The 55169-nt window shown below is 41.0% G+C and carries 69 protein-coding genes; 52 read left to right on the top strand and 17 right to left on the bottom strand.

Annotated features, from left to right (window positions below; translation table 11 throughout):
- Positions 1 to 195: 195 nt before the first annotated feature.
- The 3 genes from KHS79_RS23590 to KHS79_RS23580 form a co-directional block, all read right to left on the bottom strand.
- On the bottom strand, positions 196 to 3381 hold the full coding sequence (locus KHS79_RS23590) for a hypothetical protein (RefSeq protein WP_212722638.1): 3186 nt from the start codon (positions 3379 to 3381) through the stop codon (positions 196 to 198).
- 172 nt (positions 3382 to 3553) lie between these two features.
- On the bottom strand, positions 3554 to 4108 hold the full coding sequence (locus KHS79_RS23585; protein ID WP_212722636.1) for a hypothetical protein: 555 nt from the start codon (positions 4106 to 4108) through the stop codon (positions 3554 to 3556).
- A 156-nt stretch (positions 4109 to 4264) separates the two neighbouring features.
- On the bottom strand, positions 4265 to 4924 hold the full coding sequence (locus KHS79_RS23580; RefSeq protein WP_212722634.1) for a hypothetical protein: 660 nt from the start codon (positions 4922 to 4924) through the stop codon (positions 4265 to 4267).
- Between the two features lie 348 nt (positions 4925 to 5272).
- Here KHS79_RS23580 and KHS79_RS23575 point away from each other — a divergent pair, with 348 nt between their 5' ends.
- From KHS79_RS23575 to KHS79_RS23555, 5 genes are all read left to right on the top strand, one after another.
- Positions 5273 to 6166, top strand: a complete 894-nt coding sequence (locus tag KHS79_RS23575; protein ID WP_212722632.1) for an IS982 family transposase — start codon at positions 5273 to 5275, stop codon at positions 6164 to 6166.
- 510 nt (positions 6167 to 6676) lie between these two features.
- Complete coding sequence (locus KHS79_RS23570) at positions 6677 to 7183, top strand: Hcp family type VI secretion system effector (protein ID WP_212722630.1); 507 nt, start codon at positions 6677 to 6679, stop codon at positions 7181 to 7183.
- Positions 7184 to 7191: 8 nt separating this feature from the next.
- Positions 7192 to 7917 (top strand): hypothetical protein, encoded by a 726-nt coding sequence (locus KHS79_RS23565; RefSeq protein WP_212722628.1) that lies wholly within the window; start codon positions 7192 to 7194, stop codon positions 7915 to 7917.
- A complete protein-coding gene (locus tag KHS79_RS23560) occupies positions 7917 to 8291 on the top strand; it encodes a DUF7079 family protein (protein WP_212722626.1) in 375 nt (124 codons plus the stop codon). Before KHS79_RS23565 ends, KHS79_RS23560 begins: the two co-directional genes overlap by 1 nt.
- A 5-nt stretch (positions 8292 to 8296) precedes the next feature.
- Entirely contained in the window at positions 8297 to 8704 is a 408-nt protein-coding gene (locus KHS79_RS23555) for a hypothetical protein (protein ID WP_212722624.1), read from the top strand.
- A 114-nt stretch (positions 8705 to 8818) separates the two neighbouring features.
- Here KHS79_RS23555 and KHS79_RS23550 read toward each other — a convergent pair whose 3' ends face one another.
- From KHS79_RS23550 to KHS79_RS23540, 3 genes are read right to left on the bottom strand one after another with little or no spacing between them, the layout of a single operon-like run.
- On the bottom strand, positions 8819 to 9139 hold the full coding sequence (locus KHS79_RS23550) for a helix-turn-helix domain-containing protein (RefSeq protein WP_212722623.1): 321 nt from the start codon (positions 9137 to 9139) through the stop codon (positions 8819 to 8821).
- Between the two features lie 14 nt (positions 9140 to 9153).
- Positions 9154 to 9498, bottom strand: coding sequence for a type II toxin-antitoxin system RelE/ParE family toxin (locus KHS79_RS23545; protein WP_027710378.1), 345 nt, complete (start codon positions 9496 to 9498; stop codon positions 9154 to 9156).
- Positions 9499 to 9555: 57 nt separating this feature from the next.
- Positions 9556 to 9801: a type II toxin-antitoxin system ParD family antitoxin gene (locus KHS79_RS23540; protein ID WP_027710377.1), complete on the bottom strand. Its 246-nt coding sequence runs from the start codon at positions 9799 to 9801 to the stop codon at positions 9556 to 9558.
- 130 nt (positions 9802 to 9931) lie between these two features.
- Between KHS79_RS23540 and KHS79_RS23535 the strand changes: the two genes are divergently transcribed.
- The gene (locus tag KHS79_RS23535) at positions 9932 to 10162 is read left to right on the top strand and encodes a WGR domain-containing protein (RefSeq protein ID WP_212722622.1); all 231 of its coding nucleotides are present in this window, start codon (positions 9932 to 9934) and stop codon (positions 10160 to 10162) included.
- A 6-nt stretch (positions 10163 to 10168) separates the two neighbouring features.
- On the opposite strand, the gene KHS79_RS23530 is transcribed toward KHS79_RS23535, so the two are convergent.
- Positions 10169 to 10693: a ProQ/FinO family protein gene (locus tag KHS79_RS23530; RefSeq protein ID WP_212722621.1), complete on the bottom strand. Its 525-nt coding sequence runs from the start codon at positions 10691 to 10693 to the stop codon at positions 10169 to 10171.
- Entirely contained in the window at positions 10686 to 11861 is a 1176-nt protein-coding gene (locus KHS79_RS23525; RefSeq protein ID WP_212722620.1) for a hypothetical protein, read from the bottom strand. Before KHS79_RS23525 ends, KHS79_RS23530 begins: the two co-directional genes overlap by 8 nt.
- A gap of 166 nt (positions 11862 to 12027) precedes the next feature.
- On the opposite strand from KHS79_RS23525, the gene KHS79_RS23520 reads away from it, so the two are divergent.
- Complete coding sequence (locus KHS79_RS23520) at positions 12028 to 12678, top strand: AAA family ATPase (protein WP_094789783.1); 651 nt, start codon at positions 12028 to 12030, stop codon at positions 12676 to 12678.
- Between the two features lie 5 nt (positions 12679 to 12683).
- The gene (locus KHS79_RS23515) at positions 12684 to 13001 is read left to right on the top strand and encodes a hypothetical protein (protein ID WP_212722619.1); all 318 of its coding nucleotides are present in this window, start codon (positions 12684 to 12686) and stop codon (positions 12999 to 13001) included.
- A 156-nt stretch (positions 13002 to 13157) separates the two neighbouring features.
- Here the strand turns inward: KHS79_RS23515 and KHS79_RS23510 are convergent, their stop codons facing one another.
- Positions 13158 to 13808, bottom strand: coding sequence for a thermonuclease family protein (locus tag KHS79_RS23510; RefSeq protein ID WP_212722618.1), 651 nt, complete (start codon positions 13806 to 13808; stop codon positions 13158 to 13160).
- A gap of 91 nt (positions 13809 to 13899) precedes the next feature.
- On the opposite strand from KHS79_RS23510, the gene KHS79_RS23505 reads away from it, so the two are divergent.
- Together KHS79_RS23505 and KHS79_RS23500 are read left to right on the top strand one after the other, a co-directional pair.
- Positions 13900 to 15486, top strand: coding sequence for a pentapeptide repeat-containing protein (locus tag KHS79_RS23505; RefSeq protein ID WP_212722616.1), 1587 nt, complete (start codon positions 13900 to 13902; stop codon positions 15484 to 15486).
- Positions 15487 to 15622: 136 nt separating this feature from the next.
- The gene (locus KHS79_RS23500; RefSeq protein WP_212722614.1) at positions 15623 to 16096 is read left to right on the top strand and encodes a hypothetical protein; all 474 of its coding nucleotides are present in this window, start codon (positions 15623 to 15625) and stop codon (positions 16094 to 16096) included.
- A gap of 57 nt (positions 16097 to 16153) precedes the next feature.
- Here the strand turns inward: KHS79_RS23500 and KHS79_RS23495 are convergent, their stop codons facing one another.
- From KHS79_RS23495 to KHS79_RS23480, 4 genes are all read right to left on the bottom strand, one after another.
- Positions 16154 to 16573 carry a hypothetical protein gene (locus tag KHS79_RS23495; RefSeq protein WP_212722612.1) on the bottom strand — a complete coding sequence of 140 codons (420 nt, stop codon included), beginning with the start codon at positions 16571 to 16573 and terminating at the stop codon, positions 16154 to 16156.
- 178 nt (positions 16574 to 16751) lie between these two features.
- A complete protein-coding gene (locus tag KHS79_RS23490) occupies positions 16752 to 17096 on the bottom strand; it encodes a helix-turn-helix domain-containing protein (protein ID WP_212722610.1) in 345 nt (114 codons plus the stop codon).
- 2 nt (positions 17097 to 17098) lie between these two features.
- Positions 17099 to 17236, bottom strand: a complete 138-nt coding sequence (locus KHS79_RS23485) for a hypothetical protein (RefSeq protein WP_212722608.1) — start codon at positions 17234 to 17236, stop codon at positions 17099 to 17101.
- A gap of 13 nt (positions 17237 to 17249) precedes the next feature.
- Positions 17250 to 18278, bottom strand: coding sequence for a replication protein (locus KHS79_RS23480; RefSeq protein WP_212722606.1), 1029 nt, complete (start codon positions 18276 to 18278; stop codon positions 17250 to 17252).
- A 673-nt stretch (positions 18279 to 18951) separates the two neighbouring features.
- Here KHS79_RS23480 and KHS79_RS23475 point away from each other — a divergent pair.
- The gene (locus tag KHS79_RS23475; protein WP_212722604.1) at positions 18952 to 19482 is read left to right on the top strand and encodes a hypothetical protein; all 531 of its coding nucleotides are present in this window, start codon (positions 18952 to 18954) and stop codon (positions 19480 to 19482) included.
- A 165-nt stretch (positions 19483 to 19647) separates the two neighbouring features.
- Here KHS79_RS23475 and KHS79_RS23470 read toward each other — a convergent pair whose 3' ends face one another.
- Complete coding sequence (locus KHS79_RS23470) at positions 19648 to 20199, bottom strand: hypothetical protein (RefSeq protein ID WP_212722602.1); 552 nt, start codon at positions 20197 to 20199, stop codon at positions 19648 to 19650.
- A 26-nt stretch (positions 20200 to 20225) separates the two neighbouring features.
- Positions 20226 to 20861 (bottom strand): LexA family transcriptional regulator, encoded by a 636-nt coding sequence (locus KHS79_RS23465; RefSeq protein ID WP_212722600.1) that lies wholly within the window; start codon positions 20859 to 20861, stop codon positions 20226 to 20228.
- 191 nt (positions 20862 to 21052) lie between these two features.
- On the opposite strand from KHS79_RS23465, the gene KHS79_RS23460 reads away from it, so the two are divergent.
- From KHS79_RS23460 to KHS79_RS23275, 38 genes are all read left to right on the top strand, one after another.
- Positions 21053 to 21460 carry a DUF7173 family protein gene (locus tag KHS79_RS23460; RefSeq protein ID WP_212722598.1) on the top strand — a complete coding sequence of 136 codons (408 nt, stop codon included), beginning with the start codon at positions 21053 to 21055 and terminating at the stop codon, positions 21458 to 21460.
- Positions 21460 to 22233, top strand: a complete 774-nt coding sequence (locus tag KHS79_RS23455) for an ATP-binding protein (RefSeq protein ID WP_212722596.1) — start codon at positions 21460 to 21462, stop codon at positions 22231 to 22233. The genes KHS79_RS23460 and KHS79_RS23455 overlap by 1 nt, the downstream gene beginning before the upstream one ends.
- Entirely contained in the window at positions 22226 to 22714 is a 489-nt protein-coding gene (locus tag KHS79_RS23450; RefSeq protein WP_212722594.1) for a DUF669 domain-containing protein, read from the top strand. Before KHS79_RS23455 ends, KHS79_RS23450 begins: the two co-directional genes overlap by 8 nt.
- 42 nt (positions 22715 to 22756) lie before the next feature.
- Positions 22757 to 22954: a hypothetical protein gene (locus KHS79_RS23445; RefSeq protein ID WP_094789771.1), complete on the top strand. Its 198-nt coding sequence runs from the start codon at positions 22757 to 22759 to the stop codon at positions 22952 to 22954.
- Entirely contained in the window at positions 22944 to 23984 is a 1041-nt protein-coding gene (locus KHS79_RS23440; protein WP_212722593.1) for a hypothetical protein, read from the top strand. Before KHS79_RS23445 ends, KHS79_RS23440 begins: the two co-directional genes overlap by 11 nt.
- Positions 23985 to 24361: 377 nt before the next feature.
- The gene (locus KHS79_RS23435) at positions 24362 to 26572 is read left to right on the top strand and encodes a bifunctional DNA primase/polymerase (RefSeq protein WP_212722591.1); all 2211 of its coding nucleotides are present in this window, start codon (positions 24362 to 24364) and stop codon (positions 26570 to 26572) included.
- A gap of 357 nt (positions 26573 to 26929) precedes the next feature.
- The gene (locus KHS79_RS23430) at positions 26930 to 27475 is read left to right on the top strand and encodes a hypothetical protein (protein WP_212722588.1); all 546 of its coding nucleotides are present in this window, start codon (positions 26930 to 26932) and stop codon (positions 27473 to 27475) included.
- 203 nt (positions 27476 to 27678) lie between these two features.
- On the top strand, positions 27679 to 28068 hold the full coding sequence (locus KHS79_RS23425) for a RusA family crossover junction endodeoxyribonuclease (RefSeq protein WP_267910775.1): 390 nt from the start codon (positions 27679 to 27681) through the stop codon (positions 28066 to 28068).
- A gap of 11 nt (positions 28069 to 28079) precedes the next feature.
- Complete coding sequence (locus tag KHS79_RS23420) at positions 28080 to 28466, top strand: N-acetylmuramoyl-L-alanine amidase (protein ID WP_212722584.1); 387 nt, start codon at positions 28080 to 28082, stop codon at positions 28464 to 28466.
- Positions 28467 to 28534: 68 nt separating this feature from the next.
- On the top strand, positions 28535 to 29314 hold the full coding sequence (locus tag KHS79_RS23415; protein ID WP_212722582.1) for a DNA adenine methylase: 780 nt from the start codon (positions 28535 to 28537) through the stop codon (positions 29312 to 29314).
- Between the two features lie 119 nt (positions 29315 to 29433).
- Positions 29434 to 30033, top strand: a complete 600-nt coding sequence (locus KHS79_RS23410; RefSeq protein ID WP_212722580.1) for a YfbU family protein — start codon at positions 29434 to 29436, stop codon at positions 30031 to 30033.
- A gap of 8 nt (positions 30034 to 30041) precedes the next feature.
- Positions 30042 to 30437 carry a hypothetical protein gene (locus tag KHS79_RS23405; protein ID WP_212722578.1) on the top strand — a complete coding sequence of 132 codons (396 nt, stop codon included), beginning with the start codon at positions 30042 to 30044 and terminating at the stop codon, positions 30435 to 30437.
- Between the two features lie 4 nt (positions 30438 to 30441).
- The gene (locus tag KHS79_RS23400; RefSeq protein WP_212722576.1) at positions 30442 to 30717 is read left to right on the top strand and encodes a hypothetical protein; all 276 of its coding nucleotides are present in this window, start codon (positions 30442 to 30444) and stop codon (positions 30715 to 30717) included.
- A 128-nt stretch (positions 30718 to 30845) separates the two neighbouring features.
- A complete protein-coding gene (locus KHS79_RS23395; RefSeq protein ID WP_212722574.1) occupies positions 30846 to 31352 on the top strand; it encodes a DUF1441 family protein in 507 nt (168 codons plus the stop codon).
- Positions 31322 to 33301 carry a phage terminase large subunit family protein gene (locus KHS79_RS23390; protein WP_212722572.1) on the top strand — a complete coding sequence of 660 codons (1980 nt, stop codon included), beginning with the start codon at positions 31322 to 31324 and terminating at the stop codon, positions 33299 to 33301. The genes KHS79_RS23395 and KHS79_RS23390 overlap by 31 nt, the downstream gene beginning before the upstream one ends.
- Before the next feature lie 2 nt (positions 33302 to 33303).
- Positions 33304 to 33510, top strand: coding sequence for a phage head-tail joining protein (locus KHS79_RS23385; protein WP_094789753.1), 207 nt, complete (start codon positions 33304 to 33306; stop codon positions 33508 to 33510).
- The gene (locus tag KHS79_RS23380; RefSeq protein WP_212722570.1) at positions 33510 to 34976 is read left to right on the top strand and encodes a phage portal protein; all 1467 of its coding nucleotides are present in this window, start codon (positions 33510 to 33512) and stop codon (positions 34974 to 34976) included. The genes KHS79_RS23385 and KHS79_RS23380 overlap by 1 nt, the downstream gene beginning before the upstream one ends.
- Positions 34973 to 36259, top strand: a complete 1287-nt coding sequence (locus tag KHS79_RS23375) for a S49 family peptidase (RefSeq protein ID WP_212722568.1) — start codon at positions 34973 to 34975, stop codon at positions 36257 to 36259. Before KHS79_RS23380 ends, KHS79_RS23375 begins: the two co-directional genes overlap by 4 nt.
- Positions 36260 to 36263: 4 nt before the next feature.
- A complete protein-coding gene (locus tag KHS79_RS23370; RefSeq protein ID WP_212722566.1) occupies positions 36264 to 36617 on the top strand; it encodes a head decoration protein in 354 nt (117 codons plus the stop codon).
- A gap of 54 nt (positions 36618 to 36671) precedes the next feature.
- Positions 36672 to 37682, top strand: a complete 1011-nt coding sequence (locus KHS79_RS23365) for a major capsid protein (RefSeq protein WP_212722563.1) — start codon at positions 36672 to 36674, stop codon at positions 37680 to 37682.
- Positions 37682 to 38032 carry a head-tail joining protein gene (locus tag KHS79_RS23360; protein WP_212722561.1) on the top strand — a complete coding sequence of 117 codons (351 nt, stop codon included), beginning with the start codon at positions 37682 to 37684 and terminating at the stop codon, positions 38030 to 38032. Before KHS79_RS23365 ends, KHS79_RS23360 begins: the two co-directional genes overlap by 1 nt.
- Positions 38016 to 38606 (top strand): hypothetical protein, encoded by a 591-nt coding sequence (locus KHS79_RS23355; RefSeq protein ID WP_212722559.1) that lies wholly within the window; start codon positions 38016 to 38018, stop codon positions 38604 to 38606. The genes KHS79_RS23360 and KHS79_RS23355 overlap by 17 nt, the downstream gene beginning before the upstream one ends.
- Positions 38587 to 39102 carry a hypothetical protein gene (locus KHS79_RS23350; protein WP_212722556.1) on the top strand — a complete coding sequence of 172 codons (516 nt, stop codon included), beginning with the start codon at positions 38587 to 38589 and terminating at the stop codon, positions 39100 to 39102. The genes KHS79_RS23355 and KHS79_RS23350 overlap by 20 nt, the downstream gene beginning before the upstream one ends.
- Positions 39089 to 39664 carry a phage baseplate assembly protein V gene (locus KHS79_RS23345; RefSeq protein ID WP_212722554.1) on the top strand — a complete coding sequence of 192 codons (576 nt, stop codon included), beginning with the start codon at positions 39089 to 39091 and terminating at the stop codon, positions 39662 to 39664. Before KHS79_RS23350 ends, KHS79_RS23345 begins: the two co-directional genes overlap by 14 nt.
- Before the next feature lie 49 nt (positions 39665 to 39713).
- Positions 39714 to 40553 (top strand): ankyrin repeat domain-containing protein, encoded by an 840-nt coding sequence (locus KHS79_RS23340; RefSeq protein WP_212722553.1) that lies wholly within the window; start codon positions 39714 to 39716, stop codon positions 40551 to 40553.
- 71 nt (positions 40554 to 40624) lie between these two features.
- On the top strand, positions 40625 to 40978 hold the full coding sequence (locus KHS79_RS23335; RefSeq protein ID WP_212722551.1) for a hypothetical protein: 354 nt from the start codon (positions 40625 to 40627) through the stop codon (positions 40976 to 40978).
- A complete protein-coding gene (locus tag KHS79_RS23330) occupies positions 40968 to 41813 on the top strand; it encodes a baseplate assembly protein (protein ID WP_212722549.1) in 846 nt (281 codons plus the stop codon). Before KHS79_RS23335 ends, KHS79_RS23330 begins: the two co-directional genes overlap by 11 nt.
- Positions 41800 to 42351, top strand: coding sequence for a phage tail protein I (locus KHS79_RS23325; RefSeq protein WP_212722547.1), 552 nt, complete (start codon positions 41800 to 41802; stop codon positions 42349 to 42351). Before KHS79_RS23330 ends, KHS79_RS23325 begins: the two co-directional genes overlap by 14 nt.
- A 6-nt stretch (positions 42352 to 42357) precedes the next feature.
- Entirely contained in the window at positions 42358 to 43857 is a 1500-nt protein-coding gene (locus tag KHS79_RS23320) for a phage tail-collar fiber domain-containing protein (RefSeq protein ID WP_212722545.1), read from the top strand.
- A gap of 11 nt (positions 43858 to 43868) precedes the next feature.
- Positions 43869 to 44369: a hypothetical protein gene (locus KHS79_RS23315; RefSeq protein ID WP_212722543.1), complete on the top strand. Its 501-nt coding sequence runs from the start codon at positions 43869 to 43871 to the stop codon at positions 44367 to 44369.
- A 7-nt stretch (positions 44370 to 44376) separates the two neighbouring features.
- On the top strand, positions 44377 to 45534 hold the full coding sequence (locus KHS79_RS23310) for a phage tail sheath subtilisin-like domain-containing protein (RefSeq protein WP_212722540.1): 1158 nt from the start codon (positions 44377 to 44379) through the stop codon (positions 45532 to 45534).
- Between the two features lie 12 nt (positions 45535 to 45546).
- Positions 45547 to 46053: a phage major tail tube protein gene (locus KHS79_RS23305; RefSeq protein WP_212722538.1), complete on the top strand. Its 507-nt coding sequence runs from the start codon at positions 45547 to 45549 to the stop codon at positions 46051 to 46053.
- 22 nt (positions 46054 to 46075) lie between these two features.
- Positions 46076 to 46333: a phage tail assembly protein gene (locus KHS79_RS23300; RefSeq protein ID WP_212722536.1), complete on the top strand. Its 258-nt coding sequence runs from the start codon at positions 46076 to 46078 to the stop codon at positions 46331 to 46333.
- A gap of 20 nt (positions 46334 to 46353) precedes the next feature.
- On the top strand, positions 46354 to 46497 hold the full coding sequence (locus KHS79_RS23295) for a GpE family phage tail protein (RefSeq protein WP_212722534.1): 144 nt from the start codon (positions 46354 to 46356) through the stop codon (positions 46495 to 46497).
- An 11-nt stretch (positions 46498 to 46508) separates the two neighbouring features.
- Positions 46509 to 48860, top strand: a complete 2352-nt coding sequence (locus KHS79_RS23290; RefSeq protein ID WP_212722533.1) for a phage tail tape measure protein — start codon at positions 46509 to 46511, stop codon at positions 48858 to 48860.
- The gene (locus KHS79_RS23285) at positions 48853 to 49275 is read left to right on the top strand and encodes a phage tail protein (RefSeq protein ID WP_212722532.1); all 423 of its coding nucleotides are present in this window, start codon (positions 48853 to 48855) and stop codon (positions 49273 to 49275) included. The genes KHS79_RS23290 and KHS79_RS23285 overlap by 8 nt, the downstream gene beginning before the upstream one ends.
- Entirely contained in the window at positions 49272 to 49478 is a 207-nt protein-coding gene (locus KHS79_RS23280) for a tail protein X (protein ID WP_212722531.1), read from the top strand. Before KHS79_RS23285 ends, KHS79_RS23280 begins: the two co-directional genes overlap by 4 nt.
- Positions 49469 to 50434: a contractile injection system protein, VgrG/Pvc8 family gene (locus tag KHS79_RS23275; protein WP_212722530.1), complete on the top strand. Its 966-nt coding sequence runs from the start codon at positions 49469 to 49471 to the stop codon at positions 50432 to 50434. Before KHS79_RS23280 ends, KHS79_RS23275 begins: the two co-directional genes overlap by 10 nt.
- Before the next feature lie 18 nt (positions 50435 to 50452).
- Here KHS79_RS23275 and KHS79_RS23270 read toward each other — a convergent pair whose 3' ends face one another.
- Positions 50453 to 51520, bottom strand: coding sequence for a replication initiation protein (locus KHS79_RS23270; RefSeq protein WP_212722529.1), 1068 nt, complete (start codon positions 51518 to 51520; stop codon positions 50453 to 50455).
- A 1227-nt stretch (positions 51521 to 52747) separates the two neighbouring features.
- Here KHS79_RS23270 and KHS79_RS23265 point away from each other — a divergent pair.
- Positions 52748 to 52981, top strand: a complete 234-nt coding sequence (locus KHS79_RS23265) for a hypothetical protein (protein ID WP_212722528.1) — start codon at positions 52748 to 52750, stop codon at positions 52979 to 52981.
- Between the two features lie 701 nt (positions 52982 to 53682).
- Here KHS79_RS23265 and KHS79_RS23260 read toward each other — a convergent pair.
- Positions 53683 to 53904 (bottom strand): hypothetical protein, encoded by a 222-nt coding sequence (locus KHS79_RS23260; RefSeq protein ID WP_212722527.1) that lies wholly within the window; start codon positions 53902 to 53904, stop codon positions 53683 to 53685.
- A 330-nt stretch (positions 53905 to 54234) separates the two neighbouring features.
- Here KHS79_RS23260 and KHS79_RS23255 point away from each other — a divergent pair, with 330 nt between their 5' ends.
- On the top strand, positions 54235 to 54693 hold the full coding sequence (locus KHS79_RS23255; RefSeq protein WP_212722525.1) for a hypothetical protein: 459 nt from the start codon (positions 54235 to 54237) through the stop codon (positions 54691 to 54693).
- Between the two features lie 246 nt (positions 54694 to 54939).
- A partial coding sequence (locus KHS79_RS23250; protein ID WP_212722524.1) for a hypothetical protein occupies positions 54940 to 55169 on the top strand: 230 nt, incomplete at its 3' end.

Here is a 55169-nt window from a genome sequence, read left to right as displayed (position 1 = left end):
TTATCCGTTAGGATAATGAATTTTGATCCATCCGTCCCTGAGTGAAAATAGCCGATACGCAGGGTTATCGGCTATTTTTTGGTGAGCTATTTGAGACTTATATTGACTGAAAAGTAACCATAATACCAGAAAGAGCCATGAAAACTATCGCTAGAGTGAATCAAGTCAGTGTATTCGCTTCAACTCCATTTCTAGCTAAACACACTCTAACGGGCTGTCTTTTTGACTGCCTTCAAACTCTTTAAATGCACCTCCATCTATGGCTCCACACAGCCCAAACTTACAGGCAGTGCTAATAGCAAGACACCATCCCGTAGCATGGGGAGTGGGGGTTGATCCTGCAATAACTTGAGAAGTCACGTTTACTAATTCAGAGCAACCCAACCAAAAGCTAAATTTTTTAATGCTGCATTTACTCTCAATAAAGTAACTAACAGCTGTAATTAGATTACAAGCAACTGTGATTAAGAACAACTTTTGAAATAACAAACTTCTTTCTATTGGTAAAGCCTTGTTAACTAATAATATGCTAAGAGCAGTCCATCCCCCAAGCATATTAATTATATTTCCCCAGCCACCAAATATTTTATAGAATAGTAAAGCTCTGGCTGCATTAAGACATAGCTGTAAACTTAGTACAGCCAGGTTAGTACCTTTAACCAAGTAAGTAAGGCAAGTAATTGCTGGAGTTAAATATATATCTGCTGCTAGAGCAAACAATGCATTATCGCCTTTTTTGTTGACGGCATTGAACGAATTTTGACCATATCCGAAAATACCTTTTACTTCTTCTGGTGGAAGTTTGTTTAACACTATAAGCTGATACGAAAGGATAAAACTCACTAAGTCAATAAAAGTTAAACTATCCTTGATACCTGCCCACTCTAGTAAGTCGCTTAGTACAGGTATTTCAAGTCTAGCTTCAAAAAGAGATTTATATATCTGATCACCATCAATAGATAAGTTACTATTTCCCGAAATGAAGTCTATAACTATCTTTGATAAAGACTCCATATTACCTTGCGTAATTAGGTCATAAATTGATGTGTTTCCTCCTACAGAAATACTATCAAAGCTAATTTTATTAAAATTTATAATGGGTATATTATTGCTACTGTTCATTAAATGAAAACTTGCTTGGTTTTCAAGTATAATCTGTATAAACCAATTATTATCCATCAGGAAGTTACTATTAGCACTAGCTTTGGATTTATCAAAGTACTCGTTTAGAGTACCATTAGGATTTGTAAATGATTGTATAGAGTTTAAATTTGTTTTTATATAGTCGATAATTTCATTTGCATAGTCAGCCATTTTTACTGATACTTCTTTAAGCTCAGTTGATATGACAGAGGTTAAATACTTCGCAGTATCAATCACATCAGAGAAATGTCTAATAGAGCTAAAAAAAGGCCCTAATGGAATAAAATCATCTAAATCTTTAAGCCTATTGTAAATGAACTCTATTGTTTCTCCAAGACTAGCAAAAATTGATTCAACCACCCTGGAAAAAAGAGCTGAAACTTCAGAGAAAATAGTGATTTTGTATTTGATATTCAGCGTTTCTTCCAGGACAACATTGATCGATTTTTCAGTAATTTCAATGGGGTCAAGAGGAAAGTTTGTAATAGAGCCGACGCCAATACTAGTGATTCTACCAGATCTTTCCATTTCAGTACCAGCAGAACTTGAACGTAGTTCTGGTGGTATAAAGATATATGAAATACTATGTAAAAATAGCTCTGCAGGACTTTTCCTAGAAATATTTTTATTAATATTATCAATGTTATTTTTTGTTTCTGTCACAGGACAATCTAAATAGGAATTTGTAATTTTATTTAAAGACGCCTTCAGACTCCTAACTTCATCCTCCGAATAACATTTAGAAAATAATTTTTTATGCTGTCCAGACAGTGTTGATATTTCCTTTGATGAGTTATTTTGGAAGAATTTATTTATATTTTTGAGCGTACTTTCTGCAACCTTGATTTCAAAAGATCCATTTTCATGTTGAACAATGTAGTCTGCGCAGGATAGCCCTTCACCTGTAAGCTGTATGACAGCTGCAATTGAACCATAACTAGCAGGTACTCTCACTATCTGGTCCTTCTTAGTATAAACTATTTTCCCATTGATTAGTAACCTGCATTCAACAGTTGGAATTACGTTAACAAATGTATTCTGGCCTTCATCGATCGCAGAAATATCTATCATTGTTCTAAATGCATTTATACATATCGGGGTTTGGCCTCCTTTAAACGAAACTGCAACTTTGCACCATACTGAGTCACTTCTTTGAAAAAAATGGTACAATATACCAGTATTTGTAACTCCAAATACGTCAAGTGTTTTGTTATCAGTATTTAATGCCATAACCTGTCTGCTGATATTAAGGTTATCAAACTCAAACTGATAAACAGAATCAGTCTCAGACTGATTATTCAACAATACAGAAACTTTATTTTTTATAATAGTGGAAATAAAACCATCAGCTATGCCTGGCTCTCCTAGTATTTTTTTACAATTCACATACTGTGACAAAGCAGGGTTAATTTTATATTTAGGACGGTAATTTTCTATAGTGTTTTCGTCTATGCTAGAATATACTTTACCATTAGTATTATTGATAGCTACGATTGCAGAATTATCATTATCTCCCCTTGAACTACAGTTCAAAAATGTATATTCACCTTTATCAAGATTTGCTAAACTGATAGCAAAACAATTTCCTCCTTGAGCACTCCACCAATAAAGATTAGATTCTTTTTTAGATCCTGAAAGAGATGAAAAGAAACAGCCTACTTTCCCTTTAAATCTTGATATACACATATTTGTACTTGTGATTCCTATAGGAACCATTTTATAAAAAATCAGTTGATTATTATTTTTTTGTTTCAAGATTGAGTAGATTTGTCCCTCTGAGGAAAAAGCATATATAAACAGTGAATTTACACTTTCTTCTACCTCCTTTAAGCAAAATGCAAGTTGATCAAACGTTGGTAAATTATCTAGTGTATACCAGTTTAACTGCTCTTCTGGCAATATAAAGAAGTTTAAAGGATCAACCCCTTGAGAAACTGAAAAAAGTCCTGTTTCTAATGAAGTTGAGATATATAAAAGATTATCTGGTCCTATATAAACATCGTAAGATGCAATTTCAGACTCAAATGGAATGACACGCTTTGCCCAGCCTGTTTCATTTTGAGATTGAAATATTGCTGAAAGGTTAGATCCTTCATTGACAAAAAGTATAGGATAACCATTGAAGTAAACTACTTTTAGATCCTTACTTGTATTACTCAATGTACAAGGTTCTACTAATTGGATGTGAGAAGATAGTCTGCTTTCATACATAGTTGTGTTATTATTTGTAGCACTCATAATTAATTCCACTTAGTAGCTATTTTCATTATGACTGTAATTTAATTTGTTCTAATCAGCATATACTGGAACTACTAACTCAAGAGACATGGCCTTTCAAAGAGGTCATGTTTGGATTAGATAATGCTTTCTCTTTACTTGATAAATTAAATTATGATTAACCATGTGGTCATTATAATTTAGCTTTTGCAATTGGCTCTGATTTTAATATGTAAGAACTGTTATTAAAATTAGGTGACTCGTATTTTACTCCAGATATTTCGCATGCGACAAAAATTGAGGAACTGATATAATATGGTAGTGTTATATTGGTAAATTCGCTGGAAAATTCAATATCAATAGGATCAATACTTCCATCACTATTACCCTTAATAGTTGCAAAGAAACTTACAGATGCATTGCCTATCGCAGTATTTGCACCTTCCAAACCAATGTAAAGTGTGATGCTAGATGTGGAAAATTTACATGAACTGCTTTTTAAGCCAGAACCCAATGATGTAGAACCAGCCAGGTTAACAGCTATTGGAAACGAATCTAAAGTAGAAATGTTAATAAAATTTGATGAAGCATTAGTGATATTCAGCGTAAATACCCCCCCAGTTACTTTATTTTCGTAGTCTGACCATGAATTACAATTTACATTAATACTTATAGGTATTAAAAATTCATTTGGAAAGTCATTAGATGGATTAGGAATTATGTTTGATTCAATCTTTTGTAATGACATATTTAACCCCTCATTATGTGATAAATGAGAGTAATCATACTCTCTATAATTATAGTATATTCATCACGTATCATTTTTAGATCTTAATTAATACAATTTAATCAAAGACTAAATCTTCGGACCTAACGGATAAAGCGTCTCTAAATACTCTAGTAACTATATATTTGGGTCCATTTTAACAACGGCTTCACTGTTGAACTGCATCCATGTAAAAGACAGTCTCTGTTTCCTTCTCATAGTTTCTGGCCCTTTCACTACCAAGGTGTCCCTTCGGCAACTGTGTGTAACTGGGTAAAAACATATATTGTTAAAGGTAGCATTAGCCGCAGTGGCATCATTGTGAAATACTACATTTCCAAATGTATCCCCATCAGAGCCTATGGTTCCATAAATAATAAAGCTGGCTGTGTCAGCAGACGAACTGTCACTAAAGCTAATTCCCCCCCCTCCGTAGCCACCTTTATTTGCTGGCCCTACTTCGTAGATAATACTGTGTATGCCTGCACTTGCTGAGTTTTTGAACTTGAGTTGAGGCTCTTGATAACTCTCAGTTGAACAGGTAATAATAAAATGCTGATGACTCGTAGAATGGTTAACAACACCTTCCCCTGTAATTGTCAAAGAAGGAATAGTAGATGCTAAACTATCAAACTCTATGCTGCTAACTGAAACACTGCGGCTTGGAGAGAAAGTGATCGTTGTTGTGGAAGACTCTGAGAAAATAGCTTTTGTCATGGGTACTTCTTTTGGTTGCCAGTTGCTCACTGTATTCCATTTGTCATCAACTGGTTGATTACTCCAAGTTGAAGTACTCATATATGCTCCCTCATATTTGTTATTAAATTTATTTTCCAACTATTTTATTACAATAGTTTGGACAGTTTTAGAGCTTGGGTAAAATGAATACTTGCAGGCTGTAGCTGTGCTCTTAAACTTTATACCAACTTAGGCCATCTGGTAACTTGCAATAAAGTAAAGCCCTTATAATACAGGGCCTGTATTGAGGTATGCTAATAACCTAAAAACTGTCCGCAGTATTGTTATTATGCCAATATTATTTTTTAATTAATCTAAAATAACGCAATGCTCGACTTTTATTAATTTGAAATAACACCCCTTGACCCCAACCATTGTTTTGCTGAAACAAACTTATGGGGACAAGGGATGTCAGTAGAAGAGTTTATCATAGCAGTTTATTGTTGGGTTGATGATACCTTTAGTGACTTACTTAAAGGACAACGATTACGTGAGCGGGGGTTTAATCCGTCCCTTTCAGATCCGGAAGTAATTACAATGGAACTCATTGGCGAGTTTTTTGGCATGGATGAAGATACTCATATCTGGCGGTATTTCCGCGAACATTGGTGCCACTATTTTCCAGGTATTGGCTCAAGAAGCCAGTTTTCAAAGCAAGCGGCAAACTTATGGGCCATAAAGCAACAGTTGCAAAAACAAGTCACCCTAGCACTTGGAACAGTCGCTGACCCACTGCATATTGTTGATGCATTTCCTCTACCTGTTAGCCATTTTAAACGAGCAAAAAACTGCAGCCGTTTTAAAGAAGAAGCAGACTACGGTTATTGTGCATCAAAAGGTGAAACGTATTATGGCTTTAAAGGGCACCTGATTATTGACTTTCATGGTGCCATTTCTGGGTTTGTGCTAACGCCAGCTAGTGGTAGTGAACGAGAGGCCACCAGGGAGTTAACCGAACCTGTGACGAACGGAATTTTATTAGGAGATAAAGGGTATTTAGGAACTGAATTTAAAGCTGATTTACTTGAGTTAAAAGCGCTTCAGCTAGAAACACCTGTTAGAGGTAACATGATTGATCCTTTACCCAAATATTGGAGGAGCCTGCTTAATCGGTTACGACGGCGAGTTGAGACAACCATTGGTCAGCTAGTAGAAAGGTTTAATATTCAACGAACCAAAGGCAGAACGCTATGGAGCTTGACTAATCGAATTACCCGGAAGCTACTATCACACAGTTTATGTGTATTATTTAATAGGATCCAAGGCAATACTCCACTTCAATTAGCAAAATTAATAGGCTAAAAGTCGAGCATTACGTTAAAATACTAACAAAAAACTACGAGGCTTGATTTAATCGCATTCTTTTCTTGTATTAGAATGTCTGTTTATACTTATCTTTCAGTCGATGACTCTAGCCTTTAATATTAATTGTTTTGAATTATAGCTTTTTCCACGCCAGCTAATGCTCTGGTTGAATGTTAGTCACACCCTCTAGCCCCCTTAATGCTCTTCCCCCACCCCGATTACTAACCCCCCTCGAAAAAACTTCCGATAACCCCTGTTATCGGCTATTTTTGCGCTTAAATGATAATATACTATCAAAAACGGTAATACGTATTACTAAGTGAGTGAATTCTAATATAATGAAAAATGACGCCAAACCGGCTGTAGGCCAACAATAGCAAAGGATTAGGCGTGCAGGCGCAGGACCCTCTTGGGATTTTTAGGAAGTTGAGAACTTTACGAAAGAAGTACAGTGACTCTTCTTGATAAGATTTAGACCTTTCTAATGTGATCAGCTAAGGAATTTCGATGGCAAACCCAGCCTATTTGACAGTTGAAGGCGAGAAACAGGGCCTTATCACGGTTGGTAACTTCACTGAGAGTTCAGTTGGAAATATTTACCAGGAAGGTTTTGAAGACACAATTATGGTGCAATCTGCCAGCCATAACATGACGTTACCTACAGACCCACAGTCTGGCCAGCCATCAGGACAACGGGTTCATAACCCTTTCGTAATTTCTAAAGCATTAGACAAATCATCACCATTACTTGCCAATGCATTATCTACTGGTGAGCGCTTAACTAAATGGGAGCTACACCTCTACCGCACATCTGCACAAGGTACCCAAGAGCACTATTACACCATCAAACTACTTGATGCGATTATAGTTGATATCACCTTTGGCTTACCTGACTGCCAAACAGCTGGTGGTTTACCTGCACAAGAAGTAGTTTCATTCAGCTATCGTAAGATTGAATGGGATCATTCAGTTTGTGGTACTGCAGGGTTTGATGACTGGCGTTGTTTGAGGTAAGTGTAAAAATGTCAGATCAAGATAAAAAGGAAGAGCAGAAACAATTACATGCTCTTGAAGTTAGCCTTGCTGCGCTAGAAGGACAGGCGGCAGCATTTGGGCTACATGGCATTTCAGACTCCAAGCTTAGACATGAATACAATGCGAAAACCAAAGCTTTTGTAAATGAGCTTAGGCAACAGGTTAAGTACAAGCAGATTACCATTAAGCAAGCCGCTGAAATTGCTCACCAGTCAAGAAACATGGTAATGGATGGTCTGAGGGCAAAAACATCACCTATTGTCTTGTCCTATTTACAAAAATATAAGAAAGATGGCCTTACATTAGAGTTTTTACAAAATCGCTATGCACAAAAACATTATAAAAAGCCTTTTGCGGATCTCAGCAAACCACTAAAGCAAAAAGTTTGGACAAAGATAATTGCCTCATCCAGAAGACCAAATGCCAAATTTAACGCACTTGGCATTCAGTTGGGCTATGCAGGCAAAGCCTTTTGGGTACTGTCTGTAGGAATTGGTGTACATCAGGTAGCTTCCGCTGACAATAAAGTTAAGGCTGTTGGTAATGTTGCTGCAACGACAGGAGGAGGTATTTTAGGCTCGATGGCTGGTGGAGCTGTTGCAGGCTTGGCTTGTGGTCCAGGAGCTTTAGTGTGTTCTGGGGCTTTAGTAATTATATTTGGAATAGCTGGAAGTGTTGGTGCAGATATCGCTTTTAAAGAGATTTTTAACTAATGCATAGAGAGAGTGAGCTTCACCATGCCTGGGTTGCTATATCAGACCTATTTTTAGATACCGATTTAAAGAGTGTTGATATCAGGTTTATCGCTCGTCGTTTAGCTGAAACTTCATTTTCAGATGAGCAGTTAACTGACTTTTATCTAAATGATGTAGCTCCTGTTTGTCATATCAATGCACTTCCACCAGGTGGAGAGTGGGTGGCATTTAATCAAGAGTGGCTAATCTCAAGTATTTTGAAAAATAGAGCTAAAAACCAGAAGTTTCAGCGCTTCAAAAACAAGCTATTGAAACGCTTTTATTTAATGGGTACATATGATGATTGGTTAAGGGTGCTTAAGGAACTAAACAAAGAGCGCTATAAAAAGTAGGATTGATGTGTATAAATCTAGTCAGTAAAAAATCGATTATTGCAATTTCAGCTATAACTATACTGCTGTTTTCTTATTACTTACTTCCTTCAGTGCTCAAAAATTTGTGGAAAAGCGCGCACTCAGATGTTCAAAACGTCACTGTTAGTGGTTATGTGTACGATAGAGACAAAAAAGCTATGAGTGGTTATACACTGTATATAACCAACTATTACTATGAAGGCGGTGATTATGATGGTTTTGGTGGCAGTAAAGTACACCAGGTTGTGAGTGATGAAAGTGGATACTATGAGTTAAAGCTAGATAAGAGTGCTTTCATACAAATAGACTCAGTAAAAGACGGATATACAAAGTCTTTAAAAGACAAATACATTTATGATCAAAGTGTAAAAATAGATTTTTACACTAAATAGCTTTAAATCAGATAGGTAAACGATAACTGCTTTATGTTCCGCGTGGAACATTATTGTGGAACAGGCTCTAACTCAATATTCCCAAAGTAAAGCAGTACACGTTATAACCATGCCCTACTGAGCATGGTTGTCATATTGATTAATGATAACTGCAGATCCATCAGGGAAACGTGCAACAACCTCCAGCTCACCACCTAAGGCATTTAAGTAGCTACGTAGCGTTGACAGGTAGACATCAGAGTTGTTGTTTTCTTGCTTAGCTACATTAGGTTGAGAAACATTTAAGGCTTTCGCGAGGTCTTCTTGTTTTACATTTTTAGACTGGCGAAGCTCTGCTAATGTCATCTCAGTAAGAATCTCAGCCGCTTTTGCGGTTGCCTGTGCTTGCACTTCAGGTGAAACTTTTTTGAGTAATTCTGATAGTGGTTTAGCCATTGTTAACCCTCCAATTAGTGCAAGCTGTCCAAATGTTTCAAAAACTCTCTTTCTGCAATGGGTATCATTTTTTTATAAAACCGTTTATCGCCTGTCTTATCTCCACCGCACAACAGGACTGCTTGCCGCTCAGGATCGAAGGCAAAAAATACACGGTATGGTCTGCCTTGGTGCTGTGCTCTTAACTCTTTCAAGTTTTTAACACGCTTAGAGCCTTCCAAGGTATCAGCATAAGGTCGGCTTAGTTCAGGCCCCTTCATTTCAAGCAGCTTGATTACGGTTAAGACTGAGACCTGTTCAGCCTCACTAAGCGCTAAAAACCATTGATCAAACTCATCTACTGTAACAACCTTCCACATAAGCTCATCATCATTAATGTTAGTACATTATAACCTCAAGGTTATATAACTTTGAAGTTATTTTAGGTTGATGCTATCAAGAATGGATTGCATGTCATAATCAACAGTCTTACCTGCTTCAGCTTCAACAACACCCTCTGCAATGAGCTTTCTTAATGCATCAAGCTTGGCTTCTCGCTCCTCGAGCAATCTTAAACCAGCGCGAATAACCTCACTGGCAGAGCCAAAACGACCAGTTTTGAGCTGCTCTGCAATGAAGCCATCAAAGTGATCTCCTAGAGAGATGCTTGTGTTCTTTGCCATAGATTAATACCAATTAATACCAAATATTGGTAATATGCTAACATGGTTAGGGTTATTTGAGTAGTTGTTAATGTGCTAAAGGATTTGGGCTGCTATGCTACATTTGGTATGGATTGGCAGGTGAAACTTCATGATTCTATTGCACAAAGTTGATCAGCAACGGAATGAAAACAAGTACTATAGTTTGCACATTCAAGCTGATCTCTTTGGGCAATGGGCTTTAATGCGTTACTGGGGACGCATTGGTAAAAATGGTCAACTAAAAATAGATACTTTTAGTACGCTTGAAGAAGCACAGCAGCTTTTTAACGATTTAAAGAAAAATAAAATTAAAAAAGGGTATTTTTTAGTAATGGATTAAGACGGACTACCCCGCCTCCCTAGCAACCTTCTTAGCCATCTCACGCATGGCCAGCTGCTTATTTTTGTTTAATCCTGAAAACTGCTTTTTCTTCAAAAGCTGAGTGACTGCCAGCTGGGCCTTAGCGTATTTAGCTTCTTTCTGGGTCACTTCCCCACTTACCTGGCCATTTATATCAATTCGTGCCGTACCAGTTGTACAGCTTTTGAGGTACTTTTCACTTGTTACCCACTTGGCAACCCCCCTCTTCCACTCTCGCGGGGTTAACCTGGTTGATGGGTAGTCTTGGGTAAAACCAGACTTTAATGGCTTTGGCTCTGCAGCAAAAACAGCAGGAAATTCATCAGCCAAAATGGCGAGGATCTGCTTTGCCGTTTTTCTACTTTTATAGTTAGTAGGTTCAGCCTTTTTAATTTTAAGCTCAGTCTTAGCTACTTCAGCGGCTGGTGGTGTTTCCATTTCCATGGGTGGAGGTACAACCACACGTCGCCGCTTTTTAACTGTTACTGTCACCGTTGGCTTTTTAGCCATATTTTTTTGCATGTCGTTCTATCGTCTTACCTTGAGCCGCTCGATAATAATATCTAGATTTATTCTGTTCAATCAGTCCGTCACGCACCATCAGTTTGAAAAGCCTGGTTGCTGATTTTGTCCCGAGTTGGTGACGTTTAATCACATCACGCTGACTAACAATTTCACCCTCTTCCAGCTCCATTACTTCTTTTTTTATCTTTTCATACTTATTATTAATGCCGACAACATTTTTATGTTGTTCCATATCTTTTGGATTATGACAATCGCCACCCTCCTCTTGCTGACATCCAATGTCGCTACCCAACTGTTGGCAAGGGGTAGCAGTGGGTGGCACTTTTTCAGGCTCAGGGGTGGCACTTTCTAAAAGTGCAACTGTTGTGCTTTCTTCCTCATCAACAGTGGTGTCACTCTCTTCTACTTTCTGCTTACTTTTATAATCACGGCGGAAGTCGTTTTCTTCACGCAATAAGCAAATGAAAAAGCTTGCAACCAGGTCAAGCAGTACAGCCAGTAAGATAAATACATAAACTTGCACAACTGCTTTATCTTCACCCACTGCTGTAGCAATCGCACCAAGCAACGCTGTCATTGGTGTTTCTTGTACAACATCAAGCTTACTGATTTTGTCTTGTATCGTTGTCGCTTTCACCCTCAGCGTTTCATTACGTTGCTGCAGCGGCTGCGCATAATTCTTTATTCTGTTGAGTGCGATGTACTTATCTATAGCTTTCTGGTTCTCTGCAATCTCATCAAGCAACAACTGTCTTTGTTCTGTGAGTGCCACTCTTTGCTGCTCTGACTTTGTGATACTGGCTTGTACTCGCTGGGTGTCACTCTGCAACCCACCAATAGAGCCTAAGATACTGGCAGTTGCGAGAACACCAAACAACACAGATGCGCTTATGCATCCAAGCCAATCACCACGCGACTTTCGTCGTGCAATCTCGGGTAGTGCCACAAACTTCGCAAGCTCAAATGCAGCTGCTAGTGCAGCAAACATAAGGCTGTAGTAGTAATCTTCTGAGATTGAGGCAAAGAGCAATACAGATAGTGCCACTGATAAAGTGACACTCAGAGTGGCACCCACATAACTGGGAGCCAGTTGTAGTTCGCTCTTGGGGTGGCGCTCTAAAAGATGATTAAAAGAGTGGCACTTTTGAGTCATGTAGCTACCTTTTAATATGATATGATATCAGATCATCTAATTTTTAATCAGATAACATGATATCTTCATTAAGCTACTGTTGTACATCTCTTACCGTCAAAGTTGCATAAATAATACTAAATGCAATAATATGATATGATATCACTTTAATTGGGTAAGCAAGCCTATGATTATTCTAGTGGGGGAAGAAAAAGGGGGCGTCGGCAAAACGACAGCTGCCGTTAACTTAGCTGTGTGGAGAGCGAAGCAGGGGAGGGATGTTTTATTAATTGATGCAGACCCGCAACCATCTGCGAGCAAGTGGGCGCTAAGAAGATCTAGAGCTGAGGCTGAACCCAAAATTCACTGCGTACAAAAAACAGGTGATATTTATGATTCCCTGTTTGACTTAAAAGATAGATATCAAGACTTAATTATTGATACAGGTGGACGAGATTCAGAAGAACTTAGGTCTGCTTTGTTGGCTGCTGACATACTTCTGATGCCACTCAAGCCATCTACATTCAATTTGGAAACTACACCTCACATGTTGAAGCTTTGTAGTCAGGCTTCAAAGATGAATCGCAAGCTTAAGTGCATTCTATTTTTTAATGAAGTATCTACACACCACTTGTCGAGTGAGAAACGTGAAAGTATTGGACTAATTCAGGAGCTACCAGGTATTGAGTTAGTCGAAATACTTGATGAGTGTTTATATTCTCGAAAAGCGTTCAGAGAGTGTGAAGACAGCGGGTTAAGTGTCATTGAGTACAAAGATGAAAAAGCTGTGTTTGAAATGAACAGACTTGCTAAGAAAATATTTGCGGATGCTGAGTAACAACAATGCCTAAAAACTCACTAGTAACTGATGATGAGCTAACTTCTTTTTCAGAAGAAGAGAGGAAAGCGTTCATTTCTGGGAAGAAGCCCAAAAGTAACCCTGAACCAATTAAAAAGGTTGAGCCAGTCGTTGAGCCTGCAAAACCTAAGAATGAACATGATCCAGATGAAAAGCCAACAGAGCAGTTCTTGCTTCGGCTAAACAAATATCAATTACAGCTGCTTGAAGATGCATTTGATAACAGTAAGCATCGAAGTAAACAGAAGCTAATACAATCTATACTGCTGCCTGAGCTGCACAAGCTGGCTGATTATAAATGATATGATATCAGGTGATATCATGTTGTCTGATTCTAGATGAAAACAGGTGATATCCTGCTTTTTGATGTAATTTGATAGCACCTGAAATGATATGATATCGAGAGTTTTAATATGATTTGATATCATATCATTTGATAAGAAATGAGCTTATATTATTTACTTGCAAATCGACTCACAAGGCACGCCATCCTTGTCCCTATCTAGTCTTGACAGCCCGCATTGCTGTAAATAGAACATCGCTTCCTCACAGCTACTCATGTCCTTACAGTACTTTTTCGTTCCACATTTACCACTTGATGAGTTTTGAGCTTTAGCCTGAGTTTGCGTTTTCTTACCTGAACGTTGTTGCTTTCGCCATTCCCAAGGCGGTGTACGCTGGGTTTCTGAAAGCGCCCATAAACCTCTTTTAGCGGCCTTGGCATCTCGCTCTAGAGCTAACAGGTTTTTGTTTTTACTGTATTGCCTATAAACCCATGCATGTCCCTGTTTAACCATTTCGGCGTTGATCCATTTGCCGTCTAAATACACATGGCCAACAATACGACCATAGCGGTCAACATCGTGCTCACGCACTTCAACTGTCTTGCTAAAGATTAAGTCAGATAACGCCTTTTTAGCCTTTGCCCCATAAGGCTGAGCTTTTTCGGGTGTATCGATCTCTGCAAAGCGTATTTTGTGCTGTTTCTTTGAGTCATCTAACACAGTAATCGTGTCCCCGTCTGCCACTGATACGACTTTGCCGATGATGTCAGCAAACGTGAGGGAGGGGAGGGCGGTTATAAGTAAGGCTACAAGTGTTTTATGCATCGCGTTTCAATCCTATGAAGCTGGTAGTACTATATTCCAAGCAAATGATAACGCAGGATAACTGGATAGTATTACTGATGAGAGCTTCTTCATGAATGAAATGGTTTCCTCTCCTACTAAAGCAAAAGTATCTCTAGGGCCTGATGAGGCTGTTGGACTATGGTTGCAGGGTAAAGAGGTCTGGAATAAATGGGTTGAAGAAAATCCAGTGGCGGATGTGAGTTTTAGTAATGTAGATTTTAATTCACACTGTAAAGGTTTAGGACCTGTTGATTTTAGTGGATTTTTTTTCCCCTTCGGTAAGGTTAGTTTTGAGGGCTCTACTTTTAATAATAGACAAATGAAAAGAAGTGTTCATTTCACGATGACAAAGTTTGGTAAAAGTGAAGTGAGCTTTTATGGAGCTCGTTTTGGCAATGGGCATGTTGATTTTAGTGGTGCTCAGTTTGGAGGGGAGGGTGTTACTTTTGAAAGATCAAAATTTGGTAAGGGCGATATAAGTTTTTATAACGCTCAATTTGGAAATGGAAATGTTAGTTTTGAAAAAACCATTTTTGGGGAAGGAAATGTTTCCTTTGATGGAGCAGAGTTTGGTGAAGGTGAAATAAGCTTTTTAATGGCTCAGTTTGGTAATGGAAGAGTTAGCTTTGAGGAAGTAATTTTTGGTAGAGGAAACATTGATTTTTATGAAGTAGATTTTGGAAATGGAAATGTAAGCTTTCGTAACGCAAAGTTTGGTGAAGGAAACGTTGTTTTTATAGGAGCAAAGTTTGGTGAAGGAGATGTAAGCTTTAATAAAGTGCACTTCTATAATAAACATTTGGTCTTTGATAATGCGAAGTTTAGTGAAGGAGAATTGTGCTTTTCTGGAACATTAATTTATAGTAAATTTGTAAGTTTTGCTGGAGCTGAATTTAAAGGAGAGTTAAATTTTAGTCCTGAATATGTCAACAAAGGATATTATACTTTTGAGGACATTGATTGTTATCAAAGAGTGAATTTTACAAGTCTTTGGGGCGACCAAAAAATTATTTTCTTATCATTTAGGTTTTCAAATTTCAATAAATCATTTAGGTTAGCTGGGTCATTTAACTGTATACCTGACTTAACACATACTAAAGTATCTCACAAAGTTACTGTTCATGGGCTTCGATGTAACTTAAAACGAAGTGGGTTTTTCAGAAAAGCCGAAGACCCTGAAGATGAAGCCCGCCTTAGGCGTTTAAAAGATATAGCAGAGGACAACAAAGACCATGAATCAGCTCTAGCCTTCCATGCTAATGAGATGCGAGCTAGACGCTGGCATAACGCTGGTTTTTGGGCTTCTATACTTGACTTACTATTTGATAAAACCAGTAATTATGGGCAAAGTGTATACCTTCCCTCCATGTGGCTTCTGGGGTTAAATTTATGGGTTATTTTATTGTTTTATATCCCATGGCCTTCAACGTTAGAAAAAGTTGGTGAGGCATTTAAATTATCTGCCATTAATACATTTCCGTTTATATCTGGTGCAAAAGATATTAGAAGTAATAGCATTCAAGAACTTTTTTGCTCTGCAGGGACATCCCCGCTGACGTGCACTACACCTGATGCTGTGTTTATTATACAGGGCCTACTCTCCTTCATCTTCCTGTTTCTTATAGGTCTAGGGCTTAGGAATAGGTTTAGGATTTAGGTGAAGCCACAGCGACTAATAAGCATCAAGTAAAGCTAGGATATAAGGGAAAATCTAGCTCTTGACTGCTATTGTTATATAGCCCAGAATCCACGGCTTTTTAAAACCATAAGAGTAGTAAGGTTTGTTAAGACCTATGAGATTCCTCCTGATAACTTTGTCTTTTCTCCTTTGTTCTGCGTGTATTCCTACTCCACACAAAGTGTATTCTGGACCCGATTTACCAGAGAACGCTACAGTTTTAATTGCTGATAGTGTAGAGGAGGACTTTGAGGGAATAGATATTACATGTGTTGATGGTGAGTCAACTAGAAATGGTTGGGGATACGATGCAAATAACTTTAGCGAACACCCAGCGTCAGTTATAGTTCTGCCAGGTCGAAGGTATATCGGAACAAGATACTGGGGCATGAACGGTTCTGCTTATGGCCATTATTGGCTTGATACTAAAGCAGGTCATAAATACCTTCTGAGACGAGAGTTGGTTGGAAGTTATGCTGTTAAAGTGTGGATAGAAGATACTTCTACTGGAACTGTTGTTGGGGGTATCACTGGAGGTGAGCCAAATAAGGACCCTAATGCTAAGACTTGTATAGATTTTGATTATTAATTTGAAATGTTGTCCATTATCAAAATGGACAACAACTAGATTGAAACACTTAAAACTTTAAAAGCAGAGCTTTGCTTTTGGGTTATTTTCTTGTAATGGATTGATAGTACGTTTAACCATTTTTTTAGTATTAACATTTTCAATCAAAATATTAATTGAATACCCTTTAACTTTCTCTTTTATCAAATATTCTTGCCCAGCATCTGCTTCAAACTCAACTACATAGTAGTCATACGCCAACCCTGAAGAGTATAATATACTGAAGTACCTTCGACCTGGCAGAACTATAACTGACGCTGGGTACCTTTTACCTGACTCTTCATAGCCAAATATACTTTCTTCAGTTTTATCTGTCGATTCACCATCAATACATGTTACTAGTATATATTGATTAGGTCCTTTCTTTTCTCCCCTAACAATTGCTGTTGATGAAGGTGAAAGCTTGTTGCCACTGTATGAAATATAAGGCTCAGGCATAGGTGCACACGCAGAACAAAGGAGAAAAGACAAAGTTATCAGGAGGAATCTCATAGGTCTTAACAAACCTTACTACTCTTATGGTTTTAAAAAGCCGTGGATTCTGGGCTATATAACAATAGCAGTCAAGAAATCAATGTTTTGCAATTTCGTAGGCCATTTTACTCTCTCCCTTGATTTAAGTTCTTATTCTTAGTGTCGTTCTGTACGGGCTTCTTACCCGTGTCCTCTCCCGCCTGTAACCATCATCCATAGCTACTACCATCGATGCGCATAACAGTACAACCAACGCTCTAGGTATCAAAACCTGAAGCAAAAAAGCACGGCTAATCATGTGTGTTTTTGTTCTAGCGCCGAGCTTTGCTCTAATCGGTAGGCTTGCTAAGGTAATATTAGTGCCTAGCGCTTGCTCAATTTCATCGTCAGTTTTGCCATCTGCAAGAGCTACAAGAATATGCAGCTCTTCAGTAGTTAACGCTTGGCTTTGAATACCAATAACTTCTTTTCCTTGAATCTCGCTCATGCTCAATCCTGAATGATTAACTCTAGCTCCTGTTTCAACCGGTTGGACAGAGTGTAAATGTCTGCCAATCGGTCTTCACCGCCATAGATGGATTCGTTTTCAAGCAGTGTCTTACTGATTGTTTCGATTCCACTGGCCATAGCACGACAGTAGTTAAAACAAGAGATCAACTCGGCTTTGCGTGTGGTTATTGGGTCCTGGTTCTTGGTGGCAATGGATTGGGTCATGTGCGTTCTCGTCAGTATTGTTGTTGTCAAAGCGGAATTTGTTAGCCCAGCTGTAATCTGTAAGCTCTTCAGCTGTCGTACGTCCTCGTTGCGCAATAGCATCCATTTTGCGCTCAAGCTCTAAAGTGATCTTGGTTTGATAATCAGTGGTGGCCTTGGCTTTCTTGTCTAAGGCTGCGGTGATTTGAGCGGTGCGCTTTTGGGTCTTCAGGTAGTTATCAATGCCAGTCTGCACGTATTTCAGAGCCATGCTGACTTTTGGGAAGTAGCCATTTTGTCGGCAGTAAGCTTCGTTATCCATGAGTTTTGATTTAACCAAGGTCTCATGGTCTTGAATAAACTCAGTGCCGTATTGTTCTTCTAGTGACTCAAAGACAATGGCATTAACTTTTTGGAAGTCTTCAGGGGTGGGATTTTGCTTTTTGATTTGATCAAAATTTAAACCTTGTTCATTTTCTGAGCAAGGCTCTTTAATAATAATATTATTATATTTTGTATTTATATTATTGTGGTTCCCTGTTTGGGTAACTCTTTTTACCTCGTTTAGGGAACCCCCCTGGTTACTTGTTTGAGTAACTGAGTCTTCTACTTTTTTAGTCTTGTGCTGGGATAGCTTTGACTGTTTGCCAATGTCTAGAAGGGTAGGGTTGATGCCATACAGGTAGCCTGCATCTGTCGTCTTTCTGATCAAAATTTTTTCAGATACTAGCTCTTTTAAAAGCTGAGAGATGTGTTGTTTGGCAATACCAGTGGCATCTACAAATTGACTGAGCGCGATACGATCGAAGGCTTTACGAAAACCAAACGTCTTGTTGAAGATGAATACAAATATCAAAAACTTTCGCTTACTTAACCCGATCTCTGCAATTGCATTGAATAGGCCACTAGGGGTCATAGTGAAGCCATCATCAAGCATGGCCTGGAATGTAGAGGTGTTGGAGTTCGCTTGTGACATAGCCTGTACTTTCGTCTTAAATCAATTCCGTGCGCGAACTATCAGTCATTTGTTGACTTTGGTACAGGTGAAATATTTCACTTTTCTACTCTGTAGATGTGCAAAGGCACTACGACAATTCGCAGTAAAAACTAAAGGTATAGAGATCTATTTAGCTGATTAAAAAACGAACTAAAAATAGACGACGAGTGATGTGCGAAAGTACGAACGATTTGATGAGAAACTGAAGTGGTTTCATTTTAGTCTCGTAAATAATAGTTGCTTTGTAGTAGTGGATACATTTCTAAACGATATGGTGGCGGGTGTCAACTACCAGGCAACTGTTCTACGAGAAAACTAACTGGCGGGGCTTATTTCCGAACTTCGGTCTTGTATTCGGCCCTCTTCACCCGCCGAAAAGCGGCATACACAAAACGTGTATGCTTACACGATTTGTGTAAGTTAAGCATATTGTAAAACCAAAGTGGTTAGATTGAAAGCAAACCTACTGAGATACACGCTATTACATTAATTGTAATGCTCATTAAAGCCGCTTAGCTTAACTGATTCCAATGTACTTAAAGCGTTGGGCAATACATTAAATTCAATCAAAATTGACAATTAGAAGGAGGTATTAGAGCATCGACTTGTCGCCATTTTATATGGAGTATTTCAGTATGTATAAGGAAGATATATGAAAAAAATATCATTAATGGCTGGTTTGATTTTTGCGGCAACTTCAATTTATGCAAATGACCAAAATTTGGACACGGATTTACATGTAGAGATGTTTACACGCGGTGAACCACTCTTTACTACCTCAAATGAAATAACTGTGGAAGTTCGTGCGAATGCAATGGCATTTGTCATTGGTGGAAATAGTGATAATGTAACTTTCAGTTGGGATTCAAATGGAGATAATGTATTTGACGATGCTTATGGTCAGACTTCATATTTTAATTATACAATAAATGGTGGAGCTGAAGCATTTGATGATAAAAATAACCTTCCCGAATTATCTGTTAAAGCTATGGCTACCGATGGAAGCACAGAAATAGTTACAAAAATTCCGTTTAAATTATGCATTGATCGGCGTGATTATCACTTAAATCGATATAATTTATGCATGTCAACTCACTCTAAACATAACTATTGTGTTGGGTGGATGGGTTGTTGGGGAACTATTTCTGAAAATATTAAGTTTCCAATACCAGGCTCTTTTTAATATTTAAATAGAAGTATAGCTAGTTTTGTCATCCCTAAATTAGGGGTGACTTTTAAGAAAATAAGATCAGTATTTTTTTATGACATGATGAAAACGCATATCTTAAGATGAGAACTGATATGAAGAATAAAAAAGCTCAGATTACTTAGTCCATTGGCTTACATCCTAATTGTAAAGCTTCATTTGCAAATAACATGGTCCAGTGTTTGAGTCCCATGATGACCAACGATCGACATACTCAACTAAGACACGTTTGCCTATATCTAGTTGGTCATTAATCGTTGATGCATCTGTTAAGCATGAGCTACTCCCAGGGCCTGCACTGATAATTTTTCCATCAACCTCAAACTTTACACTACGAGAGCCTATCTTCCAGTTATTAGTGATATCTCCCTGTATTATTTGTGGTTCACCAAAAGAATTGATGTAAAGAGCAGTAGTATGAATATATGCATCTATAATTACGAAGTAGAAAATACACAAAAACCAGAGTGAACTTAAAGAGTAAAACTTAATAGGGCTTATATGCCTATAATCTAAAAAGGCGAAAAAATTTCTATTTTCTGCTTTCATATACATTTTGAAAATGGTTTTACTTCTCGTGTTTTTATCAAATCCTGAAGTAATAATTGTTAAAAAACTAAAAAAACCAGTTAACCAAAACATTTTGAATAAGCAATAAAAATATGGTTCAAAACTGATGCTACTTACTAACAACTGCCTACTCCTAAAGTTTTAGCTCTTTATCTTTTCCTAAAGACCATTTCTACCCGCCCAATAATTTGTAGCTGAGAAAACTGTTCACTGTTTATAGTTTGGTCAGGAAAGAGCATGTCACTTTGTTCTGCTTCGACTGTGAATGAGTCATCACCTGTCTTTTGAATCCAGCGGAATAAGAGCTTGTCATGGACTTTGAAGGCATACAAATCTTTATCTGTAATTGCATTAACAGCCTTATTGACTAGGACTGTCTCACCCTCTGGCAGAGTAGGATTCATGCTGTTGTCAGGTACCTCAATGATAGACACGTTATTCTTGTCATAATTGTGCTTTTCTAGCCAACTATGTGTAATGGCAAAGTCACTAGGTATTTCCGTGATCTCATTTGTAAGGTGTTTAAGCCCAGTGGCATCTTTCTCATAACCTGCAAGCCAAGCAGGACTTACATTGTAGACCTTGGCAAACTCCAAAACCTGGAAGTAATTCAATTGCCGTGAGCCATACTCATAGTTTGCAAGGCGTGCAACGGTGATCCCTAAAAAGTTAGCGGCATCAATTCTCTTCTTAAAGCCATAAGCCTCTCTTGCTTGTTTAAGTCTTTCACCTACTCCAACCCAATACTCATCAATAAGGGCCTGGTCTATGTCGAGATTAATCATATGAAGAACACACATAATTCAAAAGTGTGGAAAAAATATACAGATACGTGTTTTTTTTGTCAAAAACAACTATTTCGTGATAAAAGAAACAAAAATACAAAAAAACACGGTATTGTGTTTATTTGGTGAATCTGTTTATAATTCGCATCGATGAGAGAAAGACGAACATGTATTTGATGAGACCAATAACAATGGAAGAAAAAGAACTAACGCTGGAAGCGCTGGATTATTGCGCTTCGCTGCTTGAAGAGGCTAGGGAAAAAGAAACCGAAGCCAGAGAGCACCGAATTTCAATTGAAGAACGAATAGTTGAGCTAATGGGTTGTGAGATTGAAGGCACACGAAGTGAAACAACGCCACGCTTTAAAGTACGTACAACATCAAAATTTGATCGCAAAGTTGACCAAACTAAAGTAAGTCACGTTAAGCGTTTGGTGGGCGAGGAAACCTTTAACAAGGTGTTTCGTACAAAATACGAGGTTGATGTAAAAGCACTGCGTAGCCTACGCGATGAGAGTCAGCGTAAATATGCCATGGTGACTAATATCATTACGACCACGCCGAGCAAAACATCTGTTGTCGTAGAGAGTGTACATTAATGGCTATCTCACTCAGCAGTATATCAAAGACAACAGGCCTGAAAGCCCCGAGAGTATTGCTGTACGGGGTGCCAGGCATAGGAAAGACGACATTTGCAGCGGGTGCGCCTAAACCTATTTTTCTATTTACCGAGGACGGGGCGGGGCTGTTAGAGCTTGATTCGTTTCCAGTGCTTAAATCATATGAAGACACAACAAGTGCGTTGAATGCTTTGTTATGTGAAGAGCATGAGTTTAAGACAGTTGTATTGGATTCATTGGACCATTTAGAGCCACTGGTCTGGGATATTGTCGCTAAGAAAGCGGGTAAAAATAGCATTGAAGAAATTGGTTTTGGTAAAGGCTACATTGAAGCATTGGCTTACTGGCGTGTGATTTTAGATTTACTCGACAGGCTTCGAGTTGAGAAAAAAATGGCAGTTATTTTAATTAGCCATTCCAATATTAAACGCTTTGACTCGCCAGAAACCGAACCCTACGACCGTTATCAATTAAAGCTACACGATAAAGCCAGTGCGTTAATGCAGGAATGGTCTGACTGTGTACTTTTCTGTAATTACCAGACAACGATTCAACGTGACAAACTGAGCAACGGCCAAGATAAAGCCCGAGGCGTTGGCACTGGGCAGCGCAATATCTATACGGTCGAGAAACCCGCTTACAAAGCAAAAAACCGTTTTAATTTACCGGAAAAAATGCCTTTGTCTTGGGAAGCATTTATGACGGCATTACAAACAAATTCACAACGAGGAACAACTATAAACAATGGCTAGTTTTGGATTTTCTGCAAATCAATATCCAGCTGATGAGGGTTTTACCCCGATCCCTGCAGGGGATTATCCTGCTATCATTACTGAAGCGGGTATTAATGCAAACCGTGCAAATACCGGCGCATTGATGAAGGTGAAATTTGTTATCACTGAAGGGCAATATCAAAACCGCAGTATTTATGAAAATTTCAATATTTCTCACCCGAACCCACAGGCTGAGGAAATAGGCCGTAAGCGCCTATCTGCGCTGTGTACAGCGATTGGCTATCCTGATGCTAATGACAGTGATCAGCTACTAAATCAAGGGTGTGTCATTTCTGTTGGTATCAGAAATAACCCTCAATATGGGCCACAAAACGATATTAAAAAGTTTGCGCCATTAGCTCAACAGCAAGTGATGCAACAGCATCAGCCGAATATTACTGCAAATACACCACCATTTTACAATCAGCAACAACAAAATAGCGGGCAGGGCTGGGGTTAATACTCCCGCTTTACTAATAATTTAAATAATTAAGGAGCAAGAATGAACGCTACTCAAAAAAAACTATTCGATGAAATGAATGCCGCTTATGTGGCCAGACATGAAGCATGTCAAAAGTACAAAGAAGCGTGTAAAGCCTTTGTAGAAAGCGCTGAAAAAACACCTGAGTTTATGGAGCAGTGGAAATGGCTTGAGGCTGAAGAAGGTATAGAGCTAAAACAAAAAAATAATGGCAATTAACCTCGCTAGCGACACAATTAATAATATTTACCAGCATTATAAAAATACTTCTGACAGTGGTTTTCGAGGCCATTTAGGCGCTTCAATCATAGGCAAATCTTGCGAACGGGCAATCTGGTATGACTTCCGGTGGTGTACCCCAAGTGATTTAGAGGGGCGGTTATATCGTCTTTTTCAGACAGGTCATTTGGCTGAAGACCGCTTCACTGCTGACTTGAAGTCGATTGGTGTCAAAGTCAGTACAGTTAATCCTCGCACAGGAAAGCAGTATCAAATCAATGCTTGTGATGGTTTTTTTGGCGGTAGCTTAGATGGTATTGGTTTGGGGTTTCCTGAAAACCCCAATCAAAAACATGTCGTTGAAATGAAAACCCATAGCGATAAATCGTTCAAAGAGTTAAAGAAAAAAGGCGTTAAGAAAGCCAAGCCTCAGCACTATACGCAAATGCAAGTGTATATGTCTGCGAGCAAGATTAAGCACGCTTTTTATATTGCGGTAAATAAAGATAACGAAGAATTATACGGCGAGTTTATTGATTTTGATGAAGACCACGCAAATGAACAATATGAAAAAGCGGCGCGGATTATTGCTAGTGATCGGCCATTAGCGCGCATTAATGATGATCCATCTTGGTTTGAGTGCAAGCTATGTAATCACCAGGCCATTTGTCACGGTGAGAAAGCCCCAGCAGTTAATTGCCGAACCTGCCTACATATCAGTGCTGAAGCGGGCGGAAGTTGGGTATGCAAGCGCTACAACGTGACATTAACAGAACAACAACAGTTGTGGGGTTGTCGTTCGCACCTGTATATACCTGACCTGTTGTTGAACTTCGCGGAAGCTCTGGATGCTGGTGAGTACTGGATTGAGTACAAGCTGAGAGATACAGGTAAGGTGTTTATTACGGGTGAAGATCCTGGGCAGTTTAAGAGCACAGAAATTCACGCTGTAGAAGACAAAAATATGTTAGTCGATAAAGACCTGAATATGCTACGTGATGCGTTTAGTGCTGAACTTAAGGAGGCTTAAAAAAGAAAACCACTTAACTTATATGGCTCGAAACGGAAACAAGTTAAGTGGCACTGTAGGTACAAGGGGTGTCTAATACATAGAGACACCCAAACATTTTTTATCGAGATGTTTTTACATTAAATAATGTAGATAGCGAAATTTAGTGCTGCAAGTTTTTTAAGCTTATTTAATTTTTTAAAAAATGAAGCTTAATTAATTAATTAAAGCAGCTGCGGGACTCTATGAAAAAAAGGGTGTCGCTGTCGCTACAGTCCATAGTAAGACACCCATAAGCTGCAATGTAAAGCTATATCTAACTTTAAAAAAGTAGGTTACTTTACTTAATGTCACAAGGTATTCTGACGAATAGTTATAAATTTAACTAAGAAGTATGCATGACAAATAAATCTACAGAGGAACTAGCATGGGAACTGGCTGAGCAGGGTTTTACTATCATTCCGCTCGGCTCACCATTTGAGAAAATAACAGAGTTTTTTATTAATGAGCGCTGTAACGGGGATCGAGACAAGGCCCAAAAACAATGGCCAAAAGCGCCCTTAATTAATTGGCGACAATATCAAGACAAAAACCCCACCGACGCAGAAATAGAAACCTGGACACAACGCTGGCCACAGGCGAACTACGGCATTATCACAGGTAAAAATATCGTGGTGGTGGATGCGGATTCGCTGGAAGCAGTGACATTCATGGAGTCGGGAAAAATAGGGCGCACGCCGTGGAAAGTAAAAACTTCAAAAGGTAAGCATTACTATTTCCAGTATGACAATAAGGTCGCTATTCGTAATTCATCCAACACCACTACAAAAATAGATATACGGGGCGAGGGTGGTTATGTCGTTGCACCTGGTTCTGTGCATCACACAGGTGTCGTGTATGAGTGGGAGTTAGACGCCAGCTGGCCAATTAATTCTATACATGATTTGCCGTTTCTTTCTCATGAAGATATAGCAGCGATTAAAGCGTTTAACGTTGAGGACAAACCCGCTGGTAACTTTGGGTTTAGTGCCAGTGCTTACGCGTCCACAAAACACGACGGTAGCCCTGTACTTGAGGGAGGACGTAACAATGCAGCGGCAAGTTTAGCGGGCCAATACATCACGGCGGGTTATGATCTAAAAACGGTGACTCAGCTGGTAGCGCAGTGGAACGTTACCAACCAAGTGCCATTGCCTAACCCTGAGATTAATACAACCGTTGCTAGCGTAGCGCTAACCCATTTAAACAATAATCCTGGTTCGTCCATTCCATTGGTTCATGAAAAGCCAGAACCGCAAAATGAATATACGCCTTTCGTCGTTTCTGAGGGCCTTCCTGACCATTTGTATAAAGTGCCAGGGGTACTAGGCCAGTTAGTTGAGTACGCGAACGAGACGGCCGTTAAGAAGCAACCAGCGCTATCTGTTCAAGCAGCCTTAGCGTTAGGTAGTTTGGTGTGTGGGCGTTATTACAAGACAGATCAGGAGAACTTTTCGTCGTTGTATTTCCTGAATATCGCTAAGAGCGGGGAAGGGAAGGAACACGGCAAGAAGATTATTGAAACGGTCTTAGAGGCAGCTGGCTATGGCAATTTAATTGGCGGTAGTGGCTATACATCAACTGGCGCGGTAATGAGCCAGACAATAGATTACCCTAATCACATAACGGTGATTGATGAATTTGGTAAATACCTCGAAAGCTCACATCGAAAGGGTAACTCTCACCGTGAAGAAGCAATAACACAGTTAATCGAGATCTGGAGCCGCTGCGATGGCATTTTACGGCCTCAGACATACTCAACAATGTCAGCTAAAAAAGATGACCAGGACAAGCCGTTAAAGGTGGTTAATCCGGCTATTACGCTGTTTGGTATGACAACCCCTGGAACGTTTTATCAATGCCTTACACCGCAACTGGTGCGTGATGGTTTCCTGGGGCGCTTCCTGATTATGGAAAGTGATTTACCCATGCAATTGTCTGTTAAGCCTAATGCGATGCCGACACCTGAGCCTATTCTGGATTGGATACGACAGATAAGGACCAACCTGGTGGGTAACTTAACACCTTACAAGGCAAGTCATGAAGCACCTCAACAGCATGTTTTGATGTTTGATGAGAAAAGCCTGCAGTTGCTCACCGCGTTCGAGGAAGAGCTAAACGACAAGAAACAACAGCTAACAGATTCAGAGCTGTATGTATTGCTAACCCGTACCCGTGAAAAGGCCATGAGGCTTGCGCTTATTCTGGCGCTGTCGGAAAGCTCAGAAAACCGCGTTATACATCATGAGTTAACTAAATGGGCCATCGATTATGTACGCCACCTCGATTACAAGCTAGTCGATACGGTTATACGACGTGTAGGTGGCTCTGAGTTTGAGACAGAGCTAAAAGCCTGTACGGAAGCTATTCGTCAGGCTGGTGAAAAAGGGTTATCTAGGCGACAAATGAGGGATATACCTATCTTCTCAAAGTTGGACCCTCAAAAAGAACGACAAATTTTCTGTGCGATTCAGGGACGAGGACTAGCGACTTTTTATCCTGTTTTAAAAACTAAAGGAAGGCCAAGGGTAGAGTGCTGGGTGCATGCTAATTTTTGTACAGATGATTAACCACTTATTGAGATTAGACCTTATGGGGAGCTTTTGGAACACCTTAAATACCAAAAGATGTTATTGATTTTATTGGTAAAAAATGACTTTTGGGGTTTTGGGAGGTGTTTAGAGTATATATACCCAAATACAAAATAAAAAAAGAAGGGTAAGGAGTTACCCCATAACTCCATAAGTATTATTAATATATATAATATTATTATATTTATACTTATTTTATAGACTATTTCTTCTTTCAGACTTTTGGTGAACTTTTGGGATTTCTTCCCCATAACTTACCAAAAGGTTTCTACCTAAAAACAACAAAACAATTAAGACCGAACAAACATGAACACAAACAGATTGAATCTAATGACAATGATGACCGCAAAAGGGCTGAACTACGAGAAGGTCGGAAACGGCTGCTTAGGCGGTACACCGACGTTAACAATGCAAGACGTGGCTGGGGCGCTGGGCATGGCTGATATAAGCCGAGAGGCGTATCTGTACGGCTTGCTGAAATACACAGACGATAAAACCGTACTACATGAGCTAGATAAGCTAACTCAAAAGGCGGTTATCTTGTTTGCACTTAAGCAGGGCTGGAAAGAGCCTTTTCCTAATGACAAGAAACGCTCGCTGTTTTTCTTCCTGCAGATGGGGCGGCTGGTGATTAATGAGCTTGTTGGTGAGAACTTCTGTAAAGCCTGCAATGGAACAGGTTATATCAATAAAGCGAAGGCTAAAAAGTGCTCCTGCAAGGATGGCAAAAAGCCAATGAAGAAAGCTGAGCAGGCTAGATTCTGTGGCGTGCATTACGACACCTGGCGGACTAATTGGTTTAGTCGTTACGTGAAGTGTGTTGAGCATTTTAAAGCTTGGGATGACGAAATTTCTTTCTCAATTAAAAACAAATTAAATTAATAGAGTTAATTGACCCATCACAGGTTTGGGGGGTATAATACGCCCATACTAAGAGAACCTTATCTTAAGGTTAAAGCCTCGCTAACACAGCGGGGCTTTTTTGTTTCTGACGTTCGTAAAGTCTTCCAAATAGGCATCTTTTGCCTATCCTTCAATTGTTTTAAATAAGCCTCATTCGTGGGGCTTTTTTTTTTGCCTTCAATATGAAAACTTACCCAATAAAACCAAATACAAAGCCACGTATGACGCGTTCAGATAAGTGGAAACAACGACCCTGTGTAATGCAGTATCGCGATTATAAGGATGAGATCCGTAACGCTAGTCTTAGCCTGCCTGAAGGCGGTTATCACGTAATTTTTGTTATGCCTATGCCCAAGTCTTGGACTGAGAAAAAGCGGGACGAGATGCGAGGCAAACCTCACCAGCAAACACCTGATAAAGACAACCTAGAGAAAGGCTTGCTCGATGCAGTATTTAATGATGATTCACATATCTGGGATGGCCGCGTGAGTAAGTACTGGGGGGATGAGGGGAGGATTGTGGTTAAGCAAATACCTACGTTTGAGACGTTAGAGGAGGCGTTAAAACATTAACGGTAAATCGAATGAAAATCACTAGATTAGTCGTCCATTGTTCGGACACACCGAATGATAGGGACGTAACCGCGGCAGACATTCACCGATGGCACATTCAGCGCAAGTGGGCTGGAATCGGTTATCACAAAGTTATACGACGTGATGGGACGGTTGAGAATGGTCGGCCCGAGTACTGGAAAGGTGCACACGTAAAGGGCTACAACAGTAAGAGCCTGGGCGTGTGCTTAATCGGTAGGGATGAGTTTACAGCTGATCAGTTTGATAGTTTGGACCGTGTGTTAACCCGCTGGAAGGATAAATACCCGCTTGCTGAAATATGCGGGCATCGAGACTTAGACCCGCATAAGACCTGCCCTGGTTTTGATGTAGGGGAGTGGTGGGATAGCAATATTTAAAAACAATTTTAAGCCTTACAGTTAAATATGGAGGGCATTTTTTAAAAAAAGAAAAAAGGAAGTAGTAAATGAGTAGTAAACCATTTTTTTCATGGATGGGTGGGAAACGTAGACTTGCAAAACATATTATCCCCGAATTCCCAGAACACCAGTGTTATGTTGAGCCGTTTTGTGGCGCTGCAGCACTTTTCTTTTTGAAAGAACCAGTCAAAACAGAAGTGATTAATGACCTTAATAGCGATGTCGTTAATCTATATCGAGTTGTTCAGCACCATTTAGAAGAATTTATAAGGCAATTTAAATGGTCGCTGGTGAGCCGTGAGATGTTTAAGTGGCTTAATGATACGCCACCCGAAACCCTAACAGATATACAAAAGGCCGCAAGGTTTTACTACCTTCAACAGTTGTCGTTTGGTGCAAAATCAACAAGTAGAACGTTTGGTACATCAACAACAAGTACACCCAGACTTAACTTGCTTCGAATTGAAGAAAAGCTAAGTGAAGCTCATTTAAGATTAAGTCGTGTGACGATTGAAAAACTTGACTGGAAAAAGTGTATTAAGAAGTACGACAGGCCACATACTTTATTTTATTGCGATCCTCCTTACCTTGATACCGCAGGCTATGGCAATGAGTTTGATCTGTCTGAATATGAACAGATGGCAGAGCTAGCGAGCTCAATCAAAGGGAAGATGATTATTAGCATTAATGACCATCCAACAGTGAGAGAAATATTCTCAGGCCTTCGTGTTAAAGAGGTCAGTCTAAGGCACACCGTGGGCGGTCGAGGTGGGAAACAAGCAAATGAGCTTATTTATTTCAACTTTGAAGCCGGAAATAACAGATAAGTTAATCCAGATTCAAGCCAAATCAGCCTGTGAGCCTTACTTAACGGATAAAGAGTGTAGGCAAGCATTAAAGGCTATCTATCAGGAAGTAAGACAACTACTCAAGCCAAAGGAAAACAATGACAAACAAATATCACCTGGACTACTTCGAGAAAGCCGTACTTAGTAATCAATATAGAATTCTTCAATTACTTGCCCCTTTATTTAATAAAAAGAGTGGTGGCATTTATGAGGCCAATAAATATAAAAATTACATTGAGATTTTAGACAGTAATTTGGTTGAACTTTTCCCCGAAATCTTTGAGGGCAACTTTGAGCTACCACACGACATACAGCGTGATGTCCTTGCGATTACTGAGCTATATGAACTCATGGAGATTAGTTACAGCTATTTATCCCTGGATGAGCAAAGGGAAATAGACGGCGATAAAATTGTATTTAATGGCTTTGGTAGAGAAGATAAATACTATACGGAAATAAGGGATTTTCTGACCGCATTAAATAATAGTGAGGTATTCGAAGATAGACCAGGTGTAAGGGTTGTCACTGAGGATATGCTTGAGTTTCCACCCGTAGGCCCAATGATGCCGCTGTATAAGCAACAACTAGGAAGGCTTGAAGTATTGAAAGCTAGGCCTGGTTATGTGGGGAATATGCTGACTGTTGAGGAGTTGAAGTACCTAACGGAAGGGTATGAGGAAGCGCCGCCGCTTAATTAGGAATGCTTATGTATTCAACCATAATCACTGCAGTTACTAGCCTTTTCCAAACTTATCTCACGAATAAGCAACACAAAGCCGAGCTTAAGCAAGCCATTCATAACAAGCAATTAGACGAAATTCAGCAAGGCAATATCTCTGCCTCAGAGCTGGACTCTCTAAGTATTCAGTCAAGGGGCTGGAAGGATGACTTCTTACTCATCATTACCGTTACGCCGCTTGTGCTGTGCTTTGTCCCTGAGATGTCTGACCATATTAAGAATGGTTTTGAAGCCTTAAACGCGAGTGTACCGGAATGGTATATGCTCGCCTTAGCCTTGGTGTATATCGATACGTTTGGATTTAGGCGCATTTTACGAAATGTTTTTTCGAATTATTTAACTACAAAAATTAATAAGAGTTAGGAGAATGACAGCAAATCATCACGAACCTTGGACATTTAAAAAAGAGATTAATATTACGCATATCATAGCCACTCTGCCTGTCGTCGTTTCTGCCATTATATTTGGTTCTTCCGTAGATAAACGCATCGATCTTAATGCGACCAACATACAACATGTGATGACCACGCAAGCTAAGACCGACCAGCGTTATAAAGAGTTTAGGCATGAGATGAAGAACGACATTAGTGGCATAAATGACAAGCTCGATAGGCTGCTTGAGAGGCGTTCTGAGCAACGTTGAGCCTGGGGGATGCGCTGGGGACCCTGAGGGCCTGAAAATGCCCCACACGCAGCCAACGCTCGGCTTTTGGAAGAATTTCGGGCTTTTAAGGGGCAGCAGCGCTACTTTAAATACATGAAGGAGATTACATGGAAGAGCAGAAACTGCTCAACATCACGCAAATCGCCGAGTTCTATGACATTCATCGAAATACGGTGATGCGCAAAATACGACAGGAGGGGATTGAGCCAGTTGATAAAATTGGTAATGCAAACCGCTATAACCTTGAAGATGTAGAGCACCTATTTTACGAGTCAAACGCACGCAACCTGCCGCCTGACTACGACCCTAACGACCTGCCACCTAAAGACCGCAAAGACTGGTATCAATCCGAGAATGAGCGGCTTAAGTTTGAATTGGCGTGCAGTGAATTAATTCCCGCTAAGGAAGTACGGCAAGAGTCGATTAAATTAATGAAAACCCTGGTTGCTTTTTTTGAGTCGCTGCCCGACAAAATGGAGCGCACCCGACTATTTAATTCAGACCAACTGGATTTACTCGAAAAGCAGTGTGATTTATTTAGAAACCAATTACATCAAACATTAAAAAGGCAATTAACGGAATCGTGTACGCCTCAACAACTGACCAATTCGTAGAAAATACCGATTTAATCCAAGCCCCCAAGCGTGAAAAACTTTCCAAGTCCGTTCGTAAAATTCTGTATGTCAGCCAAGGTGGCACCATGGATAAATGGGACGGCGATATTGTCCCGTATATGTGGGAACCCATGGATTGCCTACAGTTGCGGTCTTTTAGTGCGGTGATTTTTGTCGGTCCCGCCCGAACGTCTAAAACGGTTTCCCTAGTGGATGGTTGGGCGGTAGATACCATTGCCAATGACCCCGCTGATATGTTGATTGTACAAATCAGTGAGGAAAAAGCGCGGGAGTTCAGTAAAAAACGACTAACACCAGCTATCCTGGCATGTCCTGAAACGGCAGCGGCTTTGTCGCCCCGAGCCTATGACAACAACGTTCATGACAAAATATTAAAGGCGGGTAACTATTTAAAAATTGGTTGGCCCTCTAAAAATATCTTTGCCTCATCCGATTGGAAACGAGTGCTATTAACCGACTATGACCGGATGGAACAAAATGTTGGTGGGGAAGGTTCGCCTTTTTTGCTGGCCGGTAAACGAACACAAACCTTTATGTCCTCGGGGATGGTACTTGCGGAAAGTTCACCTGGCTTTGAAATTACTGACCCGAATTTTAGGTTAGAACATAAACATGAAGCACCACCGACAGAGGGTATTTTAAGTTTATATAACCAGGGCGACCGCCGTTTATTTTATTGGCAATGCACCGACTGTCGGGAATGGTTCGAGCCTGATTTTGATTTATTGGTTTGGGATAAAGAAGAACCCGACCCCTCAAAAGCCAGCGAACGCGTCACGTTAGCTTGCCCCCATTGCGGCGTTGAGCATGAAGAAAAACAAAAACCTGAATTTAATTTAAAAGGCCGCTGGTTACGCCAGGGTGAATACCTGGACAAACAAGGCCGGAAACACGGCGAACCACGTATCACCCGCTTTGCATCATTCTGGCAAAAAGGACCCACCGCGACATTCCAGACCTGGAATGAACTGGTGTATAAATACAAAGCCGCGTTAATAGAATATGAGCGTACTGGCTCGTTTCAATCACTGAAAACCACCATTAACACCGACCAGGGCAAAGCTTTTACCCCGCCACGAGAAATGACGTGCAGTGCGGGGGATTTAGCCGACCGTGCTACCAACTATGGCGATCGCGTGGTACCTGAATGGGTACGCTTCTTAACCGCTGCCGTGGATATTCAAGCGGGTAAAAATGCGCGGTTTGTCGTACAGGTGATTGGCTGGGGTGTCGATCTTGAGCACATCGTATTGGACCGTTTTGATATTAGCCAATCCAACCGGCCTGGTAATGTTCAAGTGAAACCAGGCTCTTATGTGGAAGACTGGGATTTAATCACTGAGCAGGTCATTAAAAAAAGCTACCCGCTAGCGGATGACTCAGGCCGCTACATGGCCATACACAAGGTGGCGTGTGATTCCGGTGGTGAAGCCGGTGTTACCACGAAAGCCTATGAATATTACCGTCGACTACGAAAACAAAAATTAAATCGCCGCTTTATGTTGGTCAAAGGGGCCAGTCAATTTAATGCGGCCTTGATTCGCCAAACCTACCCCAGTCCAGGTAAGCAAAAGAAAAAAGGCGCACGGAATGTCGTCATTAAAGGCGATGTGCCGTTATTTATGCTGAATACCCACCAGATTAAAGACGGCATTATTAACGATTTACAGCGTGAATTTCCTGGGCCTCGATTTGTGCATTTTCCTCACTGGTTACCCGAAGAATTTTACGATGAACTGACCTATGAAGTCCGCGACAGCGCAGGCCGCTGGGAAAAACCTGGCAATGGTGCTAACGAGGCGTTTGATTTAATGGTCTATAACTGGGCCATTATTTACCACCGCAAACTAGAAAGTATGAACTGGGAAAAACCCTTACCTTTTGCGCTCCCTTGGGACGACAATCCACTGGTTTTTAAACGTGAGTAACGATGAAATTTACAGAACAGGATTTACATAATATCAATGAAGCCATTGCTAGCAGTGAATTAAAAGTAAAAATAAACGGGCGAGAAATTGAATACCGCTCAATCAGCGAATTAATGACAGCCCGTAAATTAATTTTAAATGATTTAGGCATCCGCAAAAAAAGAAACCCCTTAGCCGGTTTTAACACCATGGTTGACAGGGGGGTTTAATGAGTAGATCCACCACTATCGTAGACGCTTCCGGTAAGCCTTTCCAAAACCGTTCACCTTATGAGTCAGCAACCCAAAGTTTTCGGGCGGCCAGCTGGCATAGCCCTAGCCTGGGACCTAATGCGTCATTAAGTAACTCACTGCATACGCTACGCAACCGAACCCGCGCAGCCTATCGCAACAGTAACCTGATGCGAGGGGCGATTAATAAAAATACGGCGAATGAGGTCGGTACAGGCTTTACTCTGCGCAGCCTTTGCAAAGACGAAGCCTTTCGCGAGCAAGCCAATGAGCTTTGGAAACTCAGCATTGACGAAATGGACCCTGGCGGCGTTTTAAACTTTCCAGGGATACAAGCACAGTTAAGCCGCAATCGTCGTTTATCCGGCGAGGTCTTTATTCGTCATCGTCGGCGTAAAACCAGCAGCGGCTTACAAGTACCCATGCAAATTGATGTGTTAGAGGCTGACTGTATCCCCCTGGAAAAAACAGAAGACCTCAAGAACGGCCATAAAATCATCAATGGCGTTGAGTTCAGAGGGCCACACCGTGTGGCGTATTGGGTACATAGCCAACACCCCGAGGATGGTCATTGCTATCAAGATGACCTGGTGCGAATTCCTGCCAGGGACATTATTCACCATTATTTACCCATTCGCCCTGGGCAAGTAAGGGGCGAGCCTGAAGCGGCTACCGCACTGTTAAAAGACCACACTTTTAAGGAATACGACGATACCGAACTGGTGCGGAAAAAAGAACGCTCGATTTATACCGGCTTTTTATCCCGTGAAAGTGAAGACGATGAGGATTATGGCTTACCTGGTGGTCATGACGATGAAAGTAGCGTTGATGAAGCGGTGAGAGTGCAACTCGGTCGCTTGTTACGGGGCCGTCTTAACGAAAAACTCCAGCTATTTGACGGCGATAACACAGGCCAGGGTTATGGTGATTTTATGGGCTGGCAAGCACGTCAGTTATCGGCAGGTTTATCCATTCCTTACCCGCTGTTATCTGGCGACTGGAATGGCCTGAATGATCGCCTGGTTAGGGCCATGCTCAATGAATATCGCCGTGAATTGGAAATGTACCAAGACCACTTAATGATTTTTCAGGTCTGCCGCCAAGTGTGGCAGTGGTGGATGGATACCGCGGTATTAACCAGCAAATTAACCGCGCCGAATTACGCGACCGATAAAGCCTATTATCAAGCCTTGGATGTGTGTCCTGATGCCTGGCAACACCTGCACCCCGTGCAAGACGTTGAAGCACGCCAAAAAGCAGTCAGCAGTAGCCTGTCCAACATTGATAGTGAAGCCAGTGAATTGGGCTATGACGTGGATGAAAATATGAGGAGGAACGCCAGAGCCGCGAAGAAATTTATGGAAATCTGCAAAAAAGAAGGTGTTGAGCCTGCCTTAGTGACAGGCTTGTTTTCCGCTTCTACTTCAGGGGGTACAAGCGAATGACGCCACATGCATTACAGTTTCTAGCCTCAGAGCCTTGGGCTTTGGAAACTAAAACCCTGGAAATCATAAAAAGCATTGCTGCCCGCGAGTGGAAAATACCTGAAGCCGTTTTTAATAAAAAGGGGGAGCGCAAAAGCTTTAATACCATCAAGCGTGACAATGTCACCGTGCTTAATATTAATGGCGTTATCAGCCGTTATGCCAACATTTTTCATGCGGTGTGTGGTGGTACTTCGGTCGAAATGCTCGCCAATGAATTTAACCAGGTGTTAAACGATCCTGGTACCGAGGCCATTATTTTAAATATCGATTCACCTGGTGGCCAAGTAAATGGCATCCATGAGCTGGCGGAGATGATACACGCCGCCCGTGGCACAAAACCTATTGTGGCTTATGTGGGTGGTTCGGGGTGCTCTGCAGCCTATTGGCTCGCCACCGCCGCCGACGAAATCGTGCTTGATCATACGGCCTGTGTCGGGTCCATTGGTGTGGTGGCCACTTACATAAAGCAAAAACAAGACGATAAAGATGTTTTTGAAATGGTCTCCAGCCAGTCGCCGAATAAGCGCGCTGACCCTAAAACCAAAGAAGGGCAAAGCCTCTACCAAGCAGAACTTGACGAATTAGCGGATATTTTTATTGACCGTGTAGCGCGCAATATGAACGTTAAGCGCGACGATGTCTTAAAACACTTTTGCCAAGGTGGCACCGCCATAGGACAAACCGCAATAGATAAAGGCATGGCGCACCGTTTAGGCAGCCTGGAAAGCTTAATTACTGAATACCAAAAAAAAAGGAAAACACAAAAATCCATGAGCGAACAATTTGCGATTAATATCACGGGCAGTGCATCAACACCGGATGTCATTGCCGCCTTGAAACAACAATTTCCTGAAGCCATTAGCACCATCATTACTGATGCTAAAAAACAGGATGAACCGAGCGCACTGGATGCAGCGGCTGAGATAGCTCAACAGTGTCTTGATGCCAATGTGGCCTCGATGTCTGCAAGCTTACTGGCATCCAACATCACTAAAGCCGAAGCACTTAAACAGATTGAAGATGCCAAAGCCATTAAAAACGCCTGTGCGGCGGCAGGTATCGAGGCCAGCTTTGACACGATCATGGCCGACCGCAATGACCTCGGTAAATTAATCGGCACCATTATTCATGAAGCACAAGCCGACAAAGAACCCGAGACAAACCACCATATTAACCAAACAGGCAAACAATACGCGATAGACAGCACTGAAATTTATGCCGCACGCCGACAAGGAAATTAATTAAATGAATATGGAACCACGCCATTTTGGCGAATTTATTTTAAAAGAAATAGACGGTTTTAGCCGTGGTGAGCGGATGGTAACAGGTGGCCTGTATCCCGTCGGTACGGTACTTGGCGAGATCACTGCCACTAAACAGCTTACCGCGCTGAACCCTACGGCTGACGACGGTTCGAAGAAAGCCGTTGCTATTTTAATGGGCATCACGGATGCCAGAACCAATGATAAAAAAGCGGTGGTGATTGAACAGCTGACCACGGTTAGAAAAGCAGATTTAGAATGGCCTACTGGCATTACTGACGAACAAAAAGAAACGGCATTAAATGAGCTAAAAGAAAAATTTATTATTGCCCGTTAATCCTCTCTGTTTTTCCTTTCTTTTTTTATTTATTTTTCTTTATTCAAGGAAACTATGAACAATAATTTAGATTTAATTGCACAAGACGACGCCTTTAAGTTGCCAGGCTTAACCTTGGCGATCAATAAAGCCGTGGTCACCCCTGGCCGCATTGGCCAGCTGGGCTGGTTTGAAGAAGATGGTATTACTACCACGTACCTCAATGTTGAACTACAACATCAGTCGTTGATTTTAGTACCAAGTAAACCCCGTGGGGCACCTGGTACGTCGCTCAGTCGTGAAAAACGCAACCAGATTCCTTTTAGTACGGTTCACCTACCCATGGAGGGCGCAGTACTGGCTGATGAGCTGCAAAACGTTCGCGCGTTTGGCTCCACCAATGTCGCTGCACAAATACAAAAATTGGTCGATCGTGAGTTAACGCGTATGCGGAAGTCAATGGAAGTGACCCATGAATATCAGAGACTAGGCGCGTTGCGTGGGCAGATTATCGATGCTGATAATGTCACGGTACTCGAGGACTTCTTTAAACGGTTTAATGTTAAAAAGAATATCTTCACCTTGGATTTTACCCAGGATTTGCGCACCCAGTGTATGAATATCAAGCGGGCTTCTGAAAAAGAACAAGGTACATTACGTACCTCTAAATACCGTGTGTTAATGGGTTCAGAAGTCACCAACGAACTGCTTAAAAATGATGACTTCAAAAAAGCCTATGAACGTTGGCAAGATGGTCAAGCCTTACGCGACGATATGCGTATGAACATTAATTTCGGTGGTTTACTCTGGGAAGAGTACGAAGCACAATTCGGTGCTGAATACTTTATTGCACCTGATGAGGCCATGGTGGTACCTGAAGGTTTAAGCGGCTTATTCATTACACGCTTTGCCCCTGCCAACTACATGGAAACGGTCAATACACCTGGCTTGCCTTATTATGCTAAACGTAAGGCGATGGACTACGACAAAGGGGTGGAGTTTGAAGCCCAATCAAACCCAATACACTTGTGTACTAACCCTAGAGCCATTATTCATTTAAAAATTAAAAAGAGCGCTACTCGCTAATGGACGCCTTCGACCGCGCCACCCGTCGCTTAATGCGGCGGTTAGGCGATCCTGTGAGATTGGTGGATGAAGCGGGAAATAAATTCAAAATTAATGCTGAAATTATTCAAGCAGACGAGTTTATTTCGAAAAATAAAAACAGCTCATTAAAACTAAAACTGGATAGCCCTGTTTTACAGTTTGCGACGGTGGATTGTCCTGATTTTAATGAAGATTGGCAGGTTGAATATAATTATCGGCGTTATTTTGTTGCCGAGGAACCTGATATTGAACACGGCCTAACACAAGTCACGTTAGTTAATGAGCGTAAAAAGAAGAATTTAGACTGGATTAATGCACCTCGAAATTAGCACAGAGAAGCACTTACAACCCCTGATTGACCAATTAGAAAACCAACCTAAGCTATTCACCAAAGCCGTACAGCGTGCGATGCGCAAGACTGCCCGTTGGCTTAAAACCCGCATGGCGCGCGAGTTGGCGAAACAAATGGGGGTTGTTCAAAAAGGTTTAAAAAGTCGCTTTATTCTCTCCACGGAAGGCAAAGGGAAAAATCAAAAATTCATATTTTGGTTAGGTACCTACCCGTTGGCAGCCGAAATGGCAGGAAAGCCCAGAAATACAAAAAAAGGGGTGTCTGTTAAAAAACATCGCTTTGTTGGCGCTTTTTACAAACAAGTTTATGGATCTTCGCAACATGTCTGGATCAGAAGCCAACGTAATACACGTTATTCCCTTGTCAGACCCTCGTCATCTACGCCAGGTAATGTACCCAAGCGTTTAAGTGGCCGGTTCCCCGTGGAACGCCTTGGCATTGAAATTGATCCAATAGCCGTTGAGTTATTTAAGCGCTACGAGCGCCGTGTAAATAGCCAATTTAATCGATTGTTAGAGAAAGAGTTAAATTATGTCCTTAACGTTGAATAACCTCACAGAGTTTCATAATGCTGTTGTGAGTGGGATTAAGGAGAAAATACCCGAGCTTGGAACAGTAGCCGCTTATAGCCCCATATACGAGCAAAGCCTCAATACACCTGCCGTATTAATTGAACTGACGGAGATGGAACCTGCAGAAACCATTAGCGGTGGTCGTACTGCAGTGACATTATCCATGGCAGCCCATGTGTTTTTAGCGGCAAGTGATAACTTGGAGGATCTGCAACTGGGTATCCGTAACCTGGCCGTTTATGTGCTGCAAGCGGTACACCGCAATCACTGGGGGCTAACGGGTGCGGTCGGATCTCCCAAATTAGTGGAAGCCGTTCCAGGTGGATTTAAACCGGACTGTGATGGCTATGAATCATGGATTGTCACCTGGGAGCAGGTCATTTATTTGGGCAAAGAACACCAGCCACTGGCTTGGCAACCCAAAGAAATTAATTTGAACTTCAATTATCACATTGACCGTTATGACCACTGTTGATGACATATTGCAACGCTTAGAAGTGCTTGAACGGCGCTTAGCACAAGTGGTGGTGCGTGGCCGTATCGTGGCGGTTGATCCCCACAAAGCCCTGGCTAAAGTAGAGTATGGTGCCGAAGGACAGCAACAAGTCACGGGCTGGCTGCCTTGGAAACCTAGCAGAACAGGCAAGACCGTCAGCTGGTCATGTCCCAATGTCGGGGAAGGGGTGACGGTGATCTCTGAGGGTGATCTAGGCCTGGGTGAGATCCTGTTAGGCTCTTACTATGACCGGTTTCCAGCACCGTCAACGAATCCTGATGTACATCTGACACAGTATGCTGATAACGCCACAGAGCAATACAACCAGGCGAATCATGCTTATCAGCTGCACTTGCCTAGCAATGGCACCGTGAATATTGTGGCGAAGGGAGGGGTAACGATCACAGGTGATTTAACCGTAAAGGGGAATATTAAAGCCACGCAGGAAATAGAAGACAGTAAACGCAACATGAGCGCAGACCGAGCCATCTATAACAGCCATATGGATGCTCACCATAATAGCGCTGGGCCTAAACAGTAGCTATAATCGCCGCCTCTAATTATTACCTCAAAGCAGTAATTCGGAAGACATGATGCTAAAAAAAATAAAGCTTGGTGCTGTGTTGGTTTTACTTTGTGTTTTATTCTCTGGGTGCGCAACACAAAGTCATGATCGAAATGAAGAAGATAAAAAAGATATAGCCTTCTTAAAAGCTCATATAAACAAAGGTGGCAATCTTGAAACTAAAGATGAAAAAGGATGGACATTCCTGCATAGAGCTGCTGGAAATGGAAGGTTAAAAGTTGTTGAATTTTTATTAAAAAATGGAGCTAAAGTAGACACTAGGGACACTGGAGAAAGAACAGCATTTATATTAGCAACGAGATTTAATGAATTTGAAGTCATGAAATTATTATTAAAAAATGGTGCTGATATCGATGCAGCAATGGCTGATGGATTAAATGCTTTAATTTCTTCTTCTGCACTTGACCATATAGAAGCTGTTGAGTTTCTTATAAATAATGGCGCAAATATTGAAGCAAAAATGGAAAATAATGCAACAGCTCTGCAAATTGCTGTACTTAAAGGCCGTAGCAGCGTAGTTAAGCTCCTCCTTGAAAAAGGAGCAAATATAGAGACTAAAGCTTTTGAAAAAGAGGTAACTCCTTTAACAACTGCTGCTGTAGCTGGAGAAAAATATATTGCATACCTACTTATTAAAAAAGGAGCTGATATTGAAGCTAAAGATGTTAATAACTGGACGCCATTATTAGCAGCTTCTTTCATAGGTAGGCTGGAAATCGTAAAGCTATTAGTCAACCAAGGTGCTAATATTCAAGCTAAGTCAGTAGTTGGTGATACTGCTCTGATAATTGCGCAACGCCAAGGCCACGACGAAATCGTAGAATACCTAAAATCCAAGATGTAAAAAAACATTATTTCCTGAGTTTTCCTGCTCTTCACTGGGGCAGGAAGCCTAATAAGTTAATACAAAAACCTATGAAAACCGGAACCGACGCATTAACAGGTAAAACGGTTTCTGGCATTCCTTATCTTCAGCAACGCATCCAAGACGCTTTAAATACACCCCTCGGCTCGCTGGTAGGTCACCGTGAGTACGGCTCTCGTCTTTACGAAATTATCGACCGTAATGTCGACCCTGGCTTTTATATGCTGGTGTATATTCGCTTGGCCGAAGCCTTAAGTAATCCTATTAATGGCTTGGATGATGTCGAATTAAAAGAAATGCAATTAACCGATGTTGAAAACCATAAAATTGAAATGACTTGCCAATTTATTTTACTTGATAATGGCAACCCAATAACAATGGAGGGCATTATTATTGAGCAGTAGAAATGCAATTGACCTTTCGAAACTGCCCCCGCTAACGATTATTGATGAAACCACCTACCAGGATGAGCTTGCCCAGGTTACCGCAGAGGCGAACTTGCCGAATCCTAGCCCTGCAGACCCTGCTTACCGTATAGCCTCCGCGATGTGTTACCGGCATCGGTTGTTAAGGCAAAAAATCAATGAACAAATCTATGCGCTTACCCTGGCAGGCGCACGAGGGCCAGAACTAGATCATATCGGCATTACCTATTATCAAACCCCACGCCATGTGGGTGAGATAGACGACGATTACCGTAATCGGCTACAACTAGAACCAGAGGGTAAGTCGGTAGCAGGGCCAGAAGGGGCTTATATTTTTCATGCTTTGTCAGCGGATGCCTTGGTTAAAGATGTGGTGGTGCATTCGCCTGAACCCGTAGAAGTGGATCTTTATATATTGACACATGAGGGGCGAGGACAGCCGACACAAGCCTTATTGCAAAAGGTAAGAGACTATCTAGAGCCATTCAGGCCGCTTACTGACAAGCTTAACGTCAAGCCGCCCAGAGCGTTATATGAATACACGATAGAGGCCGTCTTGCACCTAAAAGGCGGTCCTGAACCCGCAATCATTGAAGCGCTGACAAAACAACGTGCTCAAGCTTATGCAGCAAATCATCACTATTTTGGGGCGCAGGTGACAGAAAGCGGCGTTCATGCCGCGTTAACCGTCGAAGGTGTGGAAAAAGTCGAGCTTAAAGGTTGGAAAGATTATCAATGCCAACCAGCAGAAGCCGCCTTTTGTACGGGCATAACGATTAAAACAGAACAATTAACTAATCATGAATGGTCATAAATCCATTTTACCTGGCAATTTATCCGAATTAGAACGTGGTTTAGAGGGATCATTAGCAGCCGCACAAGCCGCTATTCCTGTGCCTATTGATACCATCTGGCACGCGTATAAATGCCCAGCGGCATTATTACCTTATTTGGCTTGGGCGGTATCCGTAGATCATTGGCAAGCCAGCTGGCCAGAACACATCAAGCGCAGTGTGATTGCTAAAAGCCTGGAAGTGCATGAGATTAAAGGCACACGCCAGGCCGTTGAAAAAGCATTAGCCGCCATTGATATTGATACCGATATCAAAGAATGGTTTGAAATGGACCCGCCAGGTAAACGCGGCACCTTCAAAATTACGGCGAATGTGACCAATCGGGGCATTAATCAAGAAGAGCATAAAAATATTCAGACCATTATTAATGCCGCTAAAAATGCGCGCAGTCACTATGATTTAAACGTTAAATTAATTAATGAGTCAACGCAATCCTCTATTTCAACAACCCTTAGACAAAGCACTAAAACGACACTTTACCCCTTAGAAGTAAATTAAAAAAACATGGATCAAAAATATTATGTACTGCTGACAAAGGTCGGGCAGGGGCGTCTGTCGGAAGTCATTTCGGCAGAAAATAAACTCAATATGTCCTATATTTTGCTGGGTGATGGCGGAGAGGACGAAGGCAAAGAAACCAACCCCACCGAAGACGACACCGCCTTAAAACGAAGTCGTGCCAAGCTGCCTATTAACCGAGTTTATCAGCATGAAAAGAATAAAAATCAAGTGGTTTTTGAAACGATTATTCCTGATGATGTGGGCGGTTTTTACATTACTGAGTTAGGTTTATTCGATGATAAAGATAACTTAATTGCCATTGGTAAATACCCAAAAACTTATAAAGCTAAAATTCCCGATGGCATTGCAACCAGCATGAACATTGATGTTATTTGTCAAATCGGCAATGTGGAATGTGTAACACTTACTATAGACCCGTCTAAAGTCGTAGCCACCGTTGAGTTATTGGAAGACCACACGCAACGTATCGATAACCCACACAGTGTGACCAAATCACAAGTGGGCTTAGGCAATTTACCTAATGCTAAGACTGATAAAGTTGATGTTGATGATTCTGATGTTTTGGCAACCGCAAAAGCAGTTAAAACGACTTATGACAAGGCTGACGCGGCTTTGCCTCGATCTGGTGGGGTTGTTACTGGCGAGATAGTTAGCGAGGTTAATACTGGGTATGTTATTAGTTTTAATGGTTGCCGTGTAAATTTGCGTACAGGTGAAAATTTTAGTTCTGGTTCGGCAACTAGTTTAATTATTGAAACAGAATTTGGTAAATCATCAATGGGCATGGGGCACCCAGATTATTGTCATTTTCTATCCGAAGCTGACCAATTTTATTTTGATAAAAAAGTGTGTGTAAAGGGGGAAATATACGCGGGCAGTGGTTATAACCTTCGTGTTTTCCATGTAGGGGATCAAACCGATTCAGTAAGTCTTGATAGTTCTGGTGTTTTAGCTTCAGCTAAAGCTGTAAAAATAGCTTATGACAAAGCCTGTGAAGAAAAAAGAATTCCTGGCGAAATTATTATGTGGGCTGATGCAACCTGGATTCCACCTGGCTGGGCCATTTGTAACGGACAAGGTAAAACAAGTAATGGTATACAGATTCCTGATTTGCGAGACCAGTTTATTGTGGGGGCTGGCGGCTCATATAAAGTCGGTGATACGGGAGGGGCTGAAACTAAAGACGTATCGTTAGCGGGTAAACATAAACACAAGATGACCGTTCACCCTCATGTCTTAACAGAAGCTCAGATGCCAAAACACAAACATGGATCGCCACAAGGCCATCATGCTAGTCACGGCTCTATTTATGCGTCAGGCGATGATTATACAAACGCTGTTAGAAGTTGGCCTGATACCACTGAAGCAGGTGGAAGCCAAGCCCACGCACATGGTGCAACAGTAGAAGATGAAGAAGATCATACTCACACTGTAGATGTACGCCCACCTTATTACGCTGTTCTGTTTATTATTAAGCTTTAATTGGATAAAAAATGTATATATCAATTCTTGTCGATAACGCATTAGTGGTGGTTGATGGAGAAGGTTTAACCATACCACTCGATAAATCAAAAATTCCTAAATGGGTTGAGGCGATTTGGTGGGATGGTAAAAAAGGAATGCTTCAACATCGAGATAACACAAAATCAAAGCCTATTACGAGCTTTAAACCTTATCAATCTATTTTGGATCTTTATCAGCAACAAAAAGAATATTTAAAAGAACAAGAAAAAATACCACCTGAAAAAACAGCACGAGAAATTAGAAACGCTGTCAGAAAACAAACCGACATCATGTTTAACCCAGGCTATACCATTCATGATGAATTACTGACAGAAGAACAAAAAGACCAATTATTTAATTATTGTTTGGATTTAGCCAAGTGGCCCAAACAACCCAACTGGCCAGAGATTCCGCTACCTACAGCCCCCGAATGGTTAGCACCACTACTGAATATGTCAGAATGGCCCCCGATAAATAACGAATTAAACTAGGAAAATAATGACCACAGAATACTTACATGGGGTAGAGCAATATTTTTTAGAAAACCCCGTCAAACCCATTAAAATATTATCAGCCAGTACCATTGGCTTAGTGGCTACCGCGGATGACGCTGATGTTTCTGTCTTTCCACTGAATGTGCCGGTGATTGTTTCCAGTGATAAATTAATCGCTAAGGCTGGCACCAAAGGCACTTTACGCGCGGCTTTACAAGACATTTACCGCCAAACGGGTGCCATTGTGGTGGTGATTCGCGTTCCTGAACCCCAGGACCAAAGCCAGCCCACCGCTGAAGAGCTAGCCGCAATTATTGGCACCGTTGATAACGAGGCAGGTAGCTATACGGGCCTTAAAGCCTTGAAAGCCGCTGAGGCGAAGGTGGGCGTTAGACCGCGCTTAATCATTGCCCCCGAGTTCTCGCACTTTGCTGATGTCGGTGCGGCCATGGAAAATGAAGCGAAAAAGCTTAATGCCACCGCGATTGTCGACGGCGACGAGTCAGGCTTTAGCAATGTCATTAATGCCGCCAAACAATATCAAGAAGTGTTTTTTGTCAATGGTGGCATTGAAGTATTGGACCCTGCGTTAAAACAAAAAGTAAAACGCAAAGCATCAGCAACCATTGCAGGCCATATTGTCCGTGTTGATTTTAATGAAGGCTATTGGCATTCACCCTCAAATCGCAAGTTATACGGCATTTCAGGTACATCAGAAGTCGTCGACCATGCGATAGGTTCGTTTACCAGTAAAGCGAACCAGTACAACAAGAACAATGTCGCCACCATTGTCAATCAGCAAGGCGGTTGGTTCTTGTATGGCAACCGACTGTGTAACGGCACTATGCTCCCACACCAGCGCGTGCGTTATATCGTCGGTGATTCTATTTTGTATGCGCACCAAGAACTGGTTGACCGCAATATCACACGCGATTATGTCGAGGCGGTTAAAGCCCGTGTTAATGCGCTGCTGGATCGGCTGAAAGTGCGTAAAGTCATTTCCGGTGGCACCTGCTGGGTAGATGAAGAACTCAATATTGCGGACATTGGTACTGGCCAGGTGACCTGGGACTACGATTTAGGCTTATACGATGTCGCCGAGCGGTTAACGTTCCGTCAGCACATTAATAAAAATTACAACGAACAAATATTTACGAGTTAAGGATAAAAAACTATGGGCGTCCCTAATATTTTAACGGACATGAATGCCTTTTTTAAAGATGAATCATTTGCCGGTATTTGTAATGAAATTTCGCTACCTAAAGTCGCCTTTAAAACCTCAGATTTTACGGCGGCAGGGATTGCAGGTGACACCGAGCGCAGTTTGCACCGCTTAGACAAGCTTGAGTGTGAGGTCACGATCTCCAGCTACAACGCCAAGGTGTTAGAGCTGCTAGGGCAGCCTGATAGCGCCCAGGAAGAGTTCAGGATACGCGGTTCTGTTGACGTCAATGGCGAGATTAAAGCCGTGATGGTCAAAATAAGAGGGCTTTGGAAAAGCATGGAATTAAATGATTTTAAACCCGAGTCTGAAGCCACCATGAAATTTTCAATTATTGCCGATAAATATCAATTTGAATTAGACGGCAACGAATTATTTTATATTGATAAGAAAAACTATGAAGTGCGAATAAATGGTGAAGATCGCACGAAAAAAATCAGAGAAGCATTAGGCATTTAATTTAATTAAAGGAAAATAATCGATGAGTATGTTAAACACGATTACACTAAAACAACCGATTACCCGTGGCAAAAAAACGATTGAAAAAGTAACACTGAGAGAGCCTAGAGCGGGCGAATTACGCGGCCTGGAGATACTGGCCATTGCCCGCATGGATGTCAACAGCTTGCGTATTTTACTACCCCGCATCAGTGAATTAACGATTAATGAAGTGGATCAATTACACCCTGCCGACCTGACTAAATTCGGAAATGAGTTGACGGTTTTTTTGGCCGGTTAGACTCTGCGCTGAATGATGTCATGGATATCGAAGCTGATTTATTCATGTTCTTTCAAGGTTGGAATACCCACACCACGCAAGACATGCCCCTCGAAGAACTCATGTTGTGGCATAAAAAAGCCGCACAACGCCAAGAAAAAATTAATCAACAATTAAAATCTTAGGAAATTAATACATGACCAGTGCCACCATGCGCTTACAGATGGTGATGGAACTGGCGGACCGGCTCAGTGCGCCTATGCAACAGGTAACCCGAGGCACTGAGCGATTTAATCGTGAAGTTTCAGAAAGCCAACAACGACTCGATGAATTAGGCAATACACGGCAAGTGTTAGATCGGTTCAGGCAGTTACGCCAACGCACAGACCAAACCTCAACGGCATTAGAAGAAGCCCAGCGAGAGACCGCCGAGGTGGCCCGAGAATTTAACCGTACCACTACCCCAACAACCGCCCTCACACGGCGTATGCAGGAAGCCACTGAACAGACGAGGGCGTTACAACGACAACACATAGATGAGCGCCAGGAGTTGCAGCAGCTGAGGCTGCAGCTCCAAGAGGCGGGTGTATCTACCCGCAACTTAGATCACGCCACATTAAGCTTACAGCGACGCACCGATCGCTATAACCGTGAACTGGAGGAACAACAACGACAGATAGCGCGTACCCAGGAGGCACAAGACCGGCTCAACCGATTACAGCAACGTAATAGTGACCTTAAATCGAAGCTTGTAGGAGACACCGCCAAACTAGGCGGTGCAATCTATGCCGCAAAAAAACTCACTGATGCGTATGCAGATGTCGCTTCCGCTAAGGGGGAAATTGCCTCATTGGGTATTGGCGTTGAAGGTCAAAATGCCATTGCCGAAGCAGCCCGTCAGTATTCCAACCAATGGAGCGGTACGACACAAGCCGAATTTATTCGGGCCTCCTATGATATTAAATCAGGTATTTCTTCTCTCGGTGATGCGGCGGTGGGGGAATTTACTAAAATTGCCGCATTAACCGGTGGTGCGACAAAATCCAGTACTGCCGAAATGACCAGTTTATTTGCCTCGGGTTATGCCATTTACCGAAAACAATTTGATGGCTTTGCCAAGACGTACATAGCCGACTGGGAAAAACTCAGCGCAGAAGAAAAAGATATTAAATTTGGTGAAATGCTCAGCTCTGGTATTTCTTCCTCAGTACAAGCTTTCAAAACTGAGGGACCCAAAGTCGCACAAGCCATCAGTACACTGGGCGATACCGCGACCAGTGCAGGGGCATCGATGGCGGAGCAATTCGCAGTATTAGGCATGCTCTCCGCTTCAAAGGAAGGAGGCGAAGCGGCAACCAAATATAAACGCTTTATTGAAAAAGCCGGGGCTGCAGGTGAAAAGTTAGGGATTAGCTTTCTTGATGCCAATAATAATTTATTGCCCACCATCGATATTTTAAAACGCATTAAACAACACTATGGCGATTTGGATGATTTAGATAAACAAGAAATAACCACAGCGTTTGGCTCATCAGAGGCAAAAGACTTTGTTGAAAAATTTATCCCGCTGATTGATGAATTAGATCAATCCATAGGGAAAATGCAAACAAATTTACAGGGAGGCATGGCCACCACCAATAAAATGGCCAGTGATATTTTACTGGGTGGACCCAATGAATCCTTTAATCAAATGGGTAACCGCTTTAATAACTTGGCCGTAATGGTTGGTGAAATATTTGCGCCTGCATTGATGGGTGTGGTCGATGTTCTGGGCATTGTGGCCATCGGTGCACAAGAATTAATTAACACATTCCCCATGGCCTCTAAGTTTATCTTATATGGTGCAGGGGCTTTTGTGGCGCTGAAAATGGCTATCATTGCAGGCCGAACGGCTATGCTAGCCTGGAATGCCGCAAACATGCTGAGCTTAACCACGACCAATGCCCACACTGCAGCTACCTCTCGTATGGGGATTATTCAAACCGCATTAACCGCTAAAACAGCCGCGATAACCGCCGCCCAATGGCTATGGAATGCGGCTTTAACTGCCAATCCTATCGGCTTAGTCATTGTTGCGGTTGGTGCATTAATTGGCCTGGCTGCTTACTTAATTGATGACTGGAATGTGGTTTGGGATTTTTTTAAAAACCTGTGGGCATCCATGAAGGAAATGGCCGCCGATGCCTGGCAATGGATACAAGACAGTATTATTGGTCCCATCCTAGCGATTAAGGACGCCCTGGGCGCCGCTTGGAATAAATTATTTGGTGATGATGAAAAGACGGTTGAAGTTACGCAAAAAGTGAAACAAATCTCTGACCAGGCTAATCATATTGCCAAAGATAACCCCAGTGTCGCTAAAAAAATAGTGCAACCCAAACCATTATCAACGCAATCAGGCATTCATCAAAATAATCATTACCAGGTCACGATCAATATTGATAAACCCAATGCTTCGCCCGATGAAATTAATCGCGCAGTGGCAAAAGCCATGGATGACCATCAACGCAAAAATGCTCGTTCTATAAGAGGTAATTTGCATGATTAATGATGTGCCTAATCAAACCATGATGGCATTAGGTAATTTTATTTTTAGTGTCAGCACCCTGGAATATCAGTCGTTAAAAACCAGTCAAAGCTGGCGCTGGGCCACGAAAGAACGCTATGGACGTAAGCCCGCCAAGCAATACCTGGGACCCGCCGCCAGCCAAAAAACCTTGGATATTGTCGTTTATCCTGAAAAGAAAAAAGACTTTTTATGGTTTAACCAATTACAACAGATGGCGGATAACGGGGAGCCGTACCGCTTAATCGGCGGTTCCCCGTCAGGTGGTGTGGATCTTGGACTGTGGGTGATTGATCAAATCGACCGAAGTGATGAGTATTTTTTTGAAGACGGTACGCCTATGGAAATGAAAGGCACGCTAACCATTTCGGAATACGGTGAGGATCAATTGCTGTGAAATATGAAACCCAACAGAATGATATGCTTGATGCCATTTGTCACCAGTATTATCAAGGTGATATCACCACCCTCGATGCGGTCCTAGATGCAAACCCAGGTATCGCCAAGCATGGCGCACAATTACCTGCAGGACTCGTGATCGAGTTACCCGACATACACATCGAAGCCGTAAAAGACCAGCGTATGACATTATGGGATTAAATTTTAAAATAGTAGCCAACCAAAAAAATATCACTCAGTTAATTGCTGATCGCTTAATTAAATTAACACTACAAGATGAGGCGGGTACCAAATCGGATGCGGTAACGATTGAGTTAGACAATCGAAATCAAGCCATTAACTTTCCGAAAACAGGGGCAGAGCTGGAAATCTGGCTCTGTGGTATTTACAAAGGTTTGTATGTAGTCGATGAGTTAGAAGAATCGCTAGACGACGACAGTCTTACACTCCATGGCAAAGCGGCCAACATGAAAGGCAGTATTAAAGCCCCTCATGACACTTCATACGACACGATTACCCTACAAGATCTAGCTAATCAGGTCGCCAGCAAACATGGCTACCAGCTGGCGATAAACCCCAAGTTAGCCGCCATTCAGTTTGAGCACATTGACCAACGTGGCGAGAGTGATTTAAACCTGCTGACACGCTTAGCAGGCCAACATAATGCGATTGCCAAGGCTATGGCCAATAAGCTGTATATTGTGCCCAAGGGCGAAAGCCGCAATGTGCGAGACCAGAAGCTTCCAACCATCACCATTAGTGATGCATACAACAGTAGTGGTCGTGTAATCATAAATGAGCGTAACGACTACCAGGCTGTACAAGCCTATTGGTTTGCAGAAGAAAAGCAGCAAAAAATAGCGGTTTTAGTAGGGAAAGGTGAGCCTAAATACATTTTGAGAGAAAACTATAAAACGGCCAGCGAAGCAAAAAGCGCAGCAAATGCTAAATTAAATAATCTAACGCGTGGAAAAAAATCTCTATCATTAACCAGACCGTTATCACCCGAAATTACACCTGAACAGCGTATAACGATAATAAACCATAAGACGAGTGCCAATGGTGAATGGGTAGTGAAATCAGTGGAACACAGCATAGGATCTGGCTTTGCAGAGACTAGGGTGGAGTTGGTGATGCCGAAAAGTGCCAATGGATAATTCGTAAGTAAGTTTAGGCTACACCTCAAACTTCACATTCTCAGCCCAAGATGTATCAGTCCAGTCATAGCTATCACTTTCTTTATTGTCTAGCTTATCCAGTTCTCGCTGCTTATTTTTACAGATAGCAATAAAATACTGCTGTGGCTTATCAATCTTTTTATCAAGTGCTGCTAGAGCAAATTCAAAAAGAGCTTCTTTAATTACATCTTTCGCAAATGCGTTAAAAATAAGCTTTTTCTTTTCTTCACTTAAATTTGGAAGGACTTGACCCACCTTACTAAATAACTCAAGATCAATAGATTTTGGAAATACCGTCCCCTCTTTAACCTCTTCTACAGTGCTAGTGTTGTGCTTAATAATAAACATTATTTTCTTTATACTTCGGCCAACACGCTGCCCTTCAAACGTAAAGGAAATATCTGTATTCTTTTCTAAATCTTTCTGGCAGCGCTGGAGTATCTCTTGCCTAAAGTTGTTGTAACGCTTGTAACCTGGTTTATCTAGCACCTTGAGCTTCCTCTTAAGCTCATCTAGTTGCATTGTCACTATAGATGCCGGACGGCTTGATTTGATGGGATGAAACCTGCGTAAAATCTCATATATTCTGACACTATATGGAGAATCAAGCTTTTTGATCTTTTCAAAATGATACTTCGTAAAGTTCTCAGAAAGCCCATAAATCAAGGGTAATGCTTTGTCTGTAAAAGACAGCTCAACAGATAGTATTTCCTTTTTCCCGTCTTTTTCTTTGTATTTGTAGCTGAAGGACTCAAATATATTGAAACCTTCATGTTTATAGATACCTTGTCCTAAGTCTTCAGGATCAAATGATACTTTAAACTCCATTAGCTCTTTTATGATGCTAGAAGCTTGCTTGTGAATAGTGACACGGTTTAAGCCTGTATCTAGATCTTGGATAGCCTTCTTATTGAGGGTAATTGACTTGGGAGGCTCAGGAGCTGTGGGATCAATATTCGCTAGCATTGCAGCAAATACCTTATGTGACGCTAAGCTTAGGTTCCAGTATGAATCAATAAAGGAGTTCTCTTTAACGATTAGCCGCTTATCTAGTTGCTCGCTCATTAATTCACCAACTGAAGACAGTATAACTATACATTGACTTAATTATACATAACTTTAAGTCTTTAGATAAGAATAGATCATATTTAACTAAAAATATAAACCATATTAGTTAAATAAGGTGGCTCTTATCTCTAATAATTACAATATTTTCAATGCGTTAGATATATTTGTAGCCATCTCTAGTCGTTATTCTGTAGTTATGTCTAGTCTTTTAGATGTTGCCAAACCTAGTCATATAGATCAATTAGCAGACAGAACTTGTAGTCATGTCTAGTCTTATTAATAAGAAGCCAGATACAAACCTGTAGTCATCCCTAGTCGTTATTCAATTATTTAATACAATATTTTCAATGACTTAAACTAAGTTGTAGTCATCTCTAGTTCTTAATGTAGTCATCCCTAGTCGCTTATGTAGCCATGTCTAGTCGTTTATGTAGCCATGTCTAGTCGCATATGTTGCAATGTCTAGTCGCCAAATCGCTACAGGCCATATTTTATAAGGCCTACAGAGGAGGACAAAACAAGTAGTTAAAAACAAGATAAAAACAAGATAAAAACAAGATAAACAAAAATCAGGTTTATGAGCTGGAACATTGATGTTAAAATAATCAAAGTTTTAAAAAGCAGTAGACATACCTAAAACGCCGCATGAAGCGATCTGAGAAACTTTAAATTATACCCACTACCCTTGCCTAGGTATTCATCACTAAAGCCCGTCAAAAGCATTACAAAGCGATATGCGACGTAATTTGTATGACCTTTTGCTATATACTTCAAATATCTTATAACCTGTTCACCTGAACGACAGTTTTAGCGTTTTCGAGGGTCAGCCGGGATCCTGACCATATTGGCCAGAATAGCTCATAAGTTTCTGTTTTTACTTAGGAATACACCCTGAAAAATTTTTGATAGAACTTTCCCATTTTAGGACATAAATGGGAAAGTAATTAACTAAAATATTGTGTTTTCTACTGTTCCAACCGGTGTTTTTGCTCACCTTTATACATCAAAAACGGGAAAGTTGTTTAATTTTGGCTAGGTTTTAAACAATTACTCACTGTATTTTGGACGACAGATAAAGCCAATGATTTTTAAGACCACTTTTCTTCGATAAAACAATAAGTTACAGCAGGATCTGGTTAATTTCGTCAGAATCCTGGCTGACCCTCAAGTTCCTTCTTGCAGCTATACTGAGTTATTGGATTAATTAAGCAAAGGAATATTGTTATGAGTACACTTTCAGATGATATATTGAGTATGGATATTCAACAGTTACTTGATGCTCAAGCTCAAAATATACAAGTTGCAGTTGGCGGTCTTGCGGCTTTAGAAAATAATACAAAACAACAAAAAGATGCTTATTCACACCAAACTTTAGTGGTATATGAAATACTTATTAAGTCTCTTGAGTTTCAGAATCATATCAATCAAAAACTTTTAGATGAAATAAAAAAGAACTAAATAGAGGTTATTTAACAATACACGCTTTTTGTAAAGAGTTTACTCCCTATGAGCGTGAAAATAGGGCTGTCTAGCCTTATGTAAAGGCATCTCCGATAGACTAAATGTTTAGATTGGGGGTTATCATGTAGGAAACACTGTTTCAGGACACCATATTCAGTCAAAATATATAGTTACATGCTATTTTGGCGGATTTGGCACGAATCTCGGCCAACCCTTCTTTCGATGGTCGGGTATATGCGACAAATCGATTATGTCACTCTCAAGTGGCGCACTTTTTGGCTTCACTAGCCGCCTGACTTCTCTAAAACCTGCCGCTTTCTGTCTCGCTCTCCGTTCCCGTGCTGCTTGTGCACGCGCTGCTTTGCGCTCTTTGTCGCTTGTGTACTTCACTGGCCGTCCTCTGGGTCTTGTCGGGGTCGTGCTGCTGTCGCTCTTATCTGCCATCGTTTCTACTCCTCACTTACTTTTATTTTAGGTTACGGATCAAGTAAAATAAAGTTTTAAAAGTTATGCGTAACCAAAAATATAAATGACTCAAATGCACGTCTGACAGGCTTTCGTCATGCACTTGCTAGAGCCATTCGAAAATTAAGGGTTACGTAGAGCTACATAGCGGGGGGCGTATTAGGTAGTCCATTTAGGGTACACCTATAGTGTACCGATTGAAGGACCATGTAGATCCTGTAACTTTTAACTAGTTAATTATCATTATTTTTTCTATTTTGAAGTTTCTCTTTTAATGTAAGAATTCCCCATGCAACAATACATGCTACAAACGCCAACAAACCTAAGAAGATAGCTTCTTCCCAGGAATACGTTTTATATCCATGCTTTTTCGACTGAGTAAAACGAATTATCAGTGTGCCAGCTATAGAGCAGAAAAACACCGTGATCACAAAATCTTTGAACTTCATGTTCATGAGTGCTCACCTAACTGTATCATGAATACCACTCTGACCCTGGACGTCATTGTAGTCTAGTTAAGATAAACGTGTAGAAAGTGCTTAATTCGTTTAACGTACACCTATAATGTATCGCCTAACAGTAGATTGACTTTGAAGAAGTCAGTTATTTCAATTAAAAAACCATAAACCCTATTAAAAATCACTGAAAAGAAAGTAATCAAATAAGCGTGTCTATTTTTGGATGCTTATAGCATTTGCATAAGAGGGATGTTCGTGAGTAGCTACTTCATAATATTAGACCTAAAATATATTATTACTCAAACTAGCTAAAGCAGTCACTACATCATGAAAATAGCTAATATTCCACTCGTTTTTACCATATTTCTATTAGTTGCTTGTGATGCGATAGACCCCAAAGATAATAAAATGGCAAAAATGGCTTTAATAGGAACATGGAAAGGTCAGGGACATGATGATAATGAAAAACCAAGTATTCAAGAATACTGGAAAGCTACTCGACACGCCGATGGGCGATATGATATTGAATGGCTAATCTTAGATACAAGTAAAAATACTTACGAGCACTATAAAGAAGAAACAGGACAGTGGCATGTAAATGATGGGTTTTATACTGAGAAATCTACAGATAATGAAGAAATAAAACATATTATTATTGACCTTTCTAACGATTATTTTTGTTATAATGAGGTACTTGATATTGATCATACTTCTTGTATTCAAGAAGAACGAGTTGATAGTTCGTATAATTTAAAAAATCCACCTAGTGGCTATTCAGCAAAATAAAATCATATTGGGATAATCGAATAATTAATATTCATGTTTTTGGTTATATTATCCGATTATTGATAATTAAACAGGAATATATATTAACTCTTAGTGGTGCACTTAGGGTATACCTATAATGGACTATCTATAAGCCAGTACACTAAATAGTAAAATACTATGTATAATGGACCACTATATGTGTACCAATGTATAATGGACTATTTGAGGATTGTATGCGGGCGTTAGGTTATTTAAAGATTGAGAATGAAGAGAGATCGAGTAAAACTTCTATACAGAAAAGTTAACACTAAAGCACGGGGTGTTCATCACCACTCTGGTAGTAGCTATCGTTACGATAGGAACACTGAAGACGCTGAATCAGTAAAAATGAAAAAGGATGTCCAGCGGGGTTTAGACTATACGCCATTGTTTAGATTCCTACTCTCTAAGGTAGGTAAAAGATGGGATTCCGTCTTTAGTGAGGCTGTAGCCAG

This window comes from Zooshikella ganghwensis, assembly GCF_018263875.1.
Lineage (GTDB): Bacteria > Pseudomonadota > Gammaproteobacteria > Pseudomonadales > Zooshikellaceae > Zooshikella > Zooshikella ganghwensis.
The sequence above is the reverse complement of the archived record's forward strand: the minus strand, read 5'-3'. Positions and strand labels throughout refer to the sequence as shown.

Bases quoted from the DNA above. Each gene is read 5' to 3' on its own strand.
- KHS79_RS23495 (WP_212722612.1), bottom strand. From the start codon at position 16,573: ATGCCTGAGCCTTATATTTCATACAGTGGCAACAAGCTTTCACCTTCA.
- KHS79_RS23485 (WP_212722608.1), bottom strand. From the start codon at position 17,236: ATGGCCAGTGGAATCGAAACAATCAGTAAGACACTGCTTGAAAACGAA.
- KHS79_RS23435 (WP_212722591.1), top strand. From the start codon at position 24,362: ATGACAAATAAATCTACAGAGGAACTAGCATGGGAACTGGCTGAGCAG.
- KHS79_RS23455 (WP_212722596.1), top strand. From the start codon at position 21,460: ATGGCTATCTCACTCAGCAGTATATCAAAGACAACAGGCCTGAAAGCC.
- KHS79_RS23350 (WP_212722556.1), top strand. From the start codon at position 38,587: ATGTCCTTAACGTTGAATAACCTCACAGAGTTTCATAATGCTGTTGTG.
- KHS79_RS23590 (WP_212722638.1), bottom strand. From the start codon at position 3,381: ATGAGTGCTACAAATAATAACACAACTATGTATGAAAGCAGACTATCT.
- KHS79_RS23380 (WP_212722570.1), top strand. From the start codon at position 33,510: ATGAGTAGATCCACCACTATCGTAGACGCTTCCGGTAAGCCTTTCCAA.
- KHS79_RS23300 (WP_212722536.1), top strand. From the start codon at position 46,076: ATGAGTATGTTAAACACGATTACACTAAAACAACCGATTACCCGTGGC.
- KHS79_RS23575 (WP_212722632.1), top strand. From the start codon at position 5,273: ATGTCAGTAGAAGAGTTTATCATAGCAGTTTATTGTTGGGTTGATGAT.
- KHS79_RS23260 (WP_212722527.1), bottom strand. From the start codon at position 53,904: ATGAACATGAAGTTCAAAGATTTTGTGATCACGGTGTTTTTCTGCTCT.
- KHS79_RS23500 (WP_212722614.1), top strand. From the start codon at position 15,623: ATGAGATTCCTCCTGATAACTTTGTCTTTTCTCCTTTGTTCTGCGTGT.
- KHS79_RS23355 (WP_212722559.1), top strand. From the start codon at position 38,016: ATGCACCTCGAAATTAGCACAGAGAAGCACTTACAACCCCTGATTGAC.
- KHS79_RS23405 (WP_212722578.1), top strand. From the start codon at position 30,042: ATGTATTCAACCATAATCACTGCAGTTACTAGCCTTTTCCAAACTTAT.
- KHS79_RS23275 (WP_212722530.1), top strand. From the start codon at position 49,469: ATGGGATTAAATTTTAAAATAGTAGCCAACCAAAAAAATATCACTCAG.
- KHS79_RS23430 (WP_212722588.1), top strand. From the start codon at position 26,930: ATGATGACCGCAAAAGGGCTGAACTACGAGAAGGTCGGAAACGGCTGC.
- KHS79_RS23255 (WP_212722525.1), top strand. From the start codon at position 54,235: ATGAAAATAGCTAATATTCCACTCGTTTTTACCATATTTCTATTAGTT.
- KHS79_RS23360 (WP_212722561.1), top strand. From the start codon at position 37,682: ATGGACGCCTTCGACCGCGCCACCCGTCGCTTAATGCGGCGGTTAGGC.
- KHS79_RS23545 (WP_027710378.1), bottom strand. From the start codon at position 9,498: ATGTGGAAGGTTGTTACAGTAGATGAGTTTGATCAATGGTTTTTAGCG.
- KHS79_RS23505 (WP_212722616.1), top strand. From the start codon at position 13,900: ATGAATGAAATGGTTTCCTCTCCTACTAAAGCAAAAGTATCTCTAGGG.
- KHS79_RS23565 (WP_212722628.1), top strand. From the start codon at position 7,192: ATGTCAGATCAAGATAAAAAGGAAGAGCAGAAACAATTACATGCTCTT.
- KHS79_RS23345 (WP_212722554.1), top strand. From the start codon at position 39,089: ATGACCACTGTTGATGACATATTGCAACGCTTAGAAGTGCTTGAACGG.
- KHS79_RS23340 (WP_212722553.1), top strand. From the start codon at position 39,714: ATGATGCTAAAAAAAATAAAGCTTGGTGCTGTGTTGGTTTTACTTTGT.
- KHS79_RS23580 (WP_212722634.1), bottom strand. From the start codon at position 4,924: ATGAGTACTTCAACTTGGAGTAATCAACCAGTTGATGACAAATGGAAT.
- KHS79_RS23480 (WP_212722606.1), bottom strand. From the start codon at position 18,278: ATGTCACAAGCGAACTCCAACACCTCTACATTCCAGGCCATGCTTGAT.
- KHS79_RS23315 (WP_212722543.1), top strand. From the start codon at position 43,869: ATGTATATATCAATTCTTGTCGATAACGCATTAGTGGTGGTTGATGGA.
- KHS79_RS23425 (WP_267910775.1), top strand. From the start codon at position 27,679: ATGAAAACTTACCCAATAAAACCAAATACAAAGCCACGTATGACGCGT.
- KHS79_RS23400 (WP_212722576.1), top strand. From the start codon at position 30,442: ATGACAGCAAATCATCACGAACCTTGGACATTTAAAAAAGAGATTAAT.
- KHS79_RS23525 (WP_212722620.1), bottom strand. From the start codon at position 11,861: ATGACTCAAAAGTGCCACTCTTTTAATCATCTTTTAGAGCGCCACCCC.
- KHS79_RS23415 (WP_212722582.1), top strand. From the start codon at position 28,535: ATGAGTAGTAAACCATTTTTTTCATGGATGGGTGGGAAACGTAGACTT.
- KHS79_RS23445 (WP_094789771.1), top strand. From the start codon at position 22,757: ATGAACGCTACTCAAAAAAAACTATTCGATGAAATGAATGCCGCTTAT.
- KHS79_RS23570 (WP_212722630.1), top strand. From the start codon at position 6,677: ATGGCAAACCCAGCCTATTTGACAGTTGAAGGCGAGAAACAGGGCCTT.
- KHS79_RS23385 (WP_094789753.1), top strand. From the start codon at position 33,304: ATGAAATTTACAGAACAGGATTTACATAATATCAATGAAGCCATTGCT.
- KHS79_RS23370 (WP_212722566.1), top strand. From the start codon at position 36,264: ATGAATATGGAACCACGCCATTTTGGCGAATTTATTTTAAAAGAAATA.
- KHS79_RS23460 (WP_212722598.1), top strand. From the start codon at position 21,053: ATGGAAGAAAAAGAACTAACGCTGGAAGCGCTGGATTATTGCGCTTCG.
- KHS79_RS23290 (WP_212722533.1), top strand. From the start codon at position 46,509: ATGACCAGTGCCACCATGCGCTTACAGATGGTGATGGAACTGGCGGAC.
- KHS79_RS23410 (WP_212722580.1), top strand. From the start codon at position 29,434: ATGACAAACAAATATCACCTGGACTACTTCGAGAAAGCCGTACTTAGT.
- KHS79_RS23285 (WP_212722532.1), top strand. From the start codon at position 48,853: ATGATTAATGATGTGCCTAATCAAACCATGATGGCATTAGGTAATTTT.
- KHS79_RS23515 (WP_212722619.1), top strand. From the start codon at position 12,684: ATGCCTAAAAACTCACTAGTAACTGATGATGAGCTAACTTCTTTTTCA.
- KHS79_RS23550 (WP_212722623.1), bottom strand. From the start codon at position 9,139: ATGGCTAAACCACTATCAGAATTACTCAAAAAAGTTTCACCTGAAGTG.
- KHS79_RS23530 (WP_212722621.1), bottom strand. From the start codon at position 10,693: ATGGCTAAAAAGCCAACGGTGACAGTAACAGTTAAAAAGCGGCGACGT.
- KHS79_RS23365 (WP_212722563.1), top strand. From the start codon at position 36,672: ATGAACAATAATTTAGATTTAATTGCACAAGACGACGCCTTTAAGTTG.
- KHS79_RS23490 (WP_212722610.1), bottom strand. From the start codon at position 17,096: ATGAGCGAGATTCAAGGAAAAGAAGTTATTGGTATTCAAAGCCAAGCG.
- KHS79_RS23320 (WP_212722545.1), top strand. From the start codon at position 42,358: ATGGATCAAAAATATTATGTACTGCTGACAAAGGTCGGGCAGGGGCGT.
- KHS79_RS23440 (WP_212722593.1), top strand. From the start codon at position 22,944: ATGGCAATTAACCTCGCTAGCGACACAATTAATAATATTTACCAGCAT.
- KHS79_RS23265 (WP_212722528.1), top strand. From the start codon at position 52,748: ATGAGTACACTTTCAGATGATATATTGAGTATGGATATTCAACAGTTA.
- KHS79_RS23335 (WP_212722551.1), top strand. From the start codon at position 40,625: ATGAAAACCGGAACCGACGCATTAACAGGTAAAACGGTTTCTGGCATT.
- KHS79_RS23450 (WP_212722594.1), top strand. From the start codon at position 22,226: ATGGCTAGTTTTGGATTTTCTGCAAATCAATATCCAGCTGATGAGGGT.
- KHS79_RS23585 (WP_212722636.1), bottom strand. From the start codon at position 4,108: ATGTCATTACAAAAGATTGAATCAAACATAATTCCTAATCCATCTAAT.
- KHS79_RS23465 (WP_212722600.1), bottom strand. From the start codon at position 20,861: ATGATTAATCTCGACATAGACCAGGCCCTTATTGATGAGTATTGGGTT.
- KHS79_RS23510 (WP_212722618.1), bottom strand. From the start codon at position 13,808: ATGCATAAAACACTTGTAGCCTTACTTATAACCGCCCTCCCCTCCCTC.
- KHS79_RS23475 (WP_212722604.1), top strand. From the start codon at position 18,952: ATGAAAAAAATATCATTAATGGCTGGTTTGATTTTTGCGGCAACTTCA.
- KHS79_RS23270 (WP_212722529.1), bottom strand. From the start codon at position 51,520: ATGAGCGAGCAACTAGATAAGCGGCTAATCGTTAAAGAGAACTCCTTT.
- KHS79_RS23395 (WP_212722574.1), top strand. From the start codon at position 30,846: ATGGAAGAGCAGAAACTGCTCAACATCACGCAAATCGCCGAGTTCTAT.
- KHS79_RS23535 (WP_212722622.1), top strand. From the start codon at position 9,932: ATGATTCTATTGCACAAAGTTGATCAGCAACGGAATGAAAACAAGTAC.
- KHS79_RS23520 (WP_094789783.1), top strand. From the start codon at position 12,028: ATGATTATTCTAGTGGGGGAAGAAAAAGGGGGCGTCGGCAAAACGACA.
- KHS79_RS23375 (WP_212722568.1), top strand. From the start codon at position 34,973: ATGACGCCACATGCATTACAGTTTCTAGCCTCAGAGCCTTGGGCTTTG.
- KHS79_RS23560 (WP_212722626.1), top strand. From the start codon at position 7,917: ATGCATAGAGAGAGTGAGCTTCACCATGCCTGGGTTGCTATATCAGAC.
- KHS79_RS23310 (WP_212722540.1), top strand. From the start codon at position 44,377: ATGACCACAGAATACTTACATGGGGTAGAGCAATATTTTTTAGAAAAC.
- KHS79_RS23555 (WP_212722624.1), top strand. From the start codon at position 8,297: ATGTGTATAAATCTAGTCAGTAAAAAATCGATTATTGCAATTTCAGCT.
- KHS79_RS23540 (WP_027710377.1), bottom strand. From the start codon at position 9,801: ATGGCAAAGAACACAAGCATCTCTCTAGGAGATCACTTTGATGGCTTC.
- KHS79_RS23305 (WP_212722538.1), top strand. From the start codon at position 45,547: ATGGGCGTCCCTAATATTTTAACGGACATGAATGCCTTTTTTAAAGAT.
- KHS79_RS23325 (WP_212722547.1), top strand. From the start codon at position 41,800: ATGAATGGTCATAAATCCATTTTACCTGGCAATTTATCCGAATTAGAA.
- KHS79_RS23295 (WP_212722534.1), top strand. From the start codon at position 46,354: ATGGATATCGAAGCTGATTTATTCATGTTCTTTCAAGGTTGGAATACC.
- KHS79_RS23420 (WP_212722584.1), top strand. From the start codon at position 28,080: ATGAAAATCACTAGATTAGTCGTCCATTGTTCGGACACACCGAATGAT.